Here is a 57,671-nt window from a genome sequence, read left to right on the forward strand (position 1 = left end):
GGGGCGAGGGGCGAGGGGCGAGGGGCGAGGGGCGAGGGGCGAGGGGCGAGGGGCGGCGACGCGAATAAGCGTCCGAGAGCCGCTTAATCCTGTCGAATCATCTGATTTGTCGCGAATAAGGTGCCCTGGACCGCTTAAGTGGCGGGGATCGGGCTTGATCCGGGGGCCGAGAGACGAATAAGCGTCCGAGGGCGGCTTATCTGTATTGAATCAGCCGAGTTGCGAGGAATAAGGTGCTGTGGACCGCTTAAGTGGCGTCGGCTCGGGCTTCGATCTCGCCTACCCGGCCCGCCTGCCCGGCCCGCCTGCCCGGCCCGCCTGCCCGGCCACACTGCAGCCGCACCCATCACGTCTCCGTTCGCTTCCGCCTGCGCCATCTCGCACCGACGGTCCGAATCCTGTTCCCATGCGTGCTGCTCTACGCTCCTTCTCCCCGTGGGCTGGCCGATCGCGGCCCCGCACAGGTGAACCGCAGCGGGAGTTGTTTAGCGCGATGGCGCCGAGATCACGCGAGATCTTCGATATTCCGCAATGTGCGGACTGGAGAGAGAATGAGCAACAGCGTCGTGCAGATCATGGCCAATGCGGACAGCAGCATCGTATCGCGAATTCCGATGATCTGCCCCAACAACCCGGAGACGAGTGCGCCGATGGCCGTACAGCCGACTTCGGCTGCGCGCACGGTGGCGTTGACTCTGCCGAGCAGCGAGTCGGCGACGATGGTTTGCCGGAGTGTATTGTCGAGTATGCCGTAGATCATCCCGCTCGAATCGCCGAATAACTGCGCGGCGAGGAGGAACAGGACGGATCGCCAGACGGGACCGCCGGCCCACACCCAGCCAGTCGCAGCGAGTCCCTGGACGAGTAGCGTGAGGATCATCGTCGATCCTGCGCCAAAGCGGTGGATGACGCGTTTCGCCAAGGCGGCTCCAATCAAGGAGCCGACGCCGCCCATGGTGACGGTGATTCCGAACAGAAACGCCGTCAGGTGAAGCGTCCGGATGGCGTACAAGGTGTCCAGCACGAAGATGGAACTGCTGGCGAATCCATACGTCGCGGCGACCGTGGCAGGCGCAAGCAGCAAGCCGTTCGTGCGAATGGCATGCCAACCATCGGCTATCTCGCGCCGCCAATCGCGAAAACCAACAATTTCCTGATCGGTTCGGCCCATTCCATTCGCTTCATCCATTTCGCCGTCGTCGTCACCATCTACTGTGGCGATCTCGTCCGCTTCATTCGCTCGCCGCTGCCTCGGTTCGCGTTTGCCAACCGCCAGGATGAAGCACGCCGACGCGAGGTAGGACAACGCGTCAAACGCGATGGCGATTGGGGCCGTCAATATTTGCACCAGCACGCCTGTCAGCCCCGGCCCAATCACCTCAGCTGTGGAAGCTGTAACGCCAAGCTTCTGATTCGCTTCGCTCAATTGTGCGCGGCCAAGCAGCCAGGGTAAATACGCTTGGTAGGCGCTGTCAAACACCAGCGACCCGATGCCGCACAGTCCGGCGATGGCGTAAAACATCCACAGTTGCAGGTGATGTGTGACGAACGCGACAGGAATGATCATAAGGAGCATGGCGCGGGCTAAGTCGGAGCCAGCCATCAGCGGTCGACGTCGCAGGCGATCGACCCACATGCCAATCCAGATGCCGAGCAACGACGCAGGGAGTTGCGTCGCCAAACTGAGTCCGCTCATCGTAAGCGGCGTCACACCCATCATCATCACCGCTCCGAGCGGCAATCCCTCGCGGGTGATGCGCGAGCCAATCTCAGACACGGTTTGGCCTGCCCATAATTTCAGAAAGTCTCGATGCTGCCATAGGCTCAACCGCTCTCAACCTCGCTATCTGGCGATTGCTGAATCCTTTCGTTTTTCGCCCAGTCGTGTTTGTCTATTATCTCCGATCTCGCCGAAAACACGCTATACTAGATTTACTCATACGCTCTGTCAGGCCTCTGTCAGACCGGGCGTAACTCCCTATCGAATCAGAATACTCTGTGCGAGAAGACTGGAGGCCCTTTTGTGACCCCATATTTGGCTCTGTTGCGGGGTGTCAACGTCAACCATCGAATGGTCAAGATGGCGACATTGAAGTCCATGTTGGAAGCGATGGGTTTGAACAGTGTTCGTACGTACATTCAAAGCGGCAACGTCTGGTTTACGAGCGACGAGGATCCATTGTGGATACGGGATCGGATGGCGCGCGACATGGAAAGCACATTTGGTTTCTCCGTCCCCGTCGCGTTGTTGACTTTGCCGGAACTGCGAAAGGTCCATGAATGTCCGCCATTTCCGGTCGACGCGTTGCGAGACGGGGAGCAGGTTCACGTGTCGTTTCTGATTGACTCACCCAGCGAAGAGGCTGTCAAAGGCCTGGAAGCCGTCGAACCAGGGCTCGACGAATGCCGGATCGCAAATGGGCACGCATATGTTCTCTATCGGCAGCCAGTCCATAAGTCTTCTTTGTCCAATCAGTGGATCGAGCGAAGATTGGGTGTTCCGGCGACGTTGCGGAACTGGAAGACCGTGTCCAAGCTGCTTGAACTCGGCAATGATTTGCTGGAACACGGTTCCGTGAGATAACGCGCGTCAACGATTCAACCAAAGGATGGAACAACTGTGAACCGACTCGTATTGAAATATTTTCTTGTCACAGCGATCTACGGATTAGCCGTTGCTGCCGTGTGTTTCGGCGTGCTGTCTCCACATCGCGCCGAGGTGACCAAGGTCCACTACCGGCATGTGCCTTCGCCTGCCCCTGTCGGTCCGCAGCCGGATCGGCCGGTCTTTGGAACAATCTCGTATCCCGTGACTGACAGGACGACCTCCATCCACCTCTATGAACGCCACTTTTCAACGTACAACGCCTACATTCTCACCGTCTCCAATCCGAAAAAAATCAGCGTGGTCATGACCAAGTATCGACCGCAGCAGGGGCAGACCGTGGAGGATTTTGTGCAGGAATATCACGCGATCGCGGGCATCAACGGAGGGGAGTTCTACGATCCCGATTGGCAGGGCACGGGCGGCGAGGTCCAAGGGATCGTGATTTCGGACGGCAAGGTACTGATTTCGTCGAAGCAGGCTGAGAACATTATCGGTTTTACCGAGTCGGGAAGGCTCATCAGCGGCCGCTATACGCTGGCGGAACTGAAGGCGATGCATGTCACACAGGCTCTGATGTTCGGCCCAACGTTGGTGAAAGACGGTGTCGGACAAATCAGTGGCGCGGGATCGTGGGGATACGCGCCGCGGACGGCGATTGGACAGCGGGCCGACGGTACGGTGATCTTCGTCGTCACCGACGGAAGGGAACTGACGGGACCCAACGACATTGGCGCGAGTCTCGGCGACATCCAAAGCCTGATGCTTCAATTTGGCGCCGTGACGGCGGCGAATCTCGACGGCGGATCGTCTGCGACGCTGTATGCGGACGGCAAACTCGTCAACCAACCGACTGATATCCTGGGGCAGCGCAACGTCGGAACAGCCCTGATTGTGAGGTAGCCCATGACACGCAAGCTCGCGGCATACTTGACGTTTTTACTGTTGTTGACCGTTGCCATCTATGTGGCCATGGACCTCTATGTCAAGCATGAACCTCCACTTGTCCGGTGGAAGACGGTGACGGTTCACGATCCACCGCCCCTGCCGCAATTGCAAACGACCGGGATGGTCAAGCAGCCGATGGTTCGCCAGGCGGAGAATGTGTTCCCTTCGCCGGACGGAACGTTTCTTGGCTGCGTGGACGGCGGGACGCTGACGGTCGTCGATGCCAAGACGGGGGCAGTGGTTCGGCGCACCACGGCCAGTCATCCCATCATCGATGTCGTTTGGATTCGGGATCGCCTGTTGTTCTATGTGACTTCGGCGAACCAGTTGGTTACGTTTGACGTCTTGGCGAATCGTGTCCGGCCCATTTACACGAGCGATCCGCCGGCGGGACAAACGTTTCGCGCCCTCGCGTTCAGCGATTACACCAACGACGTCTTTTTCATCTACGGCAGTGCGAAGGGCAATACAGTCTATCAGTTTGACACGAACGAGCATGTATGGGCGACCAGTATAGGAGCGATCGGTGTTCAAAACGCCTACTATGGGACGACCAGCAAAATCTTGTATCTCGACGATGCAAAGCACAATCTCTATCAGTTGAATGGCGGGTACCTGCAGCGCATTTCGCAAAGGGCCGCCATCCTGCGCGGGGCTGGCAACTCGCTGTTTTATGCCGACTTGAACAAGCTTGGACAGGCGATCGCAGTCGAAGAACGAAACGATTCGGGCCAGACGCGATTGGTGTGCCGACTGGAGAAGCCGGCGCCCGTGGCCGATGTCGTGATCGATCACGCTGGCAAAGTATTTGTCGCCGCGGGCGACGTCGTCGAAAATGAAATGGAGCGCCGCGAGTGGCGGGTGCCGTCAGGGTATCAGCTTCGCGTCGCCGGGCACGATATTCTTCTGATTCGAGGCGCAACATTTCGTGTCGTCGTCGACTGACAAGTACGGCTGAAGATTGATGCGTGCTTTCTGCCAAGTCGATGGTATGCTAGACATATGTTGAACTTCGTACAGTGTGTGCGAGTGGCGAGGCCATCAGCACATGGGTTACAAACGGAGAAGGATGTGTAAAAGTTTGGAGCGACGTGGAACAAGGAAGAAGTGGTTGACTGATTTTCTCATCCCAATCGTGGTTGGCGTGGCATTGGCGCTCGCCCTTCGACAATGGGTCGTAAGCCCCGCCCAAGTGCCTTCGGCATCGATGTATCCAACCATCCCCGCGACCAGCAGTCGGGATTTCGCTTATGTCGTGGTCAACAAATTGGCGACTGAACTTCGCCCAATCCATCGTGGTGAAGTCGTCGTCTTTCGTTGGCCCGACGATCCATCGCAACTATTTGTCAAGCGCGTGATTGGCTTGCCTGGTGACACCGTGACCGTGACGGAAAACGCCGTCTATATCAATGGCAAGAAACTGAATGAAAGCAATCCCAACATCGCGAAGGACAACGGTACCGCGCTTGGCACCTGGAAGGTACCGGCTGGGCACTACTTCATGCTCGGCGACAATCGTCCAATCTCGGACGACAGCCGCCTTTGGAAGCATAAATTTGTCAGTCGCTCTGCGATTCTCGGCGAGGCCGACGTGGTTCTGTATCCATTTTCACATATCGGCGGCATTTCCCAGAGCTTGACCAAAGGTTGAGCTTCTGGTTGATGTTCTAATCTGGGTTGGATACCTACTCTGGGAGGGTTCACACGTGGAATATGTGAAGCTTGGCAACACTGGTTTGGACGTTTCGCGCATCTGCCTTGGCTGTATGAGCTATGGCGTGCCAGAACGCGGCAATCATCGCTGGGTACTCAACGAGGAGGAGAGCAGGCCGTTCATCAAGCGCGCCCTGGAGATCGGTATCAATTTCTTCGACACGGCCAACGTGTATTCCGATGGTACGAGCGAAGAGATTGTTGGGCGTGCGCTGAAGGATTTTGCGAATCGCGATGAAATCGTGATCGCGACAAAAGTACACGGCCGCATGCACGCTGGCCCAAATGGCGCAGGGCTGTCGAGAAAAGCCATCATGAGCGAAATCGACGCGAGCCTGAAGCGGCTGGGGACAGATTATGTCGATCTCTACCAAATCCACCGTTGGGACTATTCGACGCCAATCGAAGAGACGATGGAAGCCTTGCACGACGTGGTCAAGGCTGGCAAAGCTCGTTACATCGGGGCGTCTTCGATGTACGCCTGGCAGTTCCTGAAGGCTTTGCATACGGCTGAAAAACACGGATGGACGCGGTTTGTCTCGATGCAAAATTATCTCAACCTGCTGTATCGCGAAGAAGAGCGTGAGATGATTCCGCTCTGCGAAGAGGAGAAAATCGGTCTCATCCCTTGGAGTCCGCTTGCGCGCGGCAGGCTGACGCGCGATTGGGACGAGAAGACGGCGAGATCGGAGACAGACGAATTCGGCAAGACACTGTATGCCACAACCGCTGAAGCGGACAAGCGCGTGGTCGATCGCGTCGCCGACGTCGCCGCGAAGCGCGGGGTTCCGCGGGCCCAGATCGCGCTCGCGTGGGTGCTGCAGAAGCCTGTGGTGAGCGCACCGATTATCGGCGCCACGAAGATGCACCACTTGGATGATGCCGTTGCGGCGGTGTCATTGAAATTGACCGACGACGAAATCGCGTATCTGGAAGAACCGTACGTGCCGCATCCCGTGCTTGGCTTCCGTTGATTAGACGGCCGTACTTCGCTGGGGGAGTGCTGAGTGAATGACATGGCTCTCCTGGCCGGAGTACGGCCGGCCTCTTTGGCGGCGTGATCGCGAAGTTGGGATTGCGGGATCGGACACAGGCTGCCGTGTTTGCTGTTCGGCACGGATTGGGCGGGCGTTGTGAGGGCAGGCAACTACATCGCGCAGCTTGCTTTGATCCAAAATGACTTTGGTCAGGTCTGCCCGGGTGAAATCGGTGCCTTCCAAATTGCCTCCGTAGAGATCGGCGTACGCCAACCTCGCGTCGCGGAAGTTGGCCCGCTTCAGTGTGTGTCCGCGCAAATTCACGTATGACCAGTCGCCTCCGACGATGGTCAGTCCCGTCAGATTCGCTTCTTGAAAACTCGATCCTGTCATTTTGCACCCGTCGAATTTCGCCCCAAACAGGTTCGCCATGCGGAATTGGCAATTGGTGAACGCGGACCGGCGGTGGGCTGAGGCGTTCATTGTCAACCTGACGACGCGACGCTTGCCGCGATACTGTCCGTCGCAGATTGGACAGGGGAACTCGGCAACGGGCGTGGAATGGGGGACGTTCGGCCGACGAGGTAGCGAGCGTGTGGGACTTTGGACAGCCAATATGTTCCAAGTGTGCTGGTGGTGTAGACGACTGCGATACAGATGGGCCACAGCAGGTAATGAAACCACGTAGCGCCGTGTTCAAGCCAAAGGGTGTGAATCCCATGTTCCGCCAATACCAATGGGAGAGGCTGGAGGAGGAACATCCCGAACGAGGTGGTAGAGCCGAGTTCAACGAATTGGCTGAATCTCCGCCACGCTTGGTTTTCTCGAACGTCGGTCCACTTGCTTCCGGCCAACCACAGATTGATTGTCAGCAGCAGACTGAACGGCACCATGAGCGGCTGCGTCACGAGCGACGCGATCCCTTCCGTTTCATGGAGCACCATTCTGTCGAACAGATAGTGGCCCCAGAGCAGAATGAGCGAGGCGATGAACAAGGCAAAGAGCAGTCGCGCATGGCGCTTGGTCCAGTTCAAACACGACTCGTAATGCAGTGCCACGATCAATCCGGCCACAAACCAAAACTGGTACGTGAGTATGAATTCGTTGTGATATTGGACGATATTGGAGAGAACCGGAGGAAGTCTCAAAGGGTCCGTGTGAGGGACAACGAACTTGCACAGTGCCGTGATGGCGATCTGCAGCGCAAAACTCCCGATGAACAGGTGGCGATGGTATCGCTGGGACTTGCGCAGCCACGCAAAGAAAAACGGAAATACGAGATAAAATTGCATCGTCACGAAGAGATAGTACAAGAAGAACTGATTTCCTGTGAAAATGGAGTGCCTGACGTCCCGCATGAAGACGGATGGCAGCCAGTAATGCGGAGTCGGTTGAAACAGGCCGTTGAATAGGAGATAAACGCCAGTCCACACGAGATATGGAATTCCGATGCGAGCCAATCGCTTCTTCCAGAACGGCATCGCCCGCAGCGGCTTATCGGCGTACGTAAAGGCGAGGACCAGACCTGTGATGAACATGAATGATTCGCGTGTGAAATGGAGTGATGTCACAAGTGAGCCAATCGCCAAGAATGAAGCTGACATTGGCTTGGTCATTGACAGATAGGAATTGCTGGTGTGGACCGACAGCACGCCTAGCATGATGAACGTTCGCATGAAGTCAATTTCGTATAGGTGTTTGCGCAGCAACGTTCAGGATCTCCTCCCGGAAACTGCTTCAACGACCGTCTGCATCCGCTTTCGGTCAACAGCCGTCGACTCGCTCGGCGCAGCCGAGCAAGATCATCTTATCATGAACTGTGCCAACTCATGCGTATAAAAACGGCGAAGTCGGCTGTGCGGTTCCGTTTTCCGCTTTCTTCAACCTCTGTTTCGTGGTATTTTGAAACGCAGTGAATCCATTTGAGATACAGGAGTGCTATGCGTGTCCGCTCATTCCATAGAAGAATCATCTGCGGGTGGCTCCAGCTATCCGCGGCGAACGTTCGCCATCATCTCGCATCCAGATGCCGGAAAGACGACGCTCACGGAAAAATTGTTGTTGTTTGGCGGAGCCATTCGGGAGGCGGGGGCGGTCAAGGGCAATAAGGCCCGCAGGCACGCCACGTCGGACTGGATGGAGATTGAAAAGCAACGCGGGATTTCCGTGACATCGACCGTGTTGCAGTTTCAATATCGGGATCGTCGAATCAACATTCTCGATACGCCGGGCCACGAAGATTTTAGTGAAGACACATACCGGACGCTGACCGCGGCGGACAGCGCGGTGATGTTGATTGACGCCGCGAAAGGCGTCGAGCCCCAGACCATCAAATTGTTCGAAGTCTGTCGTATGCGCGGCATTCCAATTTTTACATTTATCAACAAGTTGGATCGCGAGGGAAAGGATCCGCTCGCACTGCTCGAAGAGCTTGAGGAGGTCCTCGGCATCCGATCCTGCCCAATGAATTGGCCCATCGGCATGGGGCAGGATTTTCGCGGCATCTACAATCGAACCGACGCCCGATTCGAGCGTTTTACGCATCGTAACGAGGAAGTCACGAACATCGACGCGACCGATCTCGACAGTCCTGAACTGGTTCAGGTGCTGGGCGCCGAACTGCACGCGCGGTTGAAAGACGAGGTCATGCTGCTCGACATTGCGGGCGATCCGTTCGATGCCAATCTGGTGGCAAAAGGACTTCTGACGCCGGTGTTTTTCGGCAGCGCCATCGCCAACTTCGGCGTCGAGACGTTTCTCAACGAGTTTGTCGATCTCGCCCCTGGACCGACTCCCCGCCGGACCGAGGACGGCGCCGTCGTCGAGCCCGGCGATGCTGGATTTTCCGGATTTGTGTTCAAGATTCAGGCGAACATGAATCCTGCCCATCGCGATCGCGTCGCATTTATTCGCGTATGTTCGGGCACATTCAGTCGTGGCATGAACGTCACGCACGTGCGCACAGGCAAGAAGATTAGTCTTTCGCAACCCCAGCAGTTTTTCGGGCAGGGCCGGGAAATCGTCGACGAGGCGTACCCAGGGGACATTCTGGGTATTTTCGATCCTGGTCTGTTCCGCATCGGAGACACCTTGTGCGAACGAGGATCGTTTCAATTCGAGAAGCTGCCGCAGTTCTCGCCGGAACATTTTGCGCGCGTGTCGGTCAAGAATACGTTGAAGTACAAACAATTCCACAAAGGAATTGACCAGTTGACCGAAGAAGGCGCCATCCAGGTGTTTCGACAGGCGAACCGGACGGAAGACTTGATCCTCGGCGCGGTTGGCCAACTTCAGTTTGAAGTGTTTCAATATCGTATGAAGGCCGAGTACGGCGCGGAGGTGGAGATGTTCACCTTGCCCTACTCGTTTGCGCGCTGGCTGGAGACGAACGTGGACGTCGAACAATTGAACTTTGATCGCTATTCCAATATCGTCGTCCGCGATCAGGACGATCGCCTCGTGATTCTGTTCCAGACGGAGTTCGCGATCCGCTGGATGCTCGAGCGCAATCCCGATGTAAAGCTCCATTCGACATCGTACGGGCTGGCCTGATGCCGGCCCATTCCACGACATGACCAACCAGACTTGGTGAGGTGAGATGAATTTGTTGCGAACATTGATGAAATCCAAGATCCATCGCGCGACGGTGACACGTACCAATTTGAATTACGTAGGCAGCATCACCATCGCCGAAGATTTGATGGAAGCCGCTGATTTGCTGGAAAACGAGTTGGTGCAAGTCGTCAACATCAACAGCGGCGCTCGCTTTGAGACGTACGTCATTCCAGGGAAGGCTGGCAGCGGCGCGATCGAATTGAATGGCGCGGCCGCCCGCTTGGCAGAGCCGGGGGACCTGGTGATTATTATCTCGTATGGGATGTATGACGCGGATGAGGTGAAGGGCCACCAGCCGACGGTCGTCCTCGTGGACGAACGCAACGTCATTGCCGAGTACGTTGCCGATGAAGCAGAGCGCAACGGACAGAAGTGAACGGACACAAGTGAGCGTGTACAAGTGAAAAGCGAATACCCGCGATGCAGAGCCGCGGCGGCAAGTCCAATGACGCAGGGAGGCTGGGACGTGCAGTCAAAATACTGGACCTATCAGGAAATGTGGGACGAGCTTCGAAGATTGGCGGACGCATATCCGCAATTTCTGAGTGTCGAAGTGATTGGCCAGAGTCGCCAGGGGAAGGATATCGCGGCCGTGACCGTGACAAACCGCTCCACGGGCGAGCCGGCGGACAAGTCCGCTCGTCGACGCGAACATCCACGCTGGTGAAGTGTCGGGAAACGCCGTCGCGATGTATTGGATTCAGTGGTGCCTTACGCAATACGGCCACAATCCCGAGGCGACCGAGTTGCTGGACGCGCATACGGTCTACGTCGTGCCGCGGATTGCGGTGGACGGCGCCGAACTGTATTTGACGACGCCGGCGCGTTTCCGTTCGAGTCCGCACCTGTATCCGTACTCGCGGTTGCCCGAAGGGTTTATCCAGGAAGATGTCGACGGCAACGGACACATCCTGATGATGCGCGTGCCGGCGGCAGACGGTGGATTTGCGATCGACGATGTCGACCCGCGCGTCATGCGCCCACGGCGTCCAGGCGAATTTGGCGGCACGTATTATCACGTGTTTCCGGAAGGCAGGATCGACAGGCTGTCCAAGTCGGGATCGCTTCCAGCATTCGCGACCGCGAAAGATGCTCGCAGAAGCGCCATGGACTTCAATCGCAATTTTCCGATCCGGTGGGCGGGTGAGAGCGGCCAGCCGGGTGCTGGACCCTATCCGCTGTCGGAGCCGGAATTGCGGGCGTTGGCCGATTTTATCCATCGACACCCGAACATCTCGGCGTACGCCGCGCTGCACACGTCGGGCGGCGTCATCCTGCGCCAGCCGTCGACGGGCGACGACGCCACCCTGTCGCAAACGGATCGCCATCTATTCACCACCGTCGCTGAGATGGGCTCGCAGGTGAGCGGGTACTTTGCCGGATCGAACTACGAGAAGTTCGCGACCGGACACGAGAAAGTGTTGATGCCTGGCGCCGCCGACGACTGGATGTACGATCACCTTGGCGTGCTCGGCTTCACGGTGGAAATTTGGGACCTCGACGGCCGGGCCGGCGCGCATGGCTATGGCCAGTACGGCATGCGCCACCTGATGACCCTGTCGCCAGAGACACTGGCGGAAGATGAACGCAAAGTGTTCGCTTGGGTCGAGCGAGAGGTCGGTGGGCAAGGCATCTTCCCTTGGACACCGTTCGATCATCCGGATTTCGGCCCCGTCGAGATTGGCGGATTGGATCCGAAGTACGTCATTCAGAATCCGCCTCTTCGCTTTTTGGAAGAGGAGTGTCGGAACGTGAGCGCGTTCCTGACCAAACTTGGCCTCTCCACGGCGAGGTTGTCGATTTCTTCGATCTCGATTGAAGAAATGTCCACCAATGTCTTTCGGGTCGTTGCAGAGGTGGCCAACGCGGGATTTTTGCCAACGTCATCGACCGCAAAGGGCAAGGAGTTGCTGTTGGAAGGCATTCACGCCAGAATCGATGGTGAACTGGAGGTCGTCGGCGGCACTTCTCCGGTCAGCATCGGTCACTTGGACGGCTATGGTTCTCAGAGCACATGGGCACCAGCCAACGGCCAGCGCGCCTACGCGGAGTGGATCGTTCGCGCCAATCGCGGCACAAACGCGACCATCGCGTTCGAAGACCATCGCGCGGGGCGGATCGCGCAAACCGTCGTCCTCGGCGGAGAGCTGGGGTAACGGGAACAGGCGGGCGTTTGGGTTGGTTCGGGCTGCCTCACGTCAGTGTGGAGGCAGTCCAGATTGGCCGTTTTCTTTGCAGTAGCGATACCATTCGAGCACGGCGCCTTCAATGGCGGAACGAATCAGGCCCTTGTCGAACGACCCGTCGAAGACGTCCTTCTCGTCGGCCCAGTCAGCCCACAGCCCGTTCTGGCTTGGGGACTGTTTCCATTTTCCGTCGGATACGGTGACCTTGACGCCCCTCGACGACGGCTTCACACGCACGCTCAGACGCGGCGAGTAAAACCGTGAATTGGTGAATCCAACCACGAGTTCCGGGTCGGGCGAAGTATTGACCTTGGTGTACAATTCCGGATCGGATTCGCCCACGCGGTCAGCCATCTCGTGAAGCAACGTCACTGCGAGTTCACGATCCGCTCCGTCGTTCGGCCTGGCGGCAGCATTCGGCGACGAGTGCGTCTCGCGGCGAATCCGCTCCATCTCCTGTCGAAAATGCGCCCCATTTACTTCGTTCATCGGAATCCCTCCATCCACCATCCAGACGCTTCCTTTGAAGGATCCCACATCGTTCCTAGATCATGCATCAGTTTGGATGTTTATTCGCTCCGTCAGCCAATGACAACCGACGCAGGAAAGCGTCGGGGCGAGCGAGGAAATCGCGCAGCAGGGAAACATGCTCTAGTTCCGACCAGTCGGTCCGGATGATGTCGCCACCCGTGAGATGAAGGATCGTCGCCCCAGGATACGCCATGACGATGGGAGAGTGGGTGGCAATCAAAAATTGCGATCCTTGTTCGACGGCTTCGTGGACCAGGTGAAGAAGCGTGAGTTGACGCAGCGGCGACAAAGGTGCCTCGGGTTCGTCCAGGATGAAAAGGCCCTGTCCGCCGATGCGGGAGGAGAATAGCTGCAGAAAACTCTCGCCGTGCGACATGGCGTCCAAATCATCGCCGTACAGTGTCCTCATTTCCGACAACGCGCGGGCGTACGGAAGTTTCGCCTGTTGCTTCGCCAGGGTCGATCGTTGTTCGTAGTCGGCGTCGATCCGATGCAACTGCTCAAGCGCATCTTCCTTGATGCTGCGCAAGTGTCGGCAGAAGTTAAAAAAGTCTTCCGCCCTTAGGAAAAATCCGCGGCGGGTTTTGCGGTTCCACGTCAACCGCAGCGTTGCTCCCAGTGCTCGTTGTTGGACGAGTGTGGGATCTTCGCTTGCGTCCGCCGCTCCAATGGCAGGCAGCCCAATGGCGGTGGCCATCGCCTCCAGCAAGGTCGATTTACCCGTGCCGTTTTCGCCAACCAAGATGGTTACAGGGGACGAAAAATGAATCCGGCAGCCTCTGTGCAGAACCGGGATGTCAAACGGGAAGCCCTTGCTGGGAACCGTCTGTTCGCCTGGTTCGTACTGAACGGTGCGTAAGAACAACACTCAAGTCAACTCCCATGGTCGATCACGTTCCTCTTATGTTAGCGCTTCCGCGGGCTCATCGCATATCAGAAACGAAAAACTATGTATCTGTCGCCATTGTTGGTAGAATAAGCATCAAGCACTTACCGCGATTGGGCCTTTCCGCCCAATTTGTCCGATCACGATTTTTCTTCGAAAGGATGTCGTCGATGAAAGTTGTCGTTACGGGAGGGAGCGGCCTTCTAGGGCCGTGGGTCGTCCGCGAATTCGTCGAAGCAGGCTATGAAGTCCTGAACGTCGATGTCAAACAGCCAGCCGAAGAACTTTGTCCAACGCTGATCGTCGATTTGACCAATCTTGGAGAAGCGGTTCAAGCGTTGGAGGGTGCTGAAGCCGTGGTGCACGTGGCGGCCATTCCACGCGTTGGCATTCGTCCAAACGCCGCTACGTTCGAGACGAATACCGTGTCCACGTACAATATCCTGGAGGCGGCCGCGACGCTCGGTATTCGCAAAGCGGTGATCACATCGAGCGAATCGTCTTACGGACTCGTATTTGCGACGCATCCGTTTGATCCTCTTTACGTCCCCGTCGACGAAGACCATCCACAACTGCCGCAGGACGCCTACGGGCTGTCGAAAGTCGTCAACGAGTTGACGGCGGAGACGTTCCATCGGAAGACGGGCATGCAAATCGTATCGTTCCGGATGGGCAACGTCATTACGCCCGAAAAATATCGGAATTTTCCCGGCTTCATCCATCAGCCGGAGTTGCGCAAGAACATTCTATGGTCGTATATCGACGCGCGCGACGCCGCCACAGCGTATCGCTTGGCCATTGAGAAGGACGGCCTTGGCGCGGTCAAGTTGAACATCGCTGCCGATTGGACCAGCATGGATATGACCAACGGCGAGCTGTTAAAAGCTTGCTATCCGAATGTAACGGACATTCGCGTGCCGCTCGATGGATACGACACGCTCTTGTCCAACAAGAAGGCGAAACAATTGTTGGGTTGGCAGCCAGTTTACCACTGGCGCGATCACGTGTCGTTGTAAGAGACTGGTGCAATGTTGGGACGACTTTCGCGTTGAATGCCGACGGGCCAGCAGATGCTGGTCCGGTCGGCCGTTTCATCTGGTGATCGACGAATAAAGGTATGTGCGTCATCGTATAGTTGGAACTCCAGAGGTCGTCGAAGACGACGCGACTCGGTTGATTGAGGGAGGCACACACATGACTGTACAACTTGGCGTCTACACCATGGGCTTTATGGAAGTGTCAATTGCTTCGCTGTCGGCGGCCCATCGGCGGATTCACGATGACATTTTTCAAGAGTTGGCCGAGGAACCGGGATTTTTGCGCGCCATCGACACGTTCCCCCAACAGCCTGCGTTTCACGGCGTTTCTTATGAAAGCGGTTACCCGATCCAGACCCTGACCGTGTGGCGCGATTTGGATTCCGTTTCCCACTTCGTATACAAAGCGCGCGCGCATCGGCGCGCTATGCGCGAATTGCCGGATCTCTATATCAAGATGCCGAATGGTCGGGCGGTTTACGACGTGTTATGGTGGTTCGACGAGGATATGTCGGACGGCGCGGACAGCCTGCTTGTGGAAGAGGCGTATCGAAGAATGGACTATCTTTTGCACGAAGGTCCCAGTGCCTACGCCTTCAATTTAAAACATCCATATGACGAGAATGGACAGTTGACAGATTTCCGTGCGTTGCGCGATCAACATTGGTAACAGGAGGGAACATCTATGGGAAGCAACATGATGAAAGCGTTCGTGATCGAAGGACCCAGACAAGGCAGCGTGCGCGAGGTGCCCTACCCGGAACCAGGGCCTGGCGAGGTCGTGATCCAAGTCAAACGCTGCGGCATTTGCGGCACGGATCTCCACATTTTCGAAGGCGAGTTTCTCTCGCCGTACCCCATCATCCCGGGCCATGAGCTTTCGGGTGTGATCCATCGCGTGGGCGATGGCGTGGACACTTTCCAGGTAGGCGACAGGGTGACGGCCGATCCGACCCTGCCGTGCAATCGCTGTGATCGATGCCTGACCGGGAAAATGAACCAATGCCGCAACTGGCAGGCGCTCGGCAACACGGTGGATGGCGCGATGGCGGAGTATGTCAAGGTCCCCGCGGCCAACGTCGTCAAGCTGCCGGACCACATGTCGTTTGAGACAGCCGCTTTCACCGAACCCATCGCCTGCGTCGTCCATGCGATGAACCGCCTTCCGCTCAAGTCAGGGCAGTCGGTATTACTGTTCGGAGCCGGTTCGATGGGACAGCAGCTCGTGCAGGCCATCGCGCACCGTGGCGCAGGGGAGTTGGTCGTGGTCGACCTATCGCAGGACAAGCTGGATCTCGCCCTACGGTTCGGCGCGACCCGCGGCGTTTTGGCGACTGAAGCAGACTCTGTCCTGCCTGCCGATTATCCGGATGGCTTCGACATTGTTGTCGACGTGACCGGGATTCCCCGCGTCATCCAAGGTGCGTTGCGCTATCTGGGCGTCACCGGCACGTTCCTCCAGTTTGGCGTCACGCCGACGGGCGCCAGCGTGACCGTCCCAACGTTCGATCTCTATCGCAACGACTGGACGATTCTTGGCTCGATGGCCATTAACGATTCCTTCATTCCCGCGTTCCATTGGCTGAAGGCCGGGCGCATCGAAACGGGCCATCTGGTATCGCAGACGATTTCGTTGGACGAATTGCCAAACTGGATGGCGTCCGACAAGTCTCCAGATGTCCTCAAAGTGCAGGTGACGTTCGAGTAGCTGCCCAATCCCGCCGCCTTATGACGGGATGGGTGTCTTGTTGAGCCACGAGTCTTTCCGCAAATCGGCTTCCAACAGCGTGGCGGCAAGCTCGTGGCCAGCCTCGTTGGGATGCCAGCCGTCGGCGGCATACGTTTCCCAGGTCAAGTCGTGATCGGCCAGATAGGCTTTCATTTGCGAGAACAAATCCACAATGTGAACATTCGGATTGTGCAACGCCTCGACCGCTTTCTCCTCGGAGCGCAGCGCGATAGGCTGCTCGGTCTTGAACTCGACATACGATGCGCCGACGACCGGCGGGGTCACAATGGCCACTTGGGCGCCAGCATGCAGGGCGTCCTTCGTCTCGTCGACAATCTGCGCATCCAATTGCGAGATCGGGTGCTTGTCGTACAAATCGTTCAGCAAGCCAAAGGAAATCACCACGAGGTTTGGCTTGTCTTTGGTGAGCAGGGTGTTCATTCGCAGCAGGTAGTACGATGGGCCTTTTCCCTCGGACGCCTCGTTTGTAAATTGGTAAGTCGTCTTCGCATTGGAGAGCGCCCGAAATGTGCGAGTCAGGTAGCCCCCGTCCTGCTTGTTGTCGTCCCAGCCCAGCGCGATCGATCCGCCAATCGCCATGACCCGAACCTTGGACAGCGTTTGAGGTACGCTTTGCGACAAGGACATGGCTGGGGATATGGTGTCGCCGTGCGAATGGGTATATGAAAGAGGGTAACTCAGCGCGATTCCCGCGGCGATCACGGCGGAGAGTATTCCCCATACAGTTCTCTTCATGATGTCATCTCCCACAGCCTATCCTATCGCATTTAGCGAGATATCGCACTCACCCTCCCTTTGCCGCCGTGTTTGGAGGCGTACATCGCCTTATCCGCGACCTGAATCAATTCGCTGACTGTTGTGCCGTCGCGCGGCGCGCTCGACACGCCGACCGAGACGGTCAAGTGTCTGTGGCGATAAGGGATTTCCATGCCTGGGTGGGCGCGAAAAGCGTCCAGAATGTCTTCGCCGACGGACAGGCCGACGCTGACGTCCGAGTTCGGAATGAGAATGACGAATTCGTCGCCGCCAATCCGTCCCGCTATGGCGCCGTCTGGTATGGATTGGCGAATGATGGATGCCGTTTGGACAAGGATCGCGTCTCCGGCAGGGTGGCCAAACGAGTCGTTGATTTCCTTAAACGAGTCGATGTCCAACATCAGCAGTGTGCATGGCTGTTCCGATGCTGAGGTGGACTTCAGCAAATTCGTCGCCGATTCGTAGAACGAGTCCACGCGAAACAGGCCAGTGAGATCGTCTTTCGTAGCCCGCTCGTTGAGCGACTCCATCAGCTTGCTTTTGCCAAGGGCGAGCCCGACCTGTGTCGCCAGTTCGATCACGGCCTGCAGCGCGCCTTGAGGAACGGCGTCGAGCGAATAGATGTTGTCGAGCAGCAGCGCGGCAATTCGCTTGCCACCCATGACAATCGGCACCCAAACGGCTTCAATCCCTGGGATCTGCTGTGGTTCATTCGCGAAGGTGGGCAGGGAAGGGGAGTGGGTCAATTCAATCGGTTCCGATCCGACTGCGGCGTAGATGGTTCGAGAGATGGTGACTTCGTCGGAGTCGAACAGGAACAACGTCGCTCGGTCGAACCCAAGCAATCCGACTCCGGCTCGCGCCAAGTTCATGAGAATTTCTTCGGTGTTGTCGCTGACGGAGATGACGCGCGACAAATCTGTCAGGGACTGCAGGAAGACGAGCCGTTCCTTCAGTGGGCGAAAGGTGGCGTAGTGGCGAATGCCAAGGGCAATGGTCTGTTGAAACGCCACTAGGCTCTCGCTTGGGAGCAGAATCAAATCCCGCCTCGAAATGATGACGATGAAGCCGATCAGTGACTCGCCAGAGATGGGGATCCAAATTTCAAACCGATCTCCCCTCCGCACCCGAACGACCTCGTCACGAAGCGGGAGTACAGACTGCACCTGATACTCCGAGAGATAGTTCGACTCGAGATACAACTGGCCCTCCTGAATGTCGACGACCGAGCGATACATCGTGTCTTCGTCTCGGATAAAGACGTTGATTTGAACGATATGTTCAGAGAACGGGATCCCTTTCCACATCAATAGAAACGCTCTTCTCAACGTGTCATCGGAGACATCGCCGCCATAGAGCATGGAAGAAATTTGGTAGCCAAGGTTCGCCATGTGTTGCGCATAGTCCATCAATTCACCTCCCAGTTAAACCGCAGAAGCTGGTTGAGTTCCTCGTCCGCATGAATGCACATCGATTGGGCGTGATCGTCAAAATCGTGATCGATTAAGTGCCACATCATATCGCTCATGGTCACAGACATGTTGCGCTCAATGGAGCCCCACATGGGATGCATCGGATAGATTCGCGCATGGTTCAGATTGTGCAACAGAACTTGGATGTCTGGATGATTGGCGTATTGTTCCCAAAACCGGCACTCCACAGCTGGCAAGGAGCAAATCCAGCGTGCCCAGCGGTCCGCGAGTTCTGCAGATTGAAGGGCCTGAACGATTTCCCACGCCAAATCCGGATGTTTTGTCACCGATGAAACGCCAAGCAGCGATCCGCCGCCATACGAAACGGAGCCTGCCGGGCCAGAAGGAGGTGGAATCACGCACGTGGGGAATTGGGGATCCACATTCCACGCCGGTTCCACCACCTTGCGTATCGTTTCGAACAGTCCGCTCACATGGAACACGGTACTGCCCTGCTGAAAATACGCCATATTGGATTCGTAGCTGCTGCTGCGAGCGTCCTCCACGGTCGTTTCACTGATTTCCATCAAATTGCGGATATATTCCATTCCGCGTTTGAATGCCGTGGAGTTCATCACCGACACGGGCCTTTCGTCCAACGAAGGGAAATCAAATCCACCCGACCAGAGCCATGGAGAGATGCGATGAAGCGTTGGTCGTTCGGGTCGGCAAGGGAACGTGATGGCTCGCGGCGCGCGATCCATGTACGCCCAGGATGCGGCCCGTTTTTGCATGATCATGCTGCACACCGATTCGAATTCCTCCCACGTGAACGATACCTGGTGCGGAATGTCGAGTGTGTCGAGAATATCCGTACGAGCCAGGATGCAGGAAGTATCAGCGGTCCATGGCACGGCATACGGGCGGTTTTGAAATTGGCGCGACAGGTCAAGGTAATCGGCGATGGCATGTTCCATGACCAACCCCTCTGGCACTGGGGAGAGCATATGTAAACGAACCAGCGTGCTGAACCACGTGGTTCCAAACTCGAAAACGTCAGGAGGGGTCCCGTTCTTGTACGACCGGATCAGTTCTGTCCAAGCGTTGGCGAACGTGAGCAGTCTCCACTCGATCTGCAGCGACGGTCTGCTGGCTAGAAAGCGGTCAAGTTGGTGTTGCAGGAAGTCGACTGTCTGTGAACCTCTATACGAGTTCACAATCCAAACTTCTATCGTGTTCGGCAATTGGAAACCTCCGAAAGAAAGACAGTCTATACGTATTTGGAATATTCATTCGACAATCATACCCGATCCCCTGCGGATATCCTGGGGTGTACCGGGAATTAAGAGGCCCTTCAGGAACAAAGATTACGTAACTTGTCATTTTTTGAACTTCTTTCTCATCAGTGCAGCGCTTTCACGAGAAAGTTGTATAATGGCATCCGAAGGATGGTGACAACATGGCACGCCCAAAGGTAGGCATCATAGGTTGTGGCAATATTAGCGAGATTTACTTTAAGAACTGTCAGGCGTTCGGCATGGACGTCGTCGCGTGTGCAGATATCGACTTGGAGAGAGCGAAGAGCCGCGCCGCTCAGTTCAATGTTCCCGTTGGCTGCAGCGTCGACGAACTATTGGCGAATCCCGATGTCGAGGTCGTCATCAATCTGACGATCCCGAGCGCGCACGCCGAAGTTTCCCGCCGAGCACTTGCGGCTGGCAAGCACGTACACTCCGAAAAACCGCTCGCCTTGACCGTTGAAGAAGGCCGAGAACTCATTTCGTTTGCTCAACAACAGAACCGCCGCGTCGGCTCTGCGCCAGACACGTTCCTCGGGAGTCACCTGCAGACATCGCGCAAGGTGATAGACGATGGGTGGATCGGCAAGCCAATCGGCGCTACGGCGTTCATGATGAGCCATGGCCCGGAACGCTGGCATCCCAATCCGGACTTTTTCTATCAACCGGGCGGCGGCCCGATGTTTGACATGGGTCCGTACTACCTGACGGCGTTGGTGCACCTGCTGGGACCCGTTCAGCGGCTCACAGGCATGACGCAAGTGAGCTTTCCAGAACGGGTTGTCACCTCGGAACCGCGATTTGGCCAGTCGATTCAAGTGAACACGCCCACGCACGTCACAGGCATTCTGCAATTCGCATCCGGGGCCATCGGCAACATTCTCACGTCGTTCGACGTATGGCACTCGGAACTGCCCCGGATCGAAATTTACGGCACAGAGGGAACGTTGAGTGTGCCTGACCCGAACAATTTTGGCGGCACGGTGCGCGTCCGTCGCCATGACGCCAAAGAGTGGACCGAAGTTGCGCCACTGTTCGGCTTCCAGGAAAATAGCCGTGGACTCGCGGTAGCCGATCTGATGGACGCTGTCCGGACGAACCGATTGCATCGCGCAAATGGCGATCTCATGCTTCACGTGGTCGAATTGATGGAAGGGATCCACGTTTCGGCGAACGCTGGCCGTCATTATGAGATGACGACGACCTGCGAACGTCCGTCACCATGGCCCCTCGGTTTCGACGAAACGCAACTGCGGCTTTCATTTTTCCGCTAGGACTAATAAACACGCGGTTGCTCCATGATGCGATACGAAACTCGGATGTCGGCTGACCTGCCGCATCCGAGTTTTTGATTGAGGAAGAAGGCGGGAGTCCGGCGAATAGAAGGTCCTTGACGGTACTGAATGTGAATTGATCGGTTCCATAACAACGCGAAGCTGTAATCCCCCGACTTTGGTCTCAGAATGGTCAAATCACTAGGGAACGGTTTCAATAACATCTAAAATCAAGCGGATTTGCGTGATGAAAGGGCACGCTCATGATTTCGATCTCGATAAAATCCATGGACGTACCTGAAAAATGTAATTGACAAGAGGTTGATTCGAGTGCAAAATAGGCTCTATTAATCCCTATCTCAAAGTTTCCAAGCATTGATATCGAAAGCGATTACATGTTTATTCGTCTTAATTGTCAATGTCGTACATTTAACCTCTTTTGGGAACGTTCCCAAAAGAGCCGAGTGGAAGGGAGAATCGCCATGGCCTCTCCGATGGAGAAAAAATCAAGATATGGCCTAGTCTTTGTCGCACCGTACTTTATCGTGTTCGCTATCTTTGGTCTATATCCAATCCTGTACTCCTTGTACATCAGCTTCACGAATTCGAATGGTTTCACATCGAATTTTATTGGGCTCCAAAACTATACCCGTCTCCTGCATGACAAGTTCTTTTATCAATCTCTTTGGAGCACTGTGGTTATTTGGATTATTTCCATCGTTCCGCAATTGATTATCGCCCTGGTCTTGGCCCTGATACTCAACGAAAAATTCATCAAAGGGCGCCATTTCTTTCGGGCGGTTTTTTATTTGCCAAACATCGTGACGCCGGTCACGATTGGCGTCTTGGCTGATTTGATGTTTGACTGGCAAACCGGGTTTGTAAACAAGCTGCTGATGGCGCTGCACATTATCAAGCAGCCGGTGTATTGGTTTGGTCATCCGTTCTTGGCACAGTTGATCGTCGGCGGCGTCATCTGTTGGCAATATTTCGGGTACAACATGCTGATATTTATCGCCGGGTTGCAATCCATCGACAGCGAATTGTACGAAGCAGCTGAGATTGACGGGGCAGGCAAGTTTCAGACCGCGATACGCATCTCTCTTCCTTTGCTGAAGCCAGTCATGATGTTTACCATCATCACCTCCATTATCGGCGGAATTCAGATCTTCGATATTCCGATGATGGTTGGGAACGCCGTAGGAAACGCTACGCAGACCTTGATTGTGTACCTGTACAAGGCGGGGTTTGTCAATTTCGACTACGGTTACGCGGCGGCGATCGCGTACGCCACGTTCGTGATCATCATTATTCTGACACTGATTTCTCTCAAAGTGTCCAATCGGAAATCCGCTTCGTAGTCCCTGCCGTTGACTTTGATTGACTGAGGAGGATGTAACGCCGTGAGCCGTGTATTCGTGGACGGAGATTCTGTTAAGAAGCCTGCAAATTCAAGGAAATCCAGTCCTTCCCTAAGTGTCGGCCGGATTTTGGTCTATGCCTTTCTCATCGTGGTCGCGCTGATCAGCTTGCTTCCTTTCTACAGCATGATCATGTCGTCTACACACGCAAACTATGCCATTGCAACGCAATTGAATCTCTTACCAGGAAATCAGTTCATCGCCAATTACAAGCGTCTGATGGGTACTGTGAATATTTGGAGAGGTTTCGCGAACGATCTGCTGGTAGCAGTTTCCGCGACCGTGTTGACCTTGTACGCGTCGGCACTGACCGCCTACGGTTTTTCGAAGTTTCGGTTTCGCGGCAGCAAATTCCTGTTTGGGTTTGTCCTTGCTTCGATGATGGTCCCTGGTCAGCTTGGTATCATCGGATTCTTCCGGGAGATGCACACCTTGCATTTGCTCAATACGTATTGGCCGTTGATCATCCCGGGGATCGCCAGCGCGTTCAATACGTTCTTTATCAAACAAAACTGCGACTCCGCGGTTCCCGATGAATTGATTGAAGCTGCGCGGATGGATGGCGCGAGTGAATGGTATATCTTCCACCGGATCGCGCTGCCGCTGTTGAGACCGCCGATGTCCGCGCTGGGGATTTTTAGTTTCATTGGCAACTGGAACAGCTACATGATGCCTTTGATCATCCTGTTTGACAATAATCTGCAAACGTTGCCCGTGATGGTGGCGATGACACAAAGCGCGTCGTCCACTGACTATGGGGCACAGTATGTCGGTGTTGTCATCTCCGTCGTTCCAATCATCATCGTGTTTTCGATTCTTTCACGGCGGATTATCGGTGGATTGTCCGTCGGTGCTCTGAAAGGATAAATTCACCCGCCCGATTGCGGCGTTCGATTGTGGAGGTGGTGCCTAAATCTCAAATGTCTGTCGTGATTCACCATTCGCAGCGTGTTATGGGGAGAATTTTGAGGAGGTGCTACAGTGAACAGAAAAACGAAATTATCGATGTCGATCCTCAGCGTAATCGGAATCGGCGGATTGTTGGCAGGGTGCGCTGCTCCCGCGAATACGAACAATGGCGGAGCGGCAAGCACGAATCCGAAGGTCGCAGCGACCAACTCGAAGCAGATTAATTTGGTGGAATGGACGTACTACGCGAACGAAAAGTTGGCGGTCCAACAATTTGAAAAGATTCATCCAAACATTCATATCACACTCAAGGTATTCCCGGGCAGCGATTATGAAACCAAGTTGCAGGCCGCGCTGTCCACTGGAACCGACGTGCCAGACATTTTCGATCTCGATATGGGATACATTGGCAAGTTCATCAATACACCCTACGTCGCGGATCTAAGCAAATTGGGGGCCAATTCGCTTGTCAAAGGGATGATCCCGTACGTGGCAGCCGGCGGCGAAAAGAGCAACGGTGATGTCGGTGCCATTACCGACACGTCGTCGCCTGGAGGATTTTGGTTTAATATGGCGGCTGCGAAAAAGTGGCTGGGTACCAATGATCCGAACAAGGTTGCAACCATGGTAAACAGCTGGAGCAAAATCGAGAGTCTCGGCAAGAAGATCAACCAAGAGAGCAAGGGCAAAGTTCACTTGCTCGACGATCCTGGCTCGGTGTTCGCGGTCGAGGAATACCATACCCAGAACTTGGTTCAGAACGGCAAGTTGGTCATCGATCCCAAATGGAACACCATTCTGAATACCATGCGTACGCTCGCTCAACCTGGACTCACTGCAAATCTTCCCGCGATGGGTACGGGATGGGGCAACTCGTTGAACGATCACTCGGCGGATCCGGATGCCATTCTCTTCGCGATTCCGTCCTGGGCAGGCTTCATGGTCAACAGTACGACCGCGAACGGCAAATATGGTGTCGTTCCTGCGCCGGATGGGTACTACGAAGGTGGTCGGTACGCCGCTATCTACGCTGGATCGAAGAATCAGCAAGCGGCTTACGAATACCTCCAGTTCCTGGCCAGCCCGCAATGGCAAAAGTGGAACTTGGACAACACGGCCAACATGCCGTCGCTGAAGTCGGTGTATACGAAGTACGAAAATACGTACACATATCCGTGGTTCGGCAACCAGAAAATCCTGAAGATGTACTACAAGATCTCCATGGATATTCCGCCTCAGAAGCAGGATGAATACGAACAACCGCTTGTTTCCGACTTCTTGGGGGATGCCAGCACGATGGTGACGCAGAAAAAGTCCAACCAATGGGCGATCCAACAGTTGAAGGCACAGGTGCAATCTTCATATCCGGAAGTCAAAGTCGATTAAGTCGTCCGGGGGCGACGGTTGATCCGAATTTCGGGATCAACCGTCCCTGTTTTTTTCACTATATTGTCTAAAACACTCGTCGTTGGATCCGGTCGAGCGTGTCTACTGAAACTCCGTAGAGGCACCTGCGAACATCCGAAACAAAGAGTGGAGCCGTGAAGAACGGAGGAAATCGACGTGGGGCGATTAATTGAAAACTTGTATGCAGTGGCAGGCAGTGGATTGACGCATGAATGGGACGCCAGCGCATATCTCGTCGCCGGCGATGAGCCAGTTTTGATCGACTGCGGCAGCACGGTGGGGTATACGAAACTCAAGGCGAACCTGCAGCAAATCGGCTACGCGCCGAAGGACATCCGTAAGGTTATCGCCACACATGGACACTGGGATCACGTTTCCGGTATGGCCCTGCTGCGTGAGGAAAGTGACGCGGAATTTTTGATTCACGAAGCGGATCGACGTCAGGTCGAGTCTGGAGATACCGATAAGACTGCGGCTTTTTTGTATAATGAGCCGTTCCCGAAGATCGCGGTGGATGGTCTCATTCAGGATGGCGAGACCCTTCGACTCGGGGACTATGATTTTGAAGTGATTCACACGCCTGGACATTCTCTGGGAAGTGTGTCTTTATACACGCGGATTCACGATCTCGGCATTCTGATTGTCGGCGACACCGTTTGGGGTGGATTTCATCCGCGGATTGGATCGGATATCGACAAGTGGGAGCAATCGTTGGATCGCTTGCTGGAACTGGACTTTGACGTATTTACTTGGGGGCATGGACAACCATGCTTGATTCCTGAGGCGAAGGTGCGGATCCAGGAAGCGCGCCGTCAACTTGGCGTCTACTTTCATCCTTGGTTTAAGCCGTTTTACCGAAAATTTACGTATTAATGGTGTGGGGTGAAGGGACATCGCATGGCGACGCAAATGTGCCTGGATGGCGACGATTGGGTTTACAAGGGTTTTATCGGGGAGTCCTGGCATGGTTCTGTACAAGCGGACAGTCGGGAAGGCCCTGATTGGAAACAAGGAACTGTGCCGGGGACTGTGTACGATGATCTGTGGACTGCAGGAGAGATCGAAGATCCTTACTACGAACAAAACAGCTTAATCATCGAATGGGTTCCGGCGCGCTACTGGGTGTACAAAAAGCGTTTTAGAGTAGCTTCTCCATCGCCTGGAACGGGTGTGGAACTGTGTTTCGAAGGCATTGATTACGCGGCCCGCGTGTACCTCAACGGCGCCGAACTTGGCCGACACGAAGGCATGTATGTCCCTGCTTGCTATCGGGTTGAATCGTTGCTTCGGTATGGGGAAGACAATGTGCTGGTGGTGGTGATTGAGCCAGCGCCACAGGAGCAGCCGCAAATCGGACGGACGAGTCTGGTGAAGACGCACAAATCGAGGATGACTTATTGGTGGGACTTTTGCCCGCGCATGATTCATGTGGGCATTTGGGATTCGGTGTACTTGCGAGAAGTCGCCGAAGTTCGTATTCGGGACATTTACGTTCGCACGGACGTGGACGCCGCGCTGTCAGCGGCTGACGTGGGCGTCGCTGTTGAATTGGATGCAGCGAAAGACGGCCGGATTGATCTGTCTATCGAATTCCTGCATCAAGGAAAAACCGTTCATCGCCACGCGTCCGATCACGTCATGCCCACTGGTTCAACGTCGGTCCAGTCGTCTATTCGGCTGGATCGACCGAATTTCTGGTGGCCGAACGGTCTTGGCGACGCACATCTGTATGAGGCACGGGTACAAGTCTTCAGGGACGGGGCTGCTGTCGACGAGCGCAGTGTGACATTTGGCATCCGAACAGTTCGGCTCGAAAGCAATGCTGGTGCGCCAGATGACGCCCGCCCGTATACCTTCGTGGTCAACGGGATACCGACTTACATCACGGGATGGAACTGGGTGCCTATCGATGTCATGTATGGCAAAAGACAACCTGGCAAGCTACGTCACTTGCTTCACCTGGCCAAGGCGGCGAATGTCAATTTGCTGCGTGTATGGGGCGGCGGGTTAATTGAACGTGAAGACTTTTATCGCTTATGCGATGAATACGGAATCATGGTTTGGCAGGAATGGATTCAATCGAGTTCCGGGATGGACAACAAGCCGTCGGAGGACCCTGAATTCATCGAGATGATGGTGGATCAGGCCAAGCAGATCATCCCGCGCCGGCGGAATCACGCGTCGCTGGTGCTGTGGTGCGGCGGAAATGAACTGCAAGATCTCGACGGCATTCCACTCGATGATTCGGAACCTGTGTTGGCGGCTTTGCGGGACGTGGTCGACGCGCTGCACCCTGACGCAAATTGGCTGCCAACTTCGCCCTCCGGGCCCTTGTTCATGAACAGTATCGAGAATATTGAGCAGAATCCGGATGGACTTCACGACGTGCATGGACCTTGGGAATTTCAGGGGGTGACAGCCCACTACGATTTATATAATCGCGGGACGTCACTCTTTCACAGTGAGTTCGGGGTAGAAGGCATTGCAAATCGACGGACCATTGACGCGACCATTGCGCCTGAACATCAGTGGCCAGCCACGCGGGAGAATCCCGTATGGAACCACCGAGGCAGTTGGTGGATCAACGAATCGATAGTGCAAGCTTCATTCTCTGGTCTATCGAATTTGGAGGAACTGGTTTGCGCTAGTCAGTTTCTGCAGGCAGAAGGATTGCGTTACGCGATTGAAGCGAACCGCAGGCGATCCCCTCGGAACAGCGGCACCATCCCGTGGCAGATGAACGAGTCGTACCCCAATGGATACTGCACCGCGGCCGTCGACTTTTACGGCCGTCCGAAGCCTGCGTACTACGCTGTTGCAAGGGCGTATCGCCCGATTGTAATCACGGCGCGACTGGCAACGATGGCGTGGGAAGGTCGGGATCGATTTGAGGCTGAGGTTTATGTCATCGATTCTGGTTTGCCGCAGGCCCCGTACGCCGATGGTGGCACATGCGAAGTGGTGGCGCGGTTGCGGGATGCGGCCGGCCGCGTTCTGCGCAAATGGGTCGACAAAACGGATATTTCGCCGATCCGATCAGCGAGGCATGTGTTTGCTGTGAGCACGTTGGTCGGTGAGATTCCTGGTGATGTGTTCTTCTTGGATTTACACTTGCTCGACGGTGAGGGACGCGTGATCGCAGACAACCGTTACGTCCTCAGTCGCACGAGTACATTCAAACCACTCATGGCAGTTGATCAGACGACATTGCGCGTGGATTGGGAATGGGGCGAGGACGATGAAACCGTGTTGACCGTCCGGAACGAAGGGACGAGCGTCGCCATCTCGGTGCAATTCGAGGACACGCTGCCGCTGAAGACGGATCGCTACCTGTACTTTCGTGATAACGCATTCCATTTGTTTCCTGGAGAGACGCGTCGAATTCAGCTTTCGCATTCTGCCGGATTAGAATCATCGTTTGAGGTCGAAGTGGGTGGTTGGAATACGCAAAAGCAGGTACTGACGATCAGGCGCGGTTAGATATGCTCGCACCGTTTTCGTTTCCTCACCAAACATACGAACGGGGTCACGGCCGTATGGCAGTTGTGACCCTGTTTATACATGAATTAGTTTGGGTTCGACGACGAATTGCGGATGATGAGCTCTGGCTTGAGCAGGCGCCGGCGGTTTGAGTCCATGGGTTTCTTGTCGATACAATCCAGGAGAAACTGGGCTGCCGTTTGCCCCATTTGTTCGAACGGTTGCCGAACGGTCGTCAACGCTGGGAAAATCCACTGCGCGATGTCGATATCGTCGAATCCAACCACTGAGAAGTCGCGCGGAATGCTGTAGCCTTGTTCCTGCAGGCAGGTCATTGCGCCCAGTGCGGATTCGTCGTTCGATGCGATGACCGCGGTAAATCCTCTGGATTGCAACAGCTTTTTCATGGCGGTGTAACCACCTTGATTGGACCAGTCCGAGGTACAGATCCAGTCTGGATTCATGGCTAGGCCAAGCGATTCCATGGCGCTGACGTAACCGGCGGATCTGTATTTGGTTGCGCCGATATCGTCAGGTCCGGCGATATAGGCGATATGACGATGTCCAATTCGATACAAGTAGTGAACGAGTTCAACGATCCCGCTGAAGTTGTCCACGTCGACCGTGTGGATGTCATCGACACCCGCGTTGTCGCCAAATAGTACCACGGGAAAAGGGGCTTCACGCATCTGTTCGACATCCGCTTGGTCACGGCGTGCGAAACTCACATAGATCAGCCCATCGACCTGTTCTTCGTACAGCAGGCGCAAAAAGTCCGTCTCCCGGCGCTTGGACTTGTTCCAAGTGTAGTACACAGCGCTGTAGCCGTTCGCGTCCAGGACTTCGCCGATCCCTTTCAAAATGGGTGAATAAAATCGGTTGGAGATGTCGTCTACGATAATTCCAATCTCCTGCGTTTTATCCATGACCAAACGCCGTGCGTTCATATTTGGATGGTAATTGAGTTCTTCAATGGCTTTGATGATGGCCTCTTCGGTTTTCTTGTTGACGGGAATTCCGTTGAGAAATCGGGAAACAGTGCTCTTGGACGTCTTTGCCTGTCTCGCGACATCTTTAATGGTCGGTGTCATAGTTCCACCCTCGCAACTTCTCGTTGTCTATCTGTCGATCATTTTCAGCGATTTGGTCCTAGCGTTTTACGGAGAAATCGATGGATTCGAATGGAGCGCGAACAGACTGCTCCCAGCGATGTTGAAAACGTGCCCAACATCTCAGTCTGTACGCGACATTCGTGATCGCGTGACATCTATAGTCCTATTATGCACCATAGGATACGGATTGCGCTAGTAACAACTCTTTGTCTATTGACATTCAGTGAAATGGGCGAGTATCATTCAGGCAACTGGCTAAAGCTTATTTTTTATTTTGTTTTGGGAACGTTCCCAAACGTGAAGGTTAGGTGTGAGGCGACTATGGCAGACATCACCTGGCGCGTGTATCCCTCCGACGCAGCGAAAGAGTTGCATATCGTCTATGGTGACACGTTCGACACCGACTATCTCAAATTATCTGCGTTAGGGCAGGTCATGATCGCTGGACACAGCAGTGCCTATGACATCCCAATATTGCAAACCTATTCAGATAAAGACGATAGACTTCACCTGGTAGGTCAGTCCGGCGATTTCTCGATCGTTATGGACTGGCAGCGTCAGACAGGTCGTTGCGCGTACGTCGATGTCCATGTGGAACTCGTGTATCGCGGCGATGGTCCGGTGGACCTGGGTCTGCGCTTCCCATTCGAATTGGTGGGCCGCGGACGACCACGGTTCATGATTCCTGGGGCATTTTACAAGGAAAATCGTTTTGCGCATAATGCGCGCAAATATCCAAGGTATGACTGGGATGGGGGGAACGCCGACGATCTCGTCTCAGACAGTTGGTCGTTTCGGGCCGACAGGGCGGCATTGCCGGCGGTGTTCGCTTGGAACGAAGGCATGTCCGCAGCCATATGCGTCGAGGAAATCTCTGAAGCTGGTATGAACGGCGTAGGCTTTCAGGGCACTTCGGACGGGACCTTGATTTGGGCGGATTTTCCCTATCGTGAGGAACCTGTGGTATTTGACGGGGAACCTCTTGCTCAACCTGTGGATATTCAGACAGTTGCCATATCGCCTGGGCAGAAACTTGTGGTGAACTTTCGGATTTACGCCGGATCGGCAGACCTGCACGCTTACGATCCGTTTGTCCGAACCATGTACGATATTCATCGTCAATCGCACCACCTCAATCCTTGGATGGATATCCAACAAGCTGCAGAGCTGACCGCCCATGGATTGTTTACGTGGCACTTTCACCCGGAATACGACATTCTCATGGAGACTGCCGCGTTTGATCGGGAACTGAATAACAACGTCAAAGGCTTAGGGGATCGGCTGCACATGCACGTCGCCTGGGTCAGCGGTGCCCCATACGCCTATGCATTGTTGACCTACGGACGTCGCCATCATCGGCCTGAATATGTAGACGCTGCCATTCGAGTCCTTGACAAGATTGCGTCGGGCATTGCTCCGTGTGGGATATTCTGGGCCGCATGGACGGCCGAACGCGGCTGGGGCTGCGGTTGGAACCCGAATTCAGAGTGGCTGCAGGCGAGAACCATCTCGGAAGCGACGCTGTTTATGACGAGAGCCATCGAGTTTGAGCGGCAATTCGGCATGGAACACGAGACGTGGGAGAACGCGGCGCTTTCCAACTTGCGCTTTGCGCAACGCGTTCAGCGCGCGGACGGGAATTTCGGATCGTATTACCACTGCGAACGCGGAACGGTCGAAGAATGGGATGGCGCAGGCGGAATGCTTTGGATTGCCGCGTTGTTGGAAGGCGCTGAAGTATTTAACCGCCGTGATTTTGCTGTCTCTGCGGAACGCGCTGGAGCGTACTACGAGCGCTTCGTCCTTGATGAATTCATATACGGCGCACCCGAGGACGTTCATCTCACGCCGACGTCAGAAGATGCGTACAACGCCGTGGTGGCGTACGTGATGCTGTATGAGCACGACTCATCGTTACGATGGCTTACTTTGGCGACCAAGTCGGCGGACTGGATGATGACATTCCGCTGGACGTACAATTTGGCGTTCCCGGCCCACACGTTGCTCAAACAGTACGATTTTCGATCCCGCGGTGCGGACCAAGCGTCTCCCTCCAATCAGCACCTGCATAACTACGGCCTGTTTTGTTTACCTGAAATGCTGCGACTCTGGCAGTATACCGACGACGATTATTATCTCATGCGCACCCGGGACTTATTGTCTTGTTTTCTTCAGTTCATCGCGCGTGAGGACGGCGACTTCAACGCGTACAAGGGCATGGTCACCGAGCGTTATTACAATACGAACTGTTTTCAGCCGAAAGGCATGCTGGTCACGCTGTCGCATGCATGGTGTGTCGGAGTGACGTTGTACGCCTGTCAGGAGGCAGCACCGTTTGGACCCCACCTCGCGCTGCGGGATTGAACTGGCAATTGAGACAGAGCATCTCTATGGAGGCGATCACCATGGTACGACTAGCCGAGGGATTCTACATGATCTCGAGCGGGAACTTGACTCATCCTTGGGATGCAAACGCGTATCTGTTTCCTGGACAGGAGCCCGCACTCGTGGATTGCGGAAGCCCATTAGGCTATGCCGCGTTGAAGGAAAGTCTGAGGCAGTTTGGCTACGAACCAAAGGATATCCGGAAAGTCATCGGTACTCACGGACACTGGGATCATGTGTCGGGGATGGCAAGTTTGCGTCAGGAGAGCGACGCGGTGCTTTGGCTGCATCCGGCGGACAAGGAACAGGTCGAGCATGGAGATTACGACAAGACGGCCGCATTTCTCTACGGAGAACCGTTTCCCGCAACGCCTGTCGATCATCTCTTGGAAGACGGTCAGGACATCTTGGCGGGGGATCACACGCTCAAGGTGATTCACACGCCCGGCCACTCCATCGGATCGATCTGCCTCTGGTTTGAGGTTGGAGGCATAAAGATTCTCATCTCAGCGGATACGGTGGGCGGCGGCTTCCATCCGCGGGTTGGTTCCGATTTGGTGCAGTGGGAGCACTCGTTGGACAAATTGATGAAGCTGGATTTTGACGTGTATACCATGGGACACAGCAATCCGACGTTAATCTACGATGCCAAGCGAAAAATCCAGGAGGCTCGCGAACAGTTCAACGTCTACTTGAATCCCTGGTTTCGCCCGTTTCACGTCAGTTTCACCTACTAGTGGTTGGCAGAGAGGGAGAGTGCCAGATGGTTTCCATCATACAAGGAAAGTCGAGACAGATTCAGGCAGACGCCTACAAATTGATCTTCCCGGAGGATGATCGGCCATTTTTGTATGTAGAAAGTGCTGACGGGGAGCGGTTGGCCGATCTGTTTGCCTACACCAGTGTCCACACCACGGCTGGGCCGGATGATACCACGGAAGTGGGCGAGTGGCAGATTGTCGAGCACGCGGATGAAGTGGTTTGCCAAATGGTCCTGAAGAGCTCCGTATGGGACGAGAAGACGATCCGCTTTCGCTGTCAGCCAGACAGTCTGGTTTACGAGGTGGAGGTTACTGGCAAGGGACATTTGCTGGATGTCAACTACTTCGGCGGATATTCATCGGAAAGCTTGCGCTGGGGTTCGGGATTTTTCTGGTCGGGTATGAAAGCGCTGCAAGGCTTCAATCCGGAACCGAATTGCGATGAGATTTTCTACTTCGATCCGGATTCGACGTCCGTGATCCATATGACAGGTGTTCCGATTCCGGGCAGAGGAGACTGGTTTTTCACGCCGCCTCCGTTTTGCTTTTCCTTTGAATCCAAAATCGGCTGGTTCAGCCTGGGGATCGAAGCCGCGCCTGGGGAGAATCGCTTCACCGAGTATCGCTATCAAGGGCAGCAATTCGGATTCTACCTGGCGATCTCCTACGAAGGTTACACGCAAGTCGACGGGCGCTACCAGTTGCCTGCGATTCGTTTTCAATTTGCGGACAACGAGTATCAAGCGCTGGAAGGCCATGTGACTGCACTTCACAAGAACCATTTGGCCCCCAATCCCATCGACAAGCTTGTACCATCGTGGTGGCGGCGGCCCATTTTTTGCGGCTGGGGTGCGCAGTGCTATGTCGCCGAGCGGGAGAAGGGCCACTCGGCAGATTACGGCCACGCTCCGAGTTATTCGAGGCAAGCATTGTACCAGGAATGGATGGAGACGCTCGATGCGCGCCAAATCCGTCCGGGGATTGTGGTGCTGGACGATAAATGGCAAGTCCATTACGGACTCAACGATGTCGACGTCGAGAAGTGGCCGGATTTACCCGGATTCGCAAAATTTCTGCACGATCGCGGTCAAAAGATGCTGTTGTGGCTCAAGGCGTGGGACCCAGAAGGTGTTGCAGACGAAGAGTGCGTGTTAAACGCTGCGGGTCACAAGGTCTCCATCGATCCGACGAATCCAGCGTACCAGGCCCGTTTGCGTGAGTCGGTGCGCCGCATGCTATCCGAAGACGGTTATAACGCGGACGGCTTCAAAATCGATTTCAGCGCCCGGATTCCGAGTGGCCCAGGTTTTCGGAAGTACGGAGACGTCTGGGGTCTCGAATTGATGAAGTTGTATCTGTCGGTGATTTACGACGAGGCAAAACGAGTGAAGCCAGACGCATTGGTCATGGCGCACACGCCGCATCCGTATCTGGCCGATGTTCTGGATATGATTCGCCTCAACGACGTCAATGTGGCGACGGACATCAACAAGGCCATGATCCACCGCGCCCGCGTCGCCGCCATCGCGTGTCCAAGCGCCGTGATCGACACGGACAACTGGCCGATGCCAAACAAAGAAGCGTGGCGCCAATATGTGGTGATTCAACCCGAACTCGGCGTTCCTTCGCTGTACTTCGCCAGCCATGTGGACGCGACCCAGGAACCGTTGGATGAACAGGACTACCAGTTGATTCGCGACGCGTGGCGGCGATACCAATCCAGTTCGTCGAACTGACGCGCTCATTTCCGAAAGGTGGCAGGAACGATGTCGAAAAGCACGCTGCATATGATAGGAAACGCGCATATCGATCCCGTTTGGCTCTGGCAGTGGCAGGAGGGATTTCAGGAGGTCAAGGCGACGTTCCGATCCGCGCTGGATCGGATGAAAGAGTACGACGACTTTGTGTTCGTGTCCAGCTCAGCCGCATTTTACGAGTGGGTAGAAGAAAACGATCCTGCGATGTTTGACGAAATCAAAGCACGCATCGCCGAAGGCCGTTGGGAAGTCGTCGGCGGTTGGTGGATCCAGCCGGATTGCAACATCCCGAGTGGGGAATCTTTCGTTCGCCAAGGGTTGTACGGGCAACGATATTTCCACGATAAATTTGGTGTGATTGCGAAGACGGGTTACAACGTCGACAGCTTTGGCCACCATGGCATGCTGCCACAGATTTTGAAAAAGAGCGGCATGGATCAGTACGTCTTCATGCGGCCGGGGCCGCACGAAAAAGGACTTCCTGGTCACGTGTTCTGGTGGGAATCGGATGACGGATCGCGCGTGTTGACCGCCCGCATCCTGTTTGAATACTGCACGTGGGGAAAGGAACTGGACACGCACGTGCGCCGCTGTGCCGAACAGTTGCAGTCGTCGGTCAAGCAATTGATGTGTTTCTACGGTGTCGGCAACCACGGTGGTGGTCCGACCAAAGAGAACCTGGACAGCATCCATCGGTTGCAGGAGGAGCTAGCGGGGACGCATATCGTCATCAGCACGCCGGATCGATATTTTGCCGCATTGCGCAAAGACACAGCGCTAACGCTGCCGGTCGTCCACGACGATCTTCAACATCACGCCAGCGGCTGTTATGCGGCGCATTCCGGCGTGAAGCAATGGAACCGCAAGGCGGAAAATTTGTTGTTGGCCGCGGAAAAATGGTCGCTGTTGGCCGATTGGATGAATCTGCAGCCGTATCCGCAAACCTACAATCAGGCATGGAAAGACGTGATGTTCAACCAGTTTCACGACATCATGGCGGGGACCTCGCTCGAAGCTGCTTATGACGATGCGCGCGATTTTTACGGAGAGGCCATGTCCATCGCGAGCCGGGGACTGAACAACGCCGTCCAAGCCTTGTCTTGGCGAATCGACATCCCGGAAGAAGCTGGAATGAAACCGATTGTGGTCTTCAACCCGCATGCTTGGAGAAGCCGCGTCAACGTCGAATTGGAATGTGGCAGCGTTCCGGCTCATGCGGTGCTCGTGGATGACGAGGAGAGACAGGTGCCATTCCAATTGGTGCAGTCGAAAGCGACATCGAACGGAAGGTACCGTCTCAGCTTTATCGCGGATCTCCCATCGCTCGGCTACCGCGTGTATCGCCTGCGGACGGAACATGCTTTGACGAAAGAAGCGGAGTCGTTCAACGAATGGAATGCGACGGAGACGTCGTTTGAGAACCCGTTCTTCCAAATTGAATTCGATCCGGAGACGGGATATATTTCGCGCCTGTTTGACAAGCAGGCGGAGGTGGAAGTGTTCCATCGACCAGGTGCCGTGCCGATTGTCATGGATGACAAGAGTGACACGTGGAGCCACGGCGTGCTTCGGTTCGATCGCGAAATTGGACGGTTTCAGGCGAAACGGGTGCGTTTGCTCGAACACGGAGCTGTCAAATCGGTCATCCGCGTCACCAGCGAATACGGGCATTCCACATTGGTCCAGGACTTTACGCTCTATCGGGAGTTGCGTCAGATTGACGTGTTTGTCACCGTGGATTGGCACGAAAAACACAAAGCGCTGAAACTTCGCTTCCCAACCAATATCTCGCATAGCGACGCAACGTACGAAATTCCCTACGGGCATATCAAACGCCCTGTAAACGGCGAAGAGGAACCGGGGCAAAGTTGGTTGGACGTGACGGGCCTCGCACGGACGACAGGCGAGCCCTATGGCCTGTCGCTGCTGAACGACGGTAAGTACAGTTTCGACGTGTTGGAGAAGGAGATCCATCTCACTGTGCTGCGCAGCCCCATCTATGCGCACCACGATCCGCTCGAGCCGGAAGAAGACGGCGAATACTCGTTCATTGATCAAGGCATTCAGCGTTTTACGTATTCGCTGTTGCCTCATCAAGGTCAATGGCAGGATGCGCGTACCGTGCAAACCGCGGCGGAATTGAATCAAAAGGCCATCGCCGTGATCGAAACGTATCACGCGGGGCCATTGCCGCAAGCGGATTCCTTTCTCACCGTCAGCGACGAGGGTGTCATGGTTTCTGTTGTGAAGCGGAGTGAAGATGGCGACGCGATGATCATCCGTTGCGTCGAGACGAGCGGCAGTCCGAAGACAGCCACGATCGCCTTGTCGCGTTGGAACCGAGAGTTTGACGCCAGCTTCGGTCCATGTGAAATCAAAACATTTCGGATCGAAAAGGACGAATCCGTACCGGTGAAGGAAACCAACCTGCTCGAATTTGTCGACGGCGAGATCGAATAGAGGAGGCGCTGTTCATGATGGCCATTGACGATTTGTTGGTGAAATATCCAGATCTGCAACCCATTGCGGGGGACATCCAGAAGGCGGTTTCCGTGTTGCACGACAGCTTTCGAAAAGGTGGAAAATTGTTGGTCTGTGGCAATGGCGGCAGTGCGGCAGACAGCGATCACATCGTCGGCGAATTGATGAAGGGTTTCATGAAGCCGCGGCGGATTCCGGCTGACGAGGCGCGTCAGCTTGAGCAGGTGTACGGCGAGGAAGGCAGGCAGTTAGCGGAGCAGTTGCAGGGTGCGCTGCCCGCCATCTCCTTGGGCAGCCACGTCGCACTCATCAGCGCCATCGCCAACGATACGGATGATCGTGTCGCCTACGCTCAGCAGGTGTATGGATATGGCCGGGCGGATGATGTGCTGCTTGGCATCAGCACCTCGGGGAATTCCAGAAATGTGCTGGCCGCGGTTCAGGTTGCGAAGATCAAAAGGCTCAAGACAATCGGATTGACCGGCGCGTCGGGCGGCAGACTGCTCGACCTGTGCGACGTCACGATTCGTGTGCCCTATGTGCGGACGCCGGACGTGCAGGAACGGCACTTACCCATCTATCACGCGATCTGCATTGCGCTGGAGGAGGCGTTTTTCGCGTCATGAAGCTGTTGTGCGGATTTGACATCGGTGGGACCAAGTGCGCCGTCGTGCTGGGTCGGGTTGAGAATGACGACGTGAAGTTGGTGGAAAAGGTCAAGTTCCCGACGTGTCGGACAAGCGAGGAAACCATTTCCGCACTGGCGGAATCGTTGGATGCCTTGTTGCGCAAATATCCAGAGGATGAGCTTGCGGCCATCGGCATCAGCTGCGGCGGTCCACTCGACAGTCGGCGTGGCCGCATTTTGTCCCCGCCCAATTTGCCTGGGTGGGACGACGTCGATGTGTTCACGCCGTTTGTCGAACGCTTTCAAGTGCCTATCGGCCTGCAGAACGACGCGAACGCCTGCGCGTTGGCTGAATGGCGATGGGGCGCCGGACGGGGGACCAACCATATGGTATTTCTGACCTTCGGCACTGGCATGGGCGCTGGCCTGATTCTCAACGGGCGTTTATATTCAGGCGCGAACGACATGGCTGGTGAAGTGGGGCATGTGCGACTGGCCGAAGATGGTCCGGAAGGATACGGGAAAGCGGGATCGTTTGAAGGGTTCTGCAGTGGTGGAGGGATTGAGCGTGAGGCGAAGCGACGTGCCCGGGAGCGGTTCGCGCAAGGCGGCATCACCTCCTTTTGTTCAAACGAAGCGGAGATTGACGCCATCACCGCCGAGAGAGTCGCCAAGGCCGCGATCGCCGGCGACGCGCTTGCGCTCGACATTTTCGACGACGTTGGCCATTACTTGGGGCGCGGCCTGGCGTTGCTCATCGACATATTGAACCCCGAGCGCATCGTCATTGGCAGTATCTACGCGCGGCAACAAGCATTGCTCGATCCCGTCATGCTGCCGGTGCTGCGGGAGGAGTGTCTTGGACTATCGCGATCGGTGTGTGAGATTGTGCCAGCCGGTCTCGGCGAGCACGTCGGCGATTTCGCGAGCTTGTCCGTCGCGGCCTACGCGGTGGACGCGAACGACTAGGGAAGGAGCGATTGTCTTGCGAATTCGGCTCATTGGGGATGTAGATGGTTTACAGGCCGGGCTCTCCGCGCTGTGCCAGGAACTGGGCGTTTCGCTTGCGGATGACGGAATTGAGGTTGAAGCCGTCCACGCGGCCGGGGTTCTGGAAGCGAGTTGTCGCGATGGGAAAGGGCGCATTGTGTTTGATCAACGCGTCCATTTTTTTCGCGCGCTCGGTCTCTGGGTGATGCATTACCGCAAGCAGCAAACATTCCACCATGTCGAACGGCACAGGTTTGACACCATTGGCGCCATGTTCGACGCCTCGCGAAACGGTGTGCCCACCGTGGCGTCCGTTCAGCACATGCTTCGGAAAATGGCTTTGATGGGCATGAATTTGCTGCTCTTGTACACGGAAGACACATTCGAAATGGAGAAGTATCCGTATTTCGGCTACATGAGGGGCCGATATACACAGGCGGAATTGACCGCGTGCGACGATTATGCGGACCAACTCGGCATCGAGATCGTGCCCTGTATTCAAACTTTGGCGCATCTGACGGAGGCGTTGAAATGGAACTACGCCGCGGAGATTCGCGATACGCCGGATATCTTGCTTGCTGGCAGCGACCAGACGTACGCGTTTATTCGAGACATGATGCAGTCCGCATCCGTGCCGTTTCGCAGTAAGCGGATTCACATTGGCATGGATGAAGCGCATCAGCTAGGGCTCGGTCGGTATCTTGAATTGAACGGGTACAGGGCTCGCTTCGACATGATGAACGATCATCTGCAGCGCGTCGTCGACATTGCCGAAGAATTTGGTTTGAAGCCGATGATCTGGAGCGATATGTATTTCCGGCTCGGTTCCAAGACCGGCAATTATTACGACCTGAATGCGGCCATCCCGGAGCATGTGATCCAGGCGTTTCCGAGCAACGTCCAACTGGTGTATTGGGACTATTATCACGGCGATCCGGCGTTTTATCGGACATTTATCGCCAAGCACAAGGTATTTGGCCACACACCGATCTTCGCCGGAGGGGTCTGGACCTGGAACGGTATTGCCCCGAACTACGGCAAGACGATAGAGACGACCAATGCGGCGCTCCAAGCCTGCAAGGACGAAGGGGTACGGGAAGTGTTCGCCACCATGTGGGGAGACAACGGCGCCGAAACGAGCCTCTTCAGCGGACTTGCAGGTCTGCAGTTGTTCGCCGAACATGGATACGCCGACCAAGTGGAAGATCGATTTCTCGCGGAGCGGATCGAGTTCTGTACGGAATCGCCAATGGCGGATTTTTATCTGCTGAATCGATTCGACGAAACGCCCGGTATCGAGAACAACAACATGCAAGAATCGAATCCGTCCAAGTTTCTGCTTTGGCAAGACGTGCTCATTGGTCTCTACGACGACAATGTCAAAGATTTGCCGATGAACGATCACTATGCGCAGCTGTACCGCGATCTCACGGCCGTCGTGGAGAGAACGGGATCGCGGCGGACGATGTTTCGCTTTTACCAGCAGTTGGCCAACGTGTTGCGGGTGAAGAGCGAGATCGGCCTGCAAATCAAAGCCGCGTATGACGAGGGAGATCGCGACCAATTGCGCACACTGGCCGAGACATTGGAATCGCTGCGTCGAGACGTCGATTTGCTGCGCGAAGCCCATCGCGCACTGTGGTTCGAAGACAATAAACCGTTTGGCTGGGAAGTGCTCGACATTCGTTACGGCGGTCTGCTTTCGCGACTGGAGACCGCGCGTCGCAGGCTCCTTGACTACCTCGATGGGCGCATTTCGGCCATCGAGGAATTGGCAGCCGCACGACTCTATTTTGACGCGCCTTGGAAGATGGGACCGGGCACGCTTGGCAGGGGGGCCTACCACCGGATCGTGACGGCTGGCAGTCTTTCCGGCTGACGAGATCGATTGCGGCAGACGGCAGGCCAATCGACGAGGAGGGTCTTCCATGAAACGGACTGGACCAGGACGCGGCGAGTGCATTGCAGACGTCGATGTGTTGGTGGTCGGCGGCGGATTCAGCGGTGCAGCCGCTGCCTGCAGGGCGGCGGATGCGGGGCGCACGACTGCCCTGATTGAACCAAGAACTTATCTGGGTGAAGAGCGGACCGCGCCGCTCAGGATGCGGATGTCGTCTGCCGAAACGGCGGCATTCGCAACGACGTTTCCCCACGAAGCGATGGACGCGTTGAAGGCGTCTTTCATCCTGTCGGACGCCGACGCACGCGTGGCGGTTCGACCGGACGTGGTCAAAATTGTGCTTGAGGATGCGTTGCTGAATCGCCATATCAAATTTCTGTACCAGGTAAAACCCATTGCGTGGAAGCGTGTGGATGCGAACCACCTGCAGATTGAAGTCGCAGGCAAGTTTGGCAGGGGATACATTCGAGCGAAGAGCGTGATCGACGCCTCCCTGCAAGGTATCTTCGCGTCGCTCACAGATGGCGTTCAACCGAGATACGCGGAGCAATCGTCGATCCGCATTTGGCGAACGCTCGATCTGATTCGCGTGGACACGACGGAACTTCACCAGTTCACGCTGCCTAACGAACTGGCTGTCGATTGCGAGATTCATGCGGGATCGCAAGGCGGGGGCCACGTGTGGCTGAGCTACGCCTTCGATTGGAAGGTGGACATGACGCCGACAGGGCGCAACCGACTCGAAGTCGACGCCAGATTTGCGTCGCGACGGATTGTCAAGTGGCTGTTTCAAACCCATCCGGCATTTTCATCCGCACGGTGGGTCGGTTCATCGGACGAGTGCTGGATGCCTTCTCTGCGAAGAATCCGGTCCGCGGCCGCTTCGGTGCCTGCTGAAGCACACGAATCTTTGGTCGTTCCTGCGATCCGTCGTTTTCAAGTGGCAGACGGCATTTTTGTCGCGAATGGAACGGCTGACGTGGACGACGCAGAGTCGCAAGCGATGGTCAATGATGTCGCGCGCTTGCTCGACGTGGGAACGTCGGTGGGGCGCGCGTGTGCGGAGGGGATTGGCTCCGAGACGAGCATCTCGGCTCCTCGCGTGGAAGCGGCCATGGAGCCTGCGCGGGAGGTTCGGGAGATTGACGTCCTGGTGGTTGGTGGTGGGACGAGTGGAGTCCCATCTGCCATATCTGCGGCAGAGTCAGGCTGTTCGACCCTGCTGTTGGAGATGAACTCCGCGCTAGGTGGAGCCGGAACAGTCGGTGGGGTCGACAGTTATTGGTATGGACGGCGCGAGGGATTCAACGCGCGCGTCACAGCGCGTGTTGCGGAAGAGCACCGCTGGATGGGCATTCCGGAACACCAAGGCAAGTGGAATATCGAAGCCAAGATGTTCGCCTGGTTGCAACTCGCGAACGACGCCGGTGTGGAAGTGCTGTTGCACGGCATGCTCGTCGATGTCTTCGTGAAGGACGGACATATCGTGACCGGGGCGTTGATTGCGACGCCTGATGGACTCGTCGAAGTTCATTGCAAAGTGGTGATTGACGCGACCGGCGACGCCGATGTCGTCGCGCGCGCCGGCGGGGAATACGTGTATGGCTCGGAGCGGGAAAGCGCGACCATGTGGTTTTCCATGATTCCGTTTACGCAGCCAGGGCAGTCGAGGAACAACTGGACGAGCACGGTCGATTTGGACAATGTGCAGGATATTACCCGCGCCATTGTCTCCGCCAGGCGTCGGTGGGTGGGCTATGATCACAGTCCGTACGTCGCGCCTCGGGAAACTCGACACATCAAAGGCGAGGTTTGTCTGACCCTGACGCAGCAATTGCAGTTGAAGCAGTGGGACGACGTGGTCTCTATCGCCTTCAGCAACCACGACATCAAAGGGCATAGTACCTCAGATTGGCTGCGCGTCGGACTGATCCCGCCAAACCTGGAGATTGAAATTCCCTACCGCGCACTGATTCCGGTTCGGATAGACGGCGTCATTGTCACTGGCAAAGCGATGTCAGCCACGCACGATGGGCTGCCTGCCATTCGTATGCAGGCGGATTTGGAGAACCTCGGAAGCGCGTGCGGAATAGCCGCAAGTCTCTGTGTGCAACAGGAAGTGGCTCCTCGCAACGTGTCGATCCGTTCATTGCAAGCCAAGCTGGTGGAACAGGGGATGCTCCCGCCGTCGATTTTGGATCGGTCGGTTGAGCCGAAGCAGCTGAGCCAGGCAGAGATGCTGGAATGGATTGAGCAGTTGGACGACCGTGTGAAGTTGTACGATTACTCGGATATGGGATTCAACGAAGTTCGCCGAACGCCCATCCCGTTTGTCGTGGTTTGCACGGCAGGAGAAGCGATGATTCCACTCCTTCGCCGCGAACTCGACAATCCGCAGTCTCCGCGAAGGCTCACGGTCGCGAAAGCCTTGGCATGGTATGGGGACCGAGCCGCTGTACCGATCTTGCTCGACGAGATCGAAACCTATCTTCGCGGCGATACCCTGCCGTTTCGCGATTCGAAGATTCGCCACACGCAGGCTTCGCCTGATCAAGGCGCTATGCCTGACTTGGCGTACTTGTTCCATTCGCTCGCGATGACGAGGGACACGCGTTCGCTCAGTGTTTTGCGGCGGGGCGTCGAGAAATTGCGCGTGACGATGGAAGATTTCAGGGACAACAAGAGTGGCATTTTTCACTATGTCGACAGTCTTTGCGACATCGCCGAACAGCTTGGCGACCCAGCCTGTATTCCTGCCCTGCTTCGCCTTCACTCGATCGACCTGCTTCATGATCGCGTCTTTCACGGGACGTCGCAACCAGACTACTTTGAAGAGCGACTCGCGTACTTGGAAGTGGTCATCGGTCGGGCGCTTGCGCGGTGCGGAAGCAAGCAAGGTTTGCAAATTCTTGCGTCGTACGTCGAAGATTCGCGTAGTCTGCTGGCACGTCACGCGTATCGCGAGTTGTTGGATATCACAGGGGAGACACATCCGCAAAACACGGAGGTTTGGCTGGAGCGGATCCGGCGTCTGGGAACCTTGGAGCCAAAACCATGGCGCGTCGCTCGAGGTCTCTCCTAATGTGAAGGGATCAAGTGGATGGACAGGAAATGGGCGCCTCTCTGATGAAAGAGTGGTTGGCTGATGTGAAAGATGCTTCGGAGATTGAATTTTCCTAGTGCGTCTGCTTCAATGGAAGCAGAATGAACGGACGTGACGATATGGAAAGTGTGAATCAACTGGTCCTGCGCGATATCAACAGCGGCTCCATTCTGCGGACCATTCGCGATCACGCCCCCATTTCCCGCGCGGACATCGGCGAGCGGCTTGGGCTGGCGCCAAGCACCATATCGGTGATCACGAAGGAATTGCAAGAACGGAACCTGATTCGCGAATGTGGGCGCGCTTCATCGACTGCGGGACGCCGCAGGGTGCTGCTGGAAATCAATCCATCCGGCGGTCATTTTATTTGTGCGGATCTCAGCGGATCGCAACTGAACGTAGCGGTGTTGGATCTGTCGTTTCACCTTGTGCAGTCCTGGGATCTCCCGATGGCGGGGCGCAGAGGGGATGCGCTGTACGACTATCTGCGAAACGCGCTTCACGTAGCCCGCGACTGGTGTGGAGAGCGGAAACTGGTTGTGTTCAACATCGGGATCGCCACGCCGGGGCTCGTCGAGCCGGGAACAGGTACCGTCCTCGAGGCCGACAATCTGTCGTGGTACGAGTTTCAACTGCAGGAGCGTCTGCAGCAGGAGTTTGATTGCCCGGTCTGGGTTGAAAACGATACCAACACCGCCGCGTACGGGGAGTACAGGTACGGGTACGGCAAGGATCAGCACGTTGCCAATCTGATGTACGTCACCATCGGCACCGGCATCGGCGCAGGGTTGATCCTGAACGGACAGATGTACGCAGGGTCGGCGGGCATGGCTGGCGAAATTGGGCACGTCGTCGTCGCGATGGACGGCCCCGTTTGCGTGTGCGGAAACCGTGGATGTGTCGAGTCGATCGCGTCGGCGCAAGCATTGGTCCGAGACTATCGAACCATGGTGAAGTCGCCGGCTGAAGTGGATGTAACCATCGACGAAATCATCGATTTGGCCGAGGCGGGGGACCCGGTTGCCAGGTCTCTGGTGGAACGTGCGGGCAGGGCGATTGGCTTGGCGGTCGGCAGCCAGGTCAATATTCTCAACTTGCACAGCGTGTTGTTTGGTGGTTTGGCCTATCGCGGAACGCTCCTCCTGCAATCGATCCGGAAGGCCATCGATGCAGCCGTTCTGCCGAATCTGCGTGAACAGTTGGACGTGCGCGAAGCGTCGCTCGGACCGCGCGCGGCGTTGGTGGGGACTGCTTCGTTGAGTCTGGATCGCATGATGAAGGGGTTTACGTCGGCGTGATGGGGTCGAATGATCATGCTGATCATGTGACGAGGAGTGACTGGCAGTGCTAACCATCGGCTTGGACATTGGGACGACCTCGCTTTGCGGGCTCGTTTGGGACACAGAATCTGCAAAGATCGTCGCGTGCGTGACGCATCCGAACGACGCCTCGGTGTTGCCGCGCGACGTCGGCGCGAGCATGCAGGATCCGAATCGGATTGCGGATAGGATGGCAGATCTGCTGCGCAAGTTGCTTCTGAGGTATCCTGGCGCGGGAGCGATTGGGCTGTCAGGGCAGATGCACGGAATTGTCTACGTCGATTCCGGCGGACAGGCCGTCAGCCCGCTTTACACGTGGCAGGATGGGCGAGCCAATTGGCCGATGGCTTCCGGTGAAACCTATGTTGATTCGCTTCAGAATCTGACAGGGTATGCCATTTCCTCCGGGTTTGGTCTTGCGACGCATTACTACCACGTCATCAACGGTCAAGTCCCCCCGGCTGCGGCAACCTTCTGCACCATCGCCGATTATGTGGCGATGCGGCTCACGGGTGCGCCTCGCCCTGTGCTGCACCCAACCATGGCGGCGAGTCTTGGCCTGTTCGACGTTCAAGGCTCGCGCTTTGATGAGGACGCCGGCGTGCGGGCTGGTATCAGCCCGACGATGCTGCCGCCCGTCTGCGCGAAGGGGACGGTGGTCGGTCGGTACGAAGGATCGATCCCCGTATTCCACGCGATCGGCGACAATCAGGCGAGTTTTTTCGGCGCTGCGCTCGGACGGGAAGAGATCTTGTTGATCAACGTTGGCACGGGCGCACAGTTGTCGCTCTTGTCCGCAGACTATCGGCAAGTGGCAGGCTGGGAGACGAGGCCGTTTTTCGACGGTCGGTATTTGCTCGTGGGCGCCGCGATGAGCGGGGGAAAATCGTACGCGCTTGTCGAGGCGTTTTTTCGAGATGTTCTTCAATTGGCCGGTTCACCTGTGCCAAGTTCACTCTACGCTCGAATGGACGAGGCACTCGCTTCCCACCCATTGACGACCACGCTGCAGGTTGAGCCGATGTTCTATGGGTCCCGGAACGACGCGCAAAAGCGGGGGACGATTGGCAACCTGACGCCTGACAATTTTACCGCGATCGACCTGATGGTCGGCGTGCTTACAGGTATCGTCGACGAACTCCACGAATACTATCAAAAGCTTCCGCAGGCGTTGAAAGAACAAATTCGGACTATCACCGGCGCCGGAAACGGCATTCGTAAGAACCGACACCTCGTTCGTCTCATCGAACGGCGCTTTGCCAGCACGGTGACCGTTTCGCCGCACGAAGAGGAAGCGGCCTTCGGCGCCGCGCTGTATGCCGCTGTCTCCGCCAGTGGGTACCCTGGGTTTGGCGAGATTGGGATCCAGGAAGATCGTGGTACACTAGAGTAGACAGTTTCTGCAGCAGACAGTTCGGAGGAGGAGATAGGATGCAGTATCGTCAGTTGGGAACCAGCGGTCTGAAAGTTTCCGTGCTCGGTTTGGGAACGAACGCCTTCGGCGGACGAGCCGACAAGGCGACATCGATTCGAGTGCTCCATCACGCGGTCGACATGGGCATCACCTTTATCGATACGGCGAACATCTACACCAACACGCAATCGGAATCGATCATCGGCGAAGCCTTCGAAGGCAGGCGCGACCAGGTCATCCTCGCGACCAAGGTCGGCATCAAGAACGGCGATGGACCGAACGACGGCGGATCGTCGCGGCTTCACATCATGCGTGAGGTGGAGAACAGTCTGCGCCGACTGCGGACCGACTATATCGATCTCTATCAGATACATACGTTCGATCCGACGACGCCGCTCGAAGAGACGCTGCGCGCGTTGAACGATCTCGTCGTAGCCGGCAAAGTTCGTTACATCGGCGCATCGAACTACGCGGCTTGGCAGTTGATGAAATCCTTGTCGATCAGCGAACGCTTCTCGCTGGCGAAATACGTGTCGGTGCAGCCGGGCTATTCGCTGGTGGACCGCGGAATCGAACGCGAACTGGTGCCTTTCTGCGTTTCGGAAGGCATTGGCATAATCCCGTATTTCCCGCTGGCAGGCGGCATCCTGACCGGAAAATACGCAGGAGGGGCGAAGCCCGAGGGATCGCTGCTCGACAAAAATCCAAACTTTGCGGCCCGCATGGACGATGCTCGGATGGCCATGGGGGATAAGGTGGTTGAAATGGCCAAGGAACTGGGGACCACCGCGACAGCTCTGTCGCTCGCCTGGCTCATGCACCAGCCTGGGGTTAGCACCGTGATCGCCGGGGCGACGAGGGAGTCGCAGATTGATGACAACCTGCAGGCCGTCGGTCTTGAACTCTCCTCAGACGTGCTGAACGCGCTGGACGAAGCGAGCGAGGAATTTATCTACGTTCGACCGTTTGGCAGTCAGCCGCGTCGGAAATAGTCCCGGTTGCTTTTCGGCCGTTGGACCTGCGTGCTGTACTCATCAGGGCGGTTCCGCCAAGAATCAATAGGCCGCTGATCCATATGAAATAGGAAGGCGGCGTGCCTAATCCAATCCATTGCATGAGCGCCGTGAACAGGGCCTGCGGGTAGAAGGTCACGGCGGAACCGATCGCGGCGGGAACCCGGGTCAGTCCGTAGCCATACAGTACGTAGGCGATGACGCTGACAACCACCACGATGTAGCCGAGCTCTTCCCAGCCATGGCTGGGAAGGGCCGCGATCGCTGCGATCGCGCGGCCCACGCGGCCGGTGACGAGCGCGAAGATCCACAGCAGGACAGCGCCTATTCCATTCGTAGCGAGCAATACGTCGAACAAGGGCAGGGCTTGAAACAGCGATTTCGACGTCACTGTGTAGCAGGCGAACGACAATGCCGCCAAAATCGCCAGCGCGAATCCGAGCGTGGAGCTCTTTCCGCCCCATTGATGCGCCACAAGCAGAATGACGCCGAAAAACGAGACGAGGATCCCTAAGCCATCTCGCAAGGTTAGCCGTTCGCGAAGGAATATCCAGCCGATGCCTGCGGCAATCAGCGGGGACGTATTGACCAGGAGCAGACTCTCAATTGGCGACAGATATTCCAGCGTGGCATACCAGAAAAGTGGATAGAGAACAGACCAACACAACCCGGCGATGCCCAGCTTGATTTGAGTTCCACGGTCCAATTGGCGCAATCGCCCTAGTCGACTTCGGCTGAACAGCAGAGGCAAGTAGCACAGCGCCCCGAAGGTGAATCGCCAAATCGACAGCGACACTGGCTGCATGTGGGTTTCAAGCGCGCTGGCGGCGATAGCGTGGCTTCCCCAGAAGACGCTGACCAGCAACAGTGCGATAAATGGGAAGATGGGGAACAAGCGATTCATTGGCTGCACACATACCTCTCCATGGCAGGATCCGGTTTCCGAATCCCGCCATAGAGTGTATCACGATCTCCGCCCCAGGCCTAGTGAGACTGGATTTCCGCCAAGGTCTTCTGATATTGCTTGTTGTAAATTTGCTGATCTTTTTGGATTTGATCCGGCGTAGGCACTTCTCCCATGACAAATTGCCCAATGTCGCCGACCAAAGAGAGGGCGTCATCCACCGCGACGGCAACGTCCGCCTGTTCTTCGCCAAGTTGATCTTTGGGTGAAGGATGGTAGTTGTTCCCGGCCAGTTGAAAACTCTTGATGCCGAGCGCCGAAGCGGTTTGATTGACTTTGGTGAAGAACGATTTGTCGTAGGTTCCTGGTTTCTCGGATCCGTACGCCTTGTAAATCGCGCGATATTCAGCGTTGGCCCAATTGAGCGTATTCAGGAGCTGTTTGCGGCTAAGTTGTTTCGGACGTATGACTTTGGCCGCCGTCTGATTACTCGAAATCGCTGTACCGGACGAGACCGTGTTTTCAGTGGATACAGCGCCCCCTGTCGACGACGGCGACGGCTGTCCCGCGTTCGCCGGTACCAGCAGCCAGCCGACCAACGACAATGCCGCAATCACGCCAAATACACTCCCCGACATAACACGTCTGCTGCCACTGGCATAGCCGAACCCGACGAGTCTAGGATTCCACAGTCCAATGCCTAAGCCAATACATCCCAAGATAAAGACGATGATCAAAGCAGTAGACAACGCTGACAACAAAATCATCTCTCCTATCCGAGAACTTCAGGATACACATTTGTTCAATGAGTTGGCCAAGCACTACCGAGACGCATAGAATGTCCGTACGACAGCTTCCGCAGGTTTGCCGTACATGCAATAGTCGTCGTTTTCGCCCGCCTTGTCCCGTGGATACAGCACAGCGGGCCAGTCCCACAACATGAACCCGTAAAACCATGCCTCATCTTTCATCGCGTCGAACATGACTTCGTAGAATCGCGCCTGCTCTGCCAAATCGACGACGCCCTCATGCGTCCAGTCGTAGGGTACCATGGCCGAACCCGCCCGGCTCGGGCATCCCACTTCCATAAAGAAAATCGGCTTCTGGACGCGCGCCGCCCACTCGCGCAAGAAAGGAACACGCTCCGCCCACTCTGTGACAGGATAGTAGGCGCTCGTCGAAATGAGGTCCACAGCGTCCCACCAGCGAACTTTCTCTTCCTGGTGGTGGTTGCAATTGTAGGTGATGGGCCCGTGATACACGGTTCTCACTTTTTCGATGAGCGCCCGCCACTCCGCTTCGCGCCGATCCGATGAGACCATTTCGCATCCCACGCAGAACATATCGCAGCCTGTGTCTTGCGCGATTTGCGCGTAGTGGAGAATAAAGCGCTCATAGCTGGAGAACCACTCGGCCCACGATGGTTCACCGGGCGCGCTGGCGTCAGGAAAGTCGATGTACGCGCGCCACGTGCCGTCAGAACAGTTGACGACCGGTTTGAGACACACGTTCAGTCCATGGCCCTGTGCTTCGCGGATGGCCCACACCACTTCGTCGTCGCGCACCATGGTGCCCTCGTTAAACCGAATCTCCGTGGCATGCGGGTGGTCTTGCAGCCCTTGAAACGCGATGGCGGTCCAATTGATACCCAATTTCGTCATCTCGGCCATCGAATGGGATGCCGTTGGCGTCGCCCATGTGCCGTGACGGCCGACCCATCCCCAGGTCATCCCTTTGATATAGTCAAAGCTCGACAATGCCAACCCCACCTCAGTCGTTTTCGAGCAATTCGAAGATCACTTTCATATCGTCCAGCGTATCGATGTACGCGTAACGTCCGCCGGTGTATTCACCCTTTTGAATGACGTTCATTCCGCGCTTCTCAAGCACCTGCACAACCGTTTTCATGCCGTTTACGACGAACGCGATGTGGTGCGGCCCTTCGCCGTGCGCATCCAGGTATTCGCGCCACGTGCTCGGATGGTGATCCGGTTCAATCAACTCCAGTTGCAACGACCCCATGTTGAAAAACGCCAATTTTGCCCGAGCTTCCGATGGCTCACCGTGATATTCCGTCTTCGCGACATCGACCCCGTCCGTCCAACTCCACTTGGGCGGCTCCATTCCGAAAAATTCGGCGTAGGCTTTGCTCGTCGCCTCGATATCGTGAACCAAAATGCCAATTTGCGCGATGACGTTGGTTCCTAATACGCCTTGACTCATCCTATCTTCCTCCTTGTGTGCGAACGTTTGGCCCTGCGGCCAGCAGCTTCATGAAAGCGGATACTTTCGTCTCGGCGACAAAGCTTCGCCTCGTATCTCTACCTAATCATATCATCGTTGCTGGTTTCCAGGAATCCGCGAGGGGCATTTTGTTCTTTCGGCAGAGACGACGTCGTGGATCTGATCGACCCGTTCGTTATTCGGGTCATTTCGACGCGAGAATTTATAAATATGTACCGAAAAGGGAATGTTTACATATGTTGCCCATCAACGGACAAGCTAACGGTTCCATACGATTGGACACCGCGCAGGATATCAGGAGGACTTATGATTCTAAGCGATCTTCAGTTGCAGGCGCAGGCTCGTGAGTTTGCATTGACCGATGAAGTGATCCGTCCACGCCGGACGACCTCCGCATTTTGGTCGAATTTCATGGCAGACATCCGCAGTTTGCACGATTTTGCCGAAATGCTGAGCGAACATCGGGCAACGTGCGCGCAACCTGCGGAGGATTGGCTGTTGGACCATATCGCTTTTCTCGAGACGCAGGCTCAGGTGGTCAAGCGCGAGCGCGTGACGAAACAGTTTGTTCAGATACCGCACTTGCGCGCCTCGTCGATTCCGAGAGTCTTTGCGCTGTGTGACGATTATTTGGAACATGTGAATGGCCAATATGACGCGAAAACCTTGCTGCTGTATCTTCAGTCCTACCAACAAGCGGCCATCTTGCATGTCCGCGAGTGCGCCATTCTACCGACCGTCATGCGTATCGCCATTCTCTCGCGTTTGGCCGACGCCATGCGGGAAGTGCGGCATCGGCACGAAGTTTGCCTCGAGTCGGAACGCATGCTCCAAACCATTGGGGGCAAGGGGATCACCGAGGCACAGGTTCGCCGCGAGATTTACCGCCGGATTGGTGGTCGAGCCTTGACGTCTATCGAACTCGTCCATCTTGTGCAACATTTGCGCGAATGGGAGCCCGACATTCGGGTCGTTCGCGAGTGGCTTCATGGGCATATCGATCACAGTGAATCATCGCTTGAAGCGCTGGTGTCGCTCGAGCATCAACTGCAGTCGGAACTCCAGGTGCGATGTGGCAATCTCGTGCGGAGTCTGCATCGATTGGAACGGGAACCATGGCGGCCGATATTCACGCAAATTTGCCATGTGGAACAGTTGCTCCAAACAGACGAGCTGGACGAATATCCCAAGCTCGATGAATCGAGCCAGGACGTCGTCCGCGACGCAATCGCCCGCGTGGCCCAGCGTCTGGGCGTGCCTGAGACATTGGTCGCTGAATCGGCGGTCGAGTTGGCGAGGCGCGAACTTCGCACCTGGTCTGGCGAAGGCGTTCCACCTCGCTCGGCGTCCGTCCCCTACTATGCGTTGGATCCTGCGGGACTGCGGACGCTCCATCGGGAGATTCGCAGGTCGACCGCGCCGGCTCCGCTGCGAGGGACATTCGCGCGTCGCCGCCCCTCCTTGGTCTATTTCGCGAGCGGCAGCCTCGTCTTGGTGGTTGGCATGATTCTCACGCTCGCGTGGGCGATCGGCGGCTTCGCGGTAAGCGCATGGGGTGTCGTTGGTGCGTTGGCGGCGTTGGCCTTCCCTGTGAGCGAGTGGGTTTGCACGGTGCTGCACGATGCCATCACCCGGTTTGTCAAACCCGTCCCATTGCTGCGTTATGATTTTTCACGAGGGTTGCCCGACGCAGCGAAGACGATGGTCGTGCTGCCTGTGATCTGGTCGACGGAGGACGAAGTCGACGAGGCGATGAATCGGCTGCTCGTTCACTACTTGGCGAACCGTGAGCACAACATTGGCTTTGCGATCCTCGCGGATTTCGTGGATGGTGAGGAAGCCGTCACTGAGGCGGATCGGGCACTGCTTCAGCGGGCGATCGATCGGATCAAGGCCCTGCAAGATGAATATGGCCCAGACAAATTCTATTTGTTCCACCGGGAACGGCGTTTCAATCCTGTTGATCAAGTGTACATGGGCTGGGAGCGCAAACGCGGAAAACTCGTGGAGTTCGTGGAATTGCTGCGCGGCAAAACCGATACGAGTTTCACGGTGTGCGTTGGCGATCTCGACTGGCTGCGGGACGTCCACTACGTGTTCACAGCCGATCTCGATACCAGGCTTCCCTTCGGCGTCGTCGCGCGTCTCGCTGGCACCATGCACCTCCCATACAACCGGCCGCGGCTGAATCGGGAAGGTTCGCGCGTGATCGAAGGCTACGGCGTCTTGCAGCCAACCTTGAGCGTCACCTACGAGTCGACGGAGAAATCGCGGTTTGCCTCGCTTTGGGCGGGCGATCTCGGCATCGATCCATACGCCTTCGCCGTCTCCAATCCGTATCAGGACCTGTTTGGCCAGGCCGTGTTCGTCGGCAAGGGCATTTTCGACGTGGACGCCTTCGCCAGCACGCTCGTCGATCGCATTCCTGAAAACCACGTGCTCAGCCACGACATTCTGGAGGGTGGCTTTCTGCGCGCAGGGCTGGTGGCGGACGTCGAGGTCGTCGAAGAGCAGCCGACGACGGTCTATGCCTACCAACGCCGGGCGCATCGTTGGATTCGCGGCGATTGGCAGCTTCTGCAGTGGATCGGGCGGGCCTGTCGCGACAGGCGCGGACAGCGTCGCCCCGTCGATCTCTGCGGTGTCGTGCGCTGGCATATTGTCGATCACGTTCGGCGAAGCCTCCTGCCGCCCGCCTTGCTCGTCGTCGTTTGGCTCGGGGCTTTGCACGTGCTGCCAGGGCGCACCGCCGTCTGGTCGTGGATCGTGCTCCTGACCATGTTCGCGCCCTTCATCCAAACGTGCGCGGGCGGCGTGCTGGAACGGGACATCGACGTGCGTCGCGCGGCGACGGTGTTTGCGCAAAACCTGATCCAACTGCTGCTTTTGCCGTTTACGGCCGCGATTGCGGTGGATGCCGCCATTCGCACGCTCTACCGCATGCTGGTCAGCCGGCGAAGGCTGCTCGAGTGGGTGCCTTCCGCGCAAATGGAGCGGTTTAGCGGCAGTACGACGGTGATGTACGGTCCCCTCGGCGTCGTTGTCTTGCTTGCCATCGCGGTGTCCACATGGGCGGTCGGCGGGGCGGCTTCGATCATCGTCGGCAGTTGCGCGTTTGTCGTGTGTGTCATCGTGTTTCCCGTGATCCGATGGCTGAATCGGGCGCCTTCTCCAGAGACGGATACGTGGGTAGAAGCGCATCAATCCGTGCTGGCCGATTGGGTCCGCGACATTTGGGCGTTCTACGAACGGTATGTGACGGCCGAGGAGTCGTGGATTCCGCCCGACAATGTTCAATACGAACCGAAGGAGACCATCGCGCACCGAACGTCGCCAACCAACATCGGCCTCTACCTGTTGAGCGTGCTGGCAGCGCGCGATGTCGGGCTGATTGACACGCGGGCGATGATCGACCGGATCGAGCGGACGATAGATACCGTCGATCACTTGGAAAAGTGGCATGGGCACCTGCTCAACTGGTACGACACCACCAATGCCCAGCCGTTGTCGCCGAAGTACGTGTCCACCGTCGATTCCGGCAACTTCGTCGCGTGTCTGATGGTTGCCGCGCAAGGGCTGAAAGAGTATCGGGATGCGGCGGAAGCCGAACAGGCGGAACGAATGACTGCCTTGGCGGATCGACTGCGGCAGTTGATTCGGAACACCGATTTTCGTCCGCTGTACAACGGGAATGAACGACTGTTTTCGCTGGGCTACCACGTCGACAGGGACGAGAAGGAATCGATTCTGTACGATCTCATGGCTTCAGAAGCGCGGCAGGTCAGTTTTGTGGCGATTGCGCTCGGTCAGGTTCCGGTTTCTCACTGGTTCGCGCTGAGCCGAACGATGACTCGCGCGGAGGGCCGTAAGACACTCTTGTCCTGGTCGGGTACGATGTTTGAATATCTGATGCCGCGCCTGCTGATGCGAACGTACGCGAACTCGCTTTGGGACGAGACGTATCAAGGGGTGGTCGCCAAACAGCAAGTGTATGCGGCAGAGCGCGGCGTGCCGTTTGGCGTGTCGGAGAGCGGTTACTACGCGTTCGACTATCAATTGAACTACCAGTACCGCGCCTTCGGAGTGCCAGGTCTTGGCTTGGACAGAGGGCTGGACCGCCATTTGGTCGTCGCGCCGTATGCGACGATTCTGGCGATGCCCATCGCGAAAGACGCGTCGCTGACAGCGCTGCGACAGTTTGAGCAGCTTGGCGCGAAGGGAATGTTCGGTTATTACGAGGCCGTCGACTTTACGGTGGATCGGCTGCCGCAGGGCCATCGGCACGAGGTCATCCGCAGCTTCATGGCGCATCACCAGGGCATGAGCTTGTTGACGTTGGTCAATCTGTTGAAGAACGACGTCATGGTGAGGCGTTTTCACGCCTTGCCCGAAGTTCAGGCGGCCGAATTTTTGCTGCAGGAGAAAATTCCGCGCAAAGCGGCCATGATTGAAGAGCCGGCCGGCAGCCAACTGAAGGGGGCGGAGTTGGGCGAGGGGCGTGCGGACGACGAACGCCGCGTCTCGCAATACAAATGGCCGCTCGAAGTCAATGTCCTGTCCAATGGGCGCATGGCAAGCGTGTCCACGTCGCGGGGGGATGGGTTCCTGTCGTGGAAAGGCATCCATGTCACGCGCTGGCACGACGATGCGCTCGCGAATCTGAGCGGGACCGTGCTCTACCTCCACGATGTCGCTTCCGAGACGACCTGGAGTCCCACCGCGTTTCCTCTGGGGCGGGGGGACGACGGCGACGCCCGGTTCCGGGCGGACAAATCGACATACCAATGTACGGTTGACGGGATCGAATCCACGCTTGAGATCACGGTGGCTCCTGACGTCGACGTCGAGGTCAGGCGGTTGGAACTGATCAATCGTTCGAACAGTCCGCGGACCATCGAAGTGACGTCGTTTCAAGAATTGGCCTTGGCCGATCCGGCGGCGGATCGATCCCATCCCGCCTTCAGCCGGTTGTTCGTCGAGACGAGCCACGATGCGGAATCAGGCTGTCTGCTCGCGAAGCGCAGGCCGCGCGAGGCGGACGAGGCCGAAACTTGGGCCGTGCACACGCTGTTCGTCGAGGGGCAGCCGGTCACTGGGGCGTATGAATTCGAGACGGAGCGGCCTGTGTTCATCGGCCGGGGACGATCGCTCAAGCATCCTCGGGCCTTGACGCACAACCTGCAAGGCAAGTTGGGTTCTGTCGCCGACCCAGCGTTCGTCATGCGCAGGCGCGTGCAGATTCCTGTGAATCAACGGGTCGTCGTGTATCTGTTGACCGGTGTCGCCAATACGCGCGAGGACGCGCTGCACATGGTCCAAACGCTGCAGGAACCGAGGGCTGTGTCGCATGTGTTCCACCTGGCGTGGATCCGGTCGCAGATTGAGCTGCGCTACGCGCATCTCTCGCCTCGGCAGAGCATGGACGCGCAGTCGCTCGCCGCGCGTTTGCTGTTTCCGGCTGCATTGTCCGAGCGGCGAAAGCATGCCATCGAACAGAATGTCCTCGGGCAATCGTCACTGTGGCCGCACGGTCTCAGCGGAGACGCGCCGATTGTGACCGTGCGGCTCGCGTTTCACGCGGATCTGCCCTTCGTGGTCGCCGTCGCGCGCTTGCATCATTATCTGTGCTCACGCGGACTCGCCATCGGTCTCGCCATTCTCGACGAGACCGTCGGCGGCTACCAGGACCAGGTGGCGGCCGAACTGCGTGATCGCCTCGCCGCGACGGGCTTGGGCGATATGAACCGGATTGTGGTGCTGAAGGCGGATCGACTGCGTGACGCGGAGCGGACACTGCTCGAAGCTGTGTCTCGCATCTGGATCGAAGCAGGCGGCCCGTCCGTCCGGACGCAGCTCCAAACCGCATCGCCAAGCGGTGAACAAAGTCCTTCAGTCGGGCGAAGTTCCACAGCCGGATCAGCCGGATCGTCCGCTGGTGGACGGACTCCGGAACTCCGCAGCGCTCGGTCGGCTTCTCCGCGCCCGGACTCACAGACCGCGGACGACAGGGAATTTGCCAACGGCGTGGGCGGCTTTGTCGATGGAGGCAGGGCGTACGAAATGGATGTCACCATGGATGCCGCCGGCGTACCGTCGAACAAGCCATGGTCGAACGTGCTCGCCAACCCGCATTTCGGGACGCTCATCACCGAACTCGGTACCGGCTATACCTGGTGGGGCAATTCGCGCGAATTCAAACTGACGCCGTGGCACAACGACCCTGTGCTGGATCCCCCGGCGGAGTGTTTCTATATCCACGATCTCGACACGGACACATTGACCTCGGCGGCTCCGAAGCCGGCGGGAGAGGGTCTGACCTATCGCGTGACGCACACCTTTGGCAAAACGCGTTTTCAATCGTCGGACGCTGTCCTCGAACGGACGATGGAGGTGGTGGTCCCTCCGGAGGCGCCCATCAAGCTGATTCGGTTGAGGCTTCGCAATCGGACACATCAAACCAGGCGCGTGGCGGTGACGTATTACTTGGATTGGGTGCTTGGCGTGTCGAGAGAGAACCAGTCGTCGTTTATCGTCACAGATTGGGATGACGATAGCGAGTCGCTGATCGCCCACAACACCTACCAGACGACGTTTCGCGACGCCTTCGGCTTTCTCCATATGGCGACCGACGCTGTGGCGGACGACGAACTGCGTTCGTGGACGGCGGATCGACAGGAATTCATCGGTGTGCCGACGGGAAACGCGTCCGAAGTGGCCTCGTTCGCGAGGCCAGCCGGACTTCGACAAGCAGCGTTGTCCAAGCGGACAGGCACCGTGATCGATGCGTGCGGCGCCATTCGCCAAGTGGTCGGCGTACCGGCAGGCGGCGAGGCGAATGTCATGGTCCTGGTTGGTTGCGCGCCGTCCGCCGACGAAATTCGAGCTCTCGTCCGCGAATACGGCAGTGTGGCGGCGTATGAAGAAGCTGCTCGCGCGACCTCGACGTTCTGGCGGGAGACGCTGGGACAGGTGCAGGTGCGGACGCCGGATCGAGCCATGGATATTCTCCTCAACGGCTGGCTGTTGTACCAAGCGCTTGCCTGCCGTCTGTGGGCCCGTACGGCGTTTTATCAGGCGGGCGGGGCATTCGGATTTCGCGATCAACTTCAGGATTCGCTCGCGCTCCTGCACGCCAAGCCTGACATCGCTCGTGCGCAGATCATTCGCAACTCGGCGCACCAATATCGCGAAGGCGATGTGCAGCACTGGTGGCATGAGGAAACTGGCAAGGGCATTCGCACCAAATTCTCGGATGACCTTCTGTGGCTCCCGTACGCCGTTTCACGCTACGTCGAACACACCGGGGATTTGACGGTGCTCGACGAACGGGTGCCGTTTCTGACGAGCGAGGTTCTCCGGGAAGATGAGCTGGAACGCTACGAGGACACCGTCGTGTCCGACGAAATGGGTACGGTGCTGGATCACGCGATTCGCGCCATCCGCCATGCGCTTCGG

42 protein-coding genes and 1 pseudogene (1 of these 43 running past the window's edge) are annotated in these 57,671 nt (G+C 56.5%); 30 read left to right on the forward strand and 13 right to left on the reverse strand.

Annotated elements, in window-relative coordinates; genetic code table 11:
• Nucleotides 1–505: 505 nt before the first annotated feature.
• Nucleotides 506–1,828 (reverse strand): MFS transporter, encoded by a 1,323-nt coding sequence (locus tag AAC01S_RS03590; protein WP_067618932.1) that lies wholly within the window; start codon nt 1,826–1,828, stop codon nt 506–508.
• Nucleotides 1,829–2,023: 195 nt separating this feature from the next.
• Here AAC01S_RS03590 and AAC01S_RS03595 point away from each other — a divergent pair, with 195 nt between their 5' ends.
• The 5 genes from AAC01S_RS03595 (at nt 2,024) to AAC01S_RS03615 (ending at nt 6,240) form a co-directional block, all read left to right on the forward strand.
• Complete coding sequence (locus tag AAC01S_RS03595; protein ID WP_067618935.1) at nt 2,024–2,584, forward strand: DUF1697 domain-containing protein; 561 nt, start codon at nt 2,024–2,026, stop codon at nt 2,582–2,584.
• Between the two features lie 36 nt (nt 2,585–2,620).
• Entirely contained in the window at nt 2,621–3,508 is an 888-nt protein-coding gene (locus tag AAC01S_RS03600; protein ID WP_083511484.1) for a phosphodiester glycosidase family protein, read from the forward strand.
• A gap of 3 nt (nt 3,509–3,511) precedes the next feature.
• Nucleotides 3,512–4,498 carry a hypothetical protein gene (locus tag AAC01S_RS03605; RefSeq protein ID WP_067618938.1) on the forward strand — a complete coding sequence of 329 codons (987 nt, stop codon included), beginning with the start codon at nt 3,512–3,514 and terminating at the stop codon, nt 4,496–4,498.
• A 166-nt stretch (nt 4,499–4,664) separates the two neighbouring features.
• Nucleotides 4,665–5,204: a signal peptidase I gene (gene lepB / locus AAC01S_RS03610; protein ID WP_245630058.1), complete on the forward strand. Its 540-nt coding sequence runs from the start codon at nt 4,665–4,667 to the stop codon at nt 5,202–5,204.
• Nucleotides 5,205–5,259: 55 nt separating this feature from the next.
• A complete protein-coding gene (locus AAC01S_RS03615) occupies nt 5,260–6,240 on the forward strand; it encodes an aldo/keto reductase (protein WP_067618942.1) in 981 nt (326 codons plus the stop codon).
• On the opposite strand, the gene AAC01S_RS03620 is transcribed toward AAC01S_RS03615, so the two are convergent.
• Both AAC01S_RS03620 and AAC01S_RS03625 read right to left on the reverse strand, forming a co-directional pair.
• Nucleotides 6,241–6,726 carry a pentapeptide repeat-containing protein gene (locus AAC01S_RS03620; RefSeq protein WP_067618944.1) on the reverse strand — a complete coding sequence of 162 codons (486 nt, stop codon included), beginning with the start codon at nt 6,724–6,726 and terminating at the stop codon, nt 6,241–6,243.
• Nucleotides 6,727–6,728: 2 nt separating this feature from the next.
• Complete coding sequence (locus tag AAC01S_RS03625; RefSeq protein ID WP_067618947.1) at nt 6,729–7,952, reverse strand: acyltransferase; 1,224 nt, start codon at nt 7,950–7,952, stop codon at nt 6,729–6,731.
• A gap of 235 nt (nt 7,953–8,187) precedes the next feature.
• Here AAC01S_RS03625 and AAC01S_RS03630 point away from each other — a divergent pair, with 235 nt between their 5' ends.
• From AAC01S_RS03630 to AAC01S_RS20390, 4 genes and pseudogenes are all read left to right on the forward strand, one after another.
• The gene (locus tag AAC01S_RS03630; RefSeq protein WP_245630059.1) at nt 8,188–9,795 is read left to right on the forward strand and encodes a peptide chain release factor 3; all 1,608 of its coding nucleotides are present in this window, start codon (nt 8,188–8,190) and stop codon (nt 9,793–9,795) included.
• Between the two features lie 52 nt (nt 9,796–9,847).
• Complete coding sequence (panD, locus tag AAC01S_RS03635) at nt 9,848–10,234, forward strand: aspartate 1-decarboxylase (protein WP_067619163.1); 387 nt, start codon at nt 9,848–9,850, stop codon at nt 10,232–10,234.
• A 120-nt stretch (nt 10,235–10,354) separates the two neighbouring features.
• Nucleotides 10,355–11,294, forward strand: a pseudogene (locus AAC01S_RS20385) (M14 family metallopeptidase); the annotation flags it as partial.
• 387 nt (nt 11,295–11,681) lie between these two features.
• Nucleotides 11,682–12,014 carry a DUF8731 domain-containing protein gene (locus tag AAC01S_RS20390; RefSeq protein WP_502685979.1) on the forward strand — a complete coding sequence of 111 codons (333 nt, stop codon included), beginning with the start codon at nt 11,682–11,684 and terminating at the stop codon, nt 12,012–12,014.
• Nucleotides 12,015–12,056: 42 nt separating this feature from the next.
• Here AAC01S_RS20390 and AAC01S_RS03645 read toward each other — a convergent pair whose 3' ends face one another.
• Together AAC01S_RS03645 and AAC01S_RS03650 are read right to left on the reverse strand one after the other, a co-directional pair.
• Nucleotides 12,057–12,533: a hypothetical protein gene (locus AAC01S_RS03645; RefSeq protein WP_157071034.1), complete on the reverse strand. Its 477-nt coding sequence runs from the start codon at nt 12,531–12,533 to the stop codon at nt 12,057–12,059.
• Nucleotides 12,534–12,600: 67 nt separating this feature from the next.
• The gene (locus AAC01S_RS03650; RefSeq protein WP_067618952.1) at nt 12,601–13,443 is read right to left on the reverse strand and encodes an AAA family ATPase; all 843 of its coding nucleotides are present in this window, start codon (nt 13,441–13,443) and stop codon (nt 12,601–12,603) included.
• A 188-nt stretch (nt 13,444–13,631) separates the two neighbouring features.
• Here AAC01S_RS03650 and AAC01S_RS03655 point away from each other — a divergent pair, with 188 nt between their 5' ends.
• The 3 genes from AAC01S_RS03655 to AAC01S_RS03665 all read left to right on the forward strand — a co-directional run bounded on the left by AAC01S_RS03655 (nt 13,632) and on the right by AAC01S_RS03665 (nt 16,206).
• Complete coding sequence (locus tag AAC01S_RS03655) at nt 13,632–14,477, forward strand: NAD-dependent epimerase/dehydratase family protein (RefSeq protein ID WP_067618954.1); 846 nt, start codon at nt 13,632–13,634, stop codon at nt 14,475–14,477.
• A 178-nt stretch (nt 14,478–14,655) separates the two neighbouring features.
• On the forward strand, nt 14,656–15,168 hold the full coding sequence (locus AAC01S_RS03660) for a DUF3291 domain-containing protein (protein ID WP_067618956.1): 513 nt from the start codon (nt 14,656–14,658) through the stop codon (nt 15,166–15,168).
• A 15-nt stretch (nt 15,169–15,183) separates the two neighbouring features.
• On the forward strand, nt 15,184–16,206 hold the full coding sequence (locus AAC01S_RS03665) for a zinc-dependent alcohol dehydrogenase family protein (RefSeq protein ID WP_245630060.1): 1,023 nt from the start codon (nt 15,184–15,186) through the stop codon (nt 16,204–16,206).
• 18 nt (nt 16,207–16,224) lie between these two features.
• Here AAC01S_RS03665 and AAC01S_RS03670 read toward each other — a convergent pair whose 3' ends face one another.
• Genes AAC01S_RS03670 through AAC01S_RS03680 form a run of 3 tightly spaced genes read right to left on the reverse strand, consistent with a single transcriptional unit; the run spans nt 16,225 to nt 19,660 of the window.
• Nucleotides 16,225–16,983: an SGNH/GDSL hydrolase family protein gene (locus tag AAC01S_RS03670; RefSeq protein WP_067618957.1), complete on the reverse strand. Its 759-nt coding sequence runs from the start codon at nt 16,981–16,983 to the stop codon at nt 16,225–16,227.
• A 32-nt stretch (nt 16,984–17,015) separates the two neighbouring features.
• Entirely contained in the window at nt 17,016–18,413 is a 1,398-nt protein-coding gene (locus tag AAC01S_RS03675; protein ID WP_067618960.1) for a GGDEF domain-containing protein, read from the reverse strand.
• Nucleotides 18,413–19,660, reverse strand: a complete 1,248-nt coding sequence (locus tag AAC01S_RS03680) for an extracellular solute-binding protein (RefSeq protein ID WP_067618962.1) — start codon at nt 19,658–19,660, stop codon at nt 18,413–18,415. The genes AAC01S_RS03675 and AAC01S_RS03680 overlap by 1 nt, the downstream gene beginning before the upstream one ends.
• 215 nt (nt 19,661–19,875) lie before the next feature.
• Between AAC01S_RS03680 and AAC01S_RS03685 the strand changes: the two genes are divergently transcribed.
• The 6 genes from AAC01S_RS03685 (at nt 19,876) to AAC01S_RS03710 (ending at nt 28,205) form a co-directional block, all read left to right on the forward strand.
• Nucleotides 19,876–20,988, forward strand: a complete 1,113-nt coding sequence (locus AAC01S_RS03685; protein ID WP_067618966.1) for a Gfo/Idh/MocA family protein — start codon at nt 19,876–19,878, stop codon at nt 20,986–20,988.
• Between the two features lie 482 nt (nt 20,989–21,470).
• On the forward strand, nt 21,471–22,349 hold the full coding sequence (locus tag AAC01S_RS03690; protein WP_067618968.1) for a carbohydrate ABC transporter permease: 879 nt from the start codon (nt 21,471–21,473) through the stop codon (nt 22,347–22,349).
• Nucleotides 22,350–22,391: 42 nt separating this feature from the next.
• Nucleotides 22,392–23,276 carry a carbohydrate ABC transporter permease gene (locus tag AAC01S_RS03695; RefSeq protein ID WP_217997812.1) on the forward strand — a complete coding sequence of 295 codons (885 nt, stop codon included), beginning with the start codon at nt 22,392–22,394 and terminating at the stop codon, nt 23,274–23,276.
• A gap of 114 nt (nt 23,277–23,390) precedes the next feature.
• Nucleotides 23,391–24,704, forward strand: coding sequence for an ABC transporter substrate-binding protein (locus AAC01S_RS03700; RefSeq protein ID WP_067618972.1), 1,314 nt, complete (start codon nt 23,391–23,393; stop codon nt 24,702–24,704).
• 177 nt (nt 24,705–24,881) lie between these two features.
• On the forward strand, nt 24,882–25,598 hold the full coding sequence (locus AAC01S_RS03705) for an MBL fold metallo-hydrolase (RefSeq protein WP_067618975.1): 717 nt from the start codon (nt 24,882–24,884) through the stop codon (nt 25,596–25,598).
• Between the two features lie 24 nt (nt 25,599–25,622).
• Nucleotides 25,623–28,205, forward strand: coding sequence for a glycoside hydrolase family 2 protein (locus AAC01S_RS03710; RefSeq protein ID WP_067618976.1), 2,583 nt, complete (start codon nt 25,623–25,625; stop codon nt 28,203–28,205).
• 86 nt (nt 28,206–28,291) lie between these two features.
• On the opposite strand, the gene AAC01S_RS03715 is transcribed toward AAC01S_RS03710, so the two are convergent.
• A complete protein-coding gene (locus AAC01S_RS03715) occupies nt 28,292–29,296 on the reverse strand; it encodes a LacI family DNA-binding transcriptional regulator (protein ID WP_067618978.1) in 1,005 nt (334 codons plus the stop codon).
• Between the two features lie 342 nt (nt 29,297–29,638).
• On the opposite strand from AAC01S_RS03715, the gene AAC01S_RS19175 reads away from it, so the two are divergent.
• From AAC01S_RS19175 to AAC01S_RS03770, 11 genes are all read left to right on the forward strand, one after another.
• Nucleotides 29,639–31,681 carry a YyaL domain-containing protein gene (locus AAC01S_RS19175; RefSeq protein ID WP_067618983.1) on the forward strand — a complete coding sequence of 681 codons (2,043 nt, stop codon included), beginning with the start codon at nt 29,639–29,641 and terminating at the stop codon, nt 31,679–31,681.
• 41 nt (nt 31,682–31,722) lie between these two features.
• Nucleotides 31,723–32,439, forward strand: coding sequence for an MBL fold metallo-hydrolase (locus AAC01S_RS03725; protein ID WP_067618985.1), 717 nt, complete (start codon nt 31,723–31,725; stop codon nt 32,437–32,439).
• Between the two features lie 26 nt (nt 32,440–32,465).
• On the forward strand, nt 32,466–34,199 hold the full coding sequence (locus tag AAC01S_RS03730) for an alpha-amylase family protein (protein ID WP_067618987.1): 1,734 nt from the start codon (nt 32,466–32,468) through the stop codon (nt 34,197–34,199).
• Nucleotides 34,200–34,229: 30 nt separating this feature from the next.
• Nucleotides 34,230–36,680 carry an alpha-mannosidase gene (locus tag AAC01S_RS03735; protein WP_067618989.1) on the forward strand — a complete coding sequence of 817 codons (2,451 nt, stop codon included), beginning with the start codon at nt 34,230–34,232 and terminating at the stop codon, nt 36,678–36,680.
• Between the two features lie 14 nt (nt 36,681–36,694).
• Entirely contained in the window at nt 36,695–37,327 is a 633-nt protein-coding gene (locus AAC01S_RS03740) for a D-sedoheptulose-7-phosphate isomerase (protein ID WP_067618992.1), read from the forward strand.
• Complete coding sequence (locus AAC01S_RS03745) at nt 37,324–38,298, forward strand: ROK family protein (protein WP_067618994.1); 975 nt, start codon at nt 37,324–37,326, stop codon at nt 38,296–38,298. Before AAC01S_RS03740 ends, AAC01S_RS03745 begins: the two co-directional genes overlap by 4 nt.
• Before the next feature lie 16 nt (nt 38,299–38,314).
• Entirely contained in the window at nt 38,315–40,198 is a 1,884-nt protein-coding gene (locus AAC01S_RS03750; RefSeq protein WP_067618997.1) for a beta-N-acetylhexosaminidase, read from the forward strand.
• Between the two features lie 49 nt (nt 40,199–40,247).
• Nucleotides 40,248–43,301, forward strand: a complete 3,054-nt coding sequence (locus AAC01S_RS03755; protein WP_067618999.1) for an FAD-dependent oxidoreductase — start codon at nt 40,248–40,250, stop codon at nt 43,299–43,301.
• 122 nt (nt 43,302–43,423) lie between these two features.
• The gene (locus AAC01S_RS03760; RefSeq protein ID WP_067619001.1) at nt 43,424–44,620 is read left to right on the forward strand and encodes an ROK family transcriptional regulator; all 1,197 of its coding nucleotides are present in this window, start codon (nt 43,424–43,426) and stop codon (nt 44,618–44,620) included.
• Nucleotides 44,621–44,666: 46 nt separating this feature from the next.
• The gene (locus AAC01S_RS03765) at nt 44,667–46,034 is read left to right on the forward strand and encodes a sedoheptulokinase (protein ID WP_067619004.1); all 1,368 of its coding nucleotides are present in this window, start codon (nt 44,667–44,669) and stop codon (nt 46,032–46,034) included.
• 38 nt (nt 46,035–46,072) lie between these two features.
• Nucleotides 46,073–47,047 (forward strand): aldo/keto reductase, encoded by a 975-nt coding sequence (locus AAC01S_RS03770; protein WP_067619006.1) that lies wholly within the window; start codon nt 46,073–46,075, stop codon nt 47,045–47,047.
• On the opposite strand, the gene AAC01S_RS03775 is transcribed toward AAC01S_RS03770, so the two are convergent.
• The 4 genes from AAC01S_RS03775 to AAC01S_RS03790 all read right to left on the reverse strand — a co-directional run bounded on the left by AAC01S_RS03775 (nt 47,004) and on the right by AAC01S_RS03790 (nt 50,195).
• A complete protein-coding gene (locus AAC01S_RS03775) occupies nt 47,004–47,972 on the reverse strand; it encodes a DMT family transporter (protein WP_245630068.1) in 969 nt (322 codons plus the stop codon). The two genes, AAC01S_RS03770 and AAC01S_RS03775, sit on opposite strands and share 44 nt — an antisense overlap.
• 80 nt (nt 47,973–48,052) lie before the next feature.
• Complete coding sequence (locus AAC01S_RS03780) at nt 48,053–48,733, reverse strand: hypothetical protein (RefSeq protein WP_067619012.1); 681 nt, start codon at nt 48,731–48,733, stop codon at nt 48,053–48,055.
• A 60-nt stretch (nt 48,734–48,793) separates the two neighbouring features.
• Entirely contained in the window at nt 48,794–49,702 is a 909-nt protein-coding gene (locus tag AAC01S_RS03785; protein ID WP_067619172.1) for a glycoside hydrolase family 113, read from the reverse strand.
• Between the two features lie 40 nt (nt 49,703–49,742).
• A complete protein-coding gene (locus AAC01S_RS03790; RefSeq protein ID WP_067619014.1) occupies nt 49,743–50,195 on the reverse strand; it encodes a VOC family protein in 453 nt (150 codons plus the stop codon).
• 327 nt (nt 50,196–50,522) lie between these two features.
• Here AAC01S_RS03790 and AAC01S_RS03795 point away from each other — a divergent pair, with 327 nt between their 5' ends.
• Nucleotides 50,523–57,671 carry the 5' portion of a glycoside hydrolase family 94 protein gene (locus AAC01S_RS03795; protein WP_067619016.1) on the forward strand. Its footprint extends 1,026 nt past the window's final position, so the window shows 7,149 of its 8,175 coding nt (coding positions 1–7,149); its start codon is at nt 50,523–50,525; the stop codon falls past the right edge of the window.

The sequence above is a fragment of the Alicyclobacillus acidiphilus NBRC 100859 genome (assembly GCF_001544355.1).
Classification (GTDB): domain Bacteria; phylum Bacillota; class Bacilli; order Alicyclobacillales; family Alicyclobacillaceae; genus Alicyclobacillus; species Alicyclobacillus acidiphilus.

Bases quoted from the DNA above. Each gene is read 5' to 3' on its own strand.
- AAC01S_RS03790 (WP_067619014.1), bottom strand. From the start codon at position 50,195: ATGAGTCAAGGCGTATTAGGAACCAACGTCATCGCGCAAATTGGCATT.
- AAC01S_RS03735 (WP_067618989.1), top strand. From the start codon at position 34,230: ATGTCGAAAAGCACGCTGCATATGATAGGAAACGCGCATATCGATCCC.
- AAC01S_RS20390 (WP_502685979.1), top strand. From the start codon at position 11,682: ATGTCCACCAATGTCTTTCGGGTCGTTGCAGAGGTGGCCAACGCGGGA.
- AAC01S_RS03660 (WP_067618956.1), top strand. From the start codon at position 14,656: ATGACTGTACAACTTGGCGTCTACACCATGGGCTTTATGGAAGTGTCA.
- AAC01S_RS03770 (WP_067619006.1), top strand. From the start codon at position 46,073: ATGCAGTATCGTCAGTTGGGAACCAGCGGTCTGAAAGTTTCCGTGCTC.
- AAC01S_RS03620 (WP_067618944.1), bottom strand. From the start codon at position 6,726: ATGAACGCCTCAGCCCACCGCCGGTCCGCGTTCACCAATTGCCAATTC.
- AAC01S_RS03775 (WP_245630068.1), bottom strand. From the start codon at position 47,972: ATGAATCGCTTGTTCCCCATCTTCCCATTTATCGCACTGTTGCTGGTC.
- AAC01S_RS03745 (WP_067618994.1), top strand. From the start codon at position 37,324: ATGAAGCTGTTGTGCGGATTTGACATCGGTGGGACCAAGTGCGCCGTC.
- AAC01S_RS03655 (WP_067618954.1), top strand. From the start codon at position 13,632: ATGAAAGTTGTCGTTACGGGAGGGAGCGGCCTTCTAGGGCCGTGGGTC.
- AAC01S_RS03730 (WP_067618987.1), top strand. From the start codon at position 32,466: ATGGTTTCCATCATACAAGGAAAGTCGAGACAGATTCAGGCAGACGCC.
- AAC01S_RS03675 (WP_067618960.1), bottom strand. From the start codon at position 18,413: ATGGACTATGCGCAACACATGGCGAACCTTGGCTACCAAATTTCTTCC.
- AAC01S_RS03710 (WP_067618976.1), top strand. From the start codon at position 25,623: ATGGCGACGCAAATGTGCCTGGATGGCGACGATTGGGTTTACAAGGGT.
- AAC01S_RS03760 (WP_067619001.1), top strand. From the start codon at position 43,424: ATGAACGGACGTGACGATATGGAAAGTGTGAATCAACTGGTCCTGCGC.
- AAC01S_RS03755 (WP_067618999.1), top strand. From the start codon at position 40,248: ATGAAACGGACTGGACCAGGACGCGGCGAGTGCATTGCAGACGTCGAT.
- AAC01S_RS03690 (WP_067618968.1), top strand. From the start codon at position 21,471: ATGGCCTCTCCGATGGAGAAAAAATCAAGATATGGCCTAGTCTTTGTC.
- AAC01S_RS03665 (WP_245630060.1), top strand. From the start codon at position 15,184: ATGGGAAGCAACATGATGAAAGCGTTCGTGATCGAAGGACCCAGACAA.
- AAC01S_RS03645 (WP_157071034.1), bottom strand. From the start codon at position 12,533: ATGAACGAAGTAAATGGGGCGCATTTTCGACAGGAGATGGAGCGGATT.
- AAC01S_RS03715 (WP_067618978.1), bottom strand. From the start codon at position 29,296: ATGACACCGACCATTAAAGATGTCGCGAGACAGGCAAAGACGTCCAAG.
- AAC01S_RS03670 (WP_067618957.1), bottom strand. From the start codon at position 16,983: ATGAAGAGAACTGTATGGGGAATACTCTCCGCCGTGATCGCCGCGGGA.
- AAC01S_RS03605 (WP_067618938.1), top strand. From the start codon at position 3,512: ATGACACGCAAGCTCGCGGCATACTTGACGTTTTTACTGTTGTTGACC.
- AAC01S_RS03725 (WP_067618985.1), top strand. From the start codon at position 31,723: ATGGTACGACTAGCCGAGGGATTCTACATGATCTCGAGCGGGAACTTG.
- AAC01S_RS03785 (WP_067619172.1), bottom strand. From the start codon at position 49,702: ATGACCTGGGGATGGGTCGGCCGTCACGGCACATGGGCGACGCCAACG.
- AAC01S_RS03685 (WP_067618966.1), top strand. From the start codon at position 19,876: ATGGCACGCCCAAAGGTAGGCATCATAGGTTGTGGCAATATTAGCGAG.
- AAC01S_RS19175 (WP_067618983.1), top strand. From the start codon at position 29,639: ATGGCAGACATCACCTGGCGCGTGTATCCCTCCGACGCAGCGAAAGAG.
- AAC01S_RS03740 (WP_067618992.1), top strand. From the start codon at position 36,695: ATGATGGCCATTGACGATTTGTTGGTGAAATATCCAGATCTGCAACCC.